The 57,671-nt window shown below is 42.6% G+C and carries 54 protein-coding genes and 1 pseudogene (2 of these 55 cut by a window edge); 27 read left to right on the top strand and 28 right to left on the bottom strand.

Annotated elements, in window-relative coordinates; all coding sequences use genetic code 11:
- Nucleotides 1-686, bottom strand: the beginning of a protein-coding gene (locus BLR84_RS27110) for a SusC/RagA family TonB-linked outer membrane protein (protein ID WP_090473394.1). Its footprint begins 2,626 nt before the window's first position; only the first 686 of its 3,312 coding nucleotides appear in the window; its start codon is at nt 684-686; its stop codon lies off the left edge, out of view.
- Nucleotides 687-1,125: 439 nt separating this feature from the next.
- On the opposite strand from BLR84_RS27110, the gene BLR84_RS27120 reads away from it, so the two are divergent.
- Entirely contained in the window at nt 1,126-2,025 is a 900-nt protein-coding gene (locus tag BLR84_RS27120; protein WP_090473396.1) for a hypothetical protein, read from the top strand.
- Nucleotides 2,026-2,131: 106 nt separating this feature from the next.
- On the opposite strand, the gene BLR84_RS27125 is transcribed toward BLR84_RS27120, so the two are convergent.
- The 4 genes from BLR84_RS27125 to BLR84_RS27140 form a co-directional block, all read right to left on the bottom strand.
- Nucleotides 2,132-3,088, bottom strand: a complete 957-nt coding sequence (locus tag BLR84_RS27125; protein WP_090473397.1) for a carboxypeptidase-like regulatory domain-containing protein — start codon at nt 3,086-3,088, stop codon at nt 2,132-2,134.
- A gap of 144 nt (nt 3,089-3,232) precedes the next feature.
- Entirely contained in the window at nt 3,233-4,081 is an 849-nt protein-coding gene (locus BLR84_RS27130) for a BT_3987 domain-containing protein (protein ID WP_090473398.1), read from the bottom strand.
- A gap of 19 nt (nt 4,082-4,100) precedes the next feature.
- Nucleotides 4,101-5,597: a SusD/RagB family nutrient-binding outer membrane lipoprotein gene (locus BLR84_RS27135; RefSeq protein WP_090473399.1), complete on the bottom strand. Its 1,497-nt coding sequence runs from the start codon at nt 5,595-5,597 to the stop codon at nt 4,101-4,103.
- Nucleotides 5,598-5,608: 11 nt separating this feature from the next.
- Nucleotides 5,609-8,836: a SusC/RagA family TonB-linked outer membrane protein gene (locus tag BLR84_RS27140; RefSeq protein ID WP_090473400.1), complete on the bottom strand. Its 3,228-nt coding sequence runs from the start codon at nt 8,834-8,836 to the stop codon at nt 5,609-5,611.
- Between the two features lie 184 nt (nt 8,837-9,020).
- Between BLR84_RS27140 and BLR84_RS27145 the strand changes: the two genes are divergently transcribed.
- From BLR84_RS27145 to BLR84_RS27160, 3 genes are all read left to right on the top strand, one after another.
- On the top strand, nt 9,021-9,353 hold the full coding sequence (locus BLR84_RS27145) for a PadR family transcriptional regulator (RefSeq protein WP_090473401.1): 333 nt from the start codon (nt 9,021-9,023) through the stop codon (nt 9,351-9,353).
- Nucleotides 9,354-9,377: 24 nt separating this feature from the next.
- On the top strand, nt 9,378-11,051 hold the full coding sequence (locus BLR84_RS27150; RefSeq protein ID WP_090473402.1) for a PspC domain-containing protein: 1,674 nt from the start codon (nt 9,378-9,380) through the stop codon (nt 11,049-11,051).
- Between the two features lie 588 nt (nt 11,052-11,639).
- Nucleotides 11,640-14,108: an outer membrane beta-barrel family protein gene (locus BLR84_RS27160; protein WP_090473404.1), complete on the top strand. Its 2,469-nt coding sequence runs from the start codon at nt 11,640-11,642 to the stop codon at nt 14,106-14,108.
- A 157-nt stretch (nt 14,109-14,265) separates the two neighbouring features.
- Here BLR84_RS27160 and BLR84_RS27165 read toward each other — a convergent pair whose 3' ends face one another.
- Nucleotides 14,266-16,767: a M14 metallopeptidase family protein gene (locus tag BLR84_RS27165; RefSeq protein ID WP_090473405.1), complete on the bottom strand. Its 2,502-nt coding sequence runs from the start codon at nt 16,765-16,767 to the stop codon at nt 14,266-14,268.
- A gap of 251 nt (nt 16,768-17,018) precedes the next feature.
- Between BLR84_RS27165 and recQ the strand changes: the two genes are divergently transcribed.
- Both recQ and murF read left to right on the top strand, forming a co-directional pair.
- Nucleotides 17,019-19,175, top strand: a complete 2,157-nt coding sequence (gene recQ, locus BLR84_RS27170) for a DNA helicase RecQ (protein WP_090473406.1) — start codon at nt 17,019-17,021, stop codon at nt 19,173-19,175.
- Between the two features lie 132 nt (nt 19,176-19,307).
- Nucleotides 19,308-20,651: a UDP-N-acetylmuramoyl-tripeptide--D-alanyl-D-alanine ligase gene (gene murF, locus BLR84_RS27175; RefSeq protein ID WP_369829206.1), complete on the top strand. Its 1,344-nt coding sequence runs from the start codon at nt 19,308-19,310 to the stop codon at nt 20,649-20,651.
- 127 nt (nt 20,652-20,778) lie between these two features.
- Here the strand turns inward: murF and BLR84_RS27180 are convergent, their stop codons facing one another.
- Nucleotides 20,779-21,519, bottom strand: coding sequence for an SDR family NAD(P)-dependent oxidoreductase (locus BLR84_RS27180; RefSeq protein ID WP_090473407.1), 741 nt, complete (start codon nt 21,517-21,519; stop codon nt 20,779-20,781).
- A gap of 90 nt (nt 21,520-21,609) precedes the next feature.
- Here BLR84_RS27180 and BLR84_RS27185 point away from each other — a divergent pair, with 90 nt between their 5' ends.
- Nucleotides 21,610-22,002, top strand: coding sequence for a winged helix-turn-helix transcriptional regulator (locus tag BLR84_RS27185; protein ID WP_090473408.1), 393 nt, complete (start codon nt 21,610-21,612; stop codon nt 22,000-22,002).
- 392 nt (nt 22,003-22,394) lie between these two features.
- Here BLR84_RS27185 and BLR84_RS27190 read toward each other — a convergent pair whose 3' ends face one another.
- Both BLR84_RS27190 and BLR84_RS27195 read right to left on the bottom strand, forming a co-directional pair.
- Nucleotides 22,395-23,534, bottom strand: coding sequence for an NAD(P)/FAD-dependent oxidoreductase (locus tag BLR84_RS27190; RefSeq protein ID WP_090473409.1), 1,140 nt, complete (start codon nt 23,532-23,534; stop codon nt 22,395-22,397).
- A gap of 47 nt (nt 23,535-23,581) precedes the next feature.
- Nucleotides 23,582-24,265 (bottom strand): hypothetical protein, encoded by a 684-nt coding sequence (locus BLR84_RS27195; RefSeq protein WP_090473410.1) that lies wholly within the window; start codon nt 24,263-24,265, stop codon nt 23,582-23,584.
- Between the two features lie 123 nt (nt 24,266-24,388).
- Between BLR84_RS27195 and BLR84_RS27200 the strand changes: the two genes are divergently transcribed.
- On the top strand, nt 24,389-25,117 hold the full coding sequence (locus BLR84_RS27200) for a zinc metallopeptidase (protein ID WP_090473411.1): 729 nt from the start codon (nt 24,389-24,391) through the stop codon (nt 25,115-25,117).
- 202 nt (nt 25,118-25,319) lie between these two features.
- Here BLR84_RS27200 and BLR84_RS27205 read toward each other — a convergent pair whose 3' ends face one another.
- Entirely contained in the window at nt 25,320-26,996 is a 1,677-nt protein-coding gene (locus BLR84_RS27205) for a GMC oxidoreductase (protein ID WP_090473412.1), read from the bottom strand.
- 292 nt (nt 26,997-27,288) lie between these two features.
- On the opposite strand from BLR84_RS27205, the gene BLR84_RS27210 reads away from it, so the two are divergent.
- The gene (locus tag BLR84_RS27210; protein ID WP_218128508.1) at nt 27,289-28,320 is read left to right on the top strand and encodes a YXWGXW repeat-containing protein; all 1,032 of its coding nucleotides are present in this window, start codon (nt 27,289-27,291) and stop codon (nt 28,318-28,320) included.
- Between the two features lie 107 nt (nt 28,321-28,427).
- Here the strand turns inward: BLR84_RS27210 and apaG are convergent, their stop codons facing one another.
- On the bottom strand, nt 28,428-28,814 hold the full coding sequence (apaG, locus tag BLR84_RS27215; RefSeq protein ID WP_090473413.1) for a Co2+/Mg2+ efflux protein ApaG: 387 nt from the start codon (nt 28,812-28,814) through the stop codon (nt 28,428-28,430).
- A gap of 46 nt (nt 28,815-28,860) precedes the next feature.
- Nucleotides 28,861-29,853 carry a tRNA dihydrouridine synthase DusB gene (gene dusB / locus BLR84_RS27220; protein WP_090473414.1) on the bottom strand — a complete coding sequence of 331 codons (993 nt, stop codon included), beginning with the start codon at nt 29,851-29,853 and terminating at the stop codon, nt 28,861-28,863.
- Between the two features lie 40 nt (nt 29,854-29,893).
- On the opposite strand from dusB, the gene BLR84_RS27225 reads away from it, so the two are divergent.
- From BLR84_RS27225 to BLR84_RS27240, 4 genes and pseudogenes are all read left to right on the top strand, one after another.
- Nucleotides 29,894-30,838 (top strand): CPBP family intramembrane glutamic endopeptidase, encoded by a 945-nt coding sequence (locus BLR84_RS27225; protein ID WP_176852169.1) that lies wholly within the window; start codon nt 29,894-29,896, stop codon nt 30,836-30,838.
- A complete protein-coding gene (locus BLR84_RS27230) occupies nt 30,838-31,050 on the top strand; it encodes a putative signal transducing protein (protein WP_090473416.1) in 213 nt (70 codons plus the stop codon). Before BLR84_RS27225 ends, BLR84_RS27230 begins: the two co-directional genes overlap by 1 nt.
- Nucleotides 31,047-31,847 carry a phosphatidate cytidylyltransferase gene (locus BLR84_RS27235; RefSeq protein ID WP_090473417.1) on the top strand — a complete coding sequence of 267 codons (801 nt, stop codon included), beginning with the start codon at nt 31,047-31,049 and terminating at the stop codon, nt 31,845-31,847. Before BLR84_RS27230 ends, BLR84_RS27235 begins: the two co-directional genes overlap by 4 nt.
- A 27-nt stretch (nt 31,848-31,874) precedes the next feature.
- Nucleotides 31,875-32,528 (top strand): annotated as a pseudogene (locus BLR84_RS27240) (phosphatidylserine decarboxylase family protein); the annotation flags it as partial.
- 591 nt (nt 32,529-33,119) lie between these two features.
- On the opposite strand, the gene rplS reads toward BLR84_RS27240, so the two are convergent.
- Nucleotides 33,120-33,467 carry a 50S ribosomal protein L19 gene (gene rplS, locus BLR84_RS27245; RefSeq protein WP_076376620.1) on the bottom strand — a complete coding sequence of 116 codons (348 nt, stop codon included), beginning with the start codon at nt 33,465-33,467 and terminating at the stop codon, nt 33,120-33,122.
- A gap of 290 nt (nt 33,468-33,757) precedes the next feature.
- On the opposite strand from rplS, the gene BLR84_RS27250 reads away from it, so the two are divergent.
- Complete coding sequence (locus BLR84_RS27250) at nt 33,758-34,531, top strand: MerR family transcriptional regulator (RefSeq protein ID WP_090473419.1); 774 nt, start codon at nt 33,758-33,760, stop codon at nt 34,529-34,531.
- A gap of 150 nt (nt 34,532-34,681) precedes the next feature.
- Here the strand turns inward: BLR84_RS27250 and trmD are convergent, their stop codons facing one another.
- The 6 genes from trmD to BLR84_RS27280 form a co-directional block, all read right to left on the bottom strand.
- Nucleotides 34,682-35,356, bottom strand: a complete 675-nt coding sequence (gene trmD / locus BLR84_RS27255; RefSeq protein ID WP_090473420.1) for a tRNA (guanosine(37)-N1)-methyltransferase TrmD — start codon at nt 35,354-35,356, stop codon at nt 34,682-34,684.
- A gap of 136 nt (nt 35,357-35,492) precedes the next feature.
- On the bottom strand, nt 35,493-35,882 hold the full coding sequence (locus BLR84_RS27260; protein WP_090473421.1) for a VOC family protein: 390 nt from the start codon (nt 35,880-35,882) through the stop codon (nt 35,493-35,495).
- 13 nt (nt 35,883-35,895) lie between these two features.
- Entirely contained in the window at nt 35,896-36,096 is a 201-nt protein-coding gene (locus tag BLR84_RS27265; RefSeq protein ID WP_090473422.1) for a helix-turn-helix transcriptional regulator, read from the bottom strand.
- Between the two features lie 8 nt (nt 36,097-36,104).
- Nucleotides 36,105-36,527 (bottom strand): hypothetical protein, encoded by a 423-nt coding sequence (locus tag BLR84_RS27270; protein WP_090473423.1) that lies wholly within the window; start codon nt 36,525-36,527, stop codon nt 36,105-36,107.
- 224 nt (nt 36,528-36,751) lie between these two features.
- Nucleotides 36,752-37,279 (bottom strand): ribosome maturation factor RimM, encoded by a 528-nt coding sequence (gene rimM, locus BLR84_RS27275; protein WP_090473424.1) that lies wholly within the window; start codon nt 37,277-37,279, stop codon nt 36,752-36,754.
- A 97-nt stretch (nt 37,280-37,376) separates the two neighbouring features.
- Nucleotides 37,377-37,916 carry a 30S ribosomal protein S16 gene (locus tag BLR84_RS27280; RefSeq protein WP_090473425.1) on the bottom strand — a complete coding sequence of 180 codons (540 nt, stop codon included), beginning with the start codon at nt 37,914-37,916 and terminating at the stop codon, nt 37,377-37,379.
- Between the two features lie 155 nt (nt 37,917-38,071).
- On the opposite strand from BLR84_RS27280, the gene BLR84_RS27285 reads away from it, so the two are divergent.
- Both BLR84_RS27285 and BLR84_RS27290 read left to right on the top strand, forming a co-directional pair.
- Nucleotides 38,072-38,614 carry a 5' nucleotidase, NT5C type gene (locus BLR84_RS27285; protein WP_255367057.1) on the top strand — a complete coding sequence of 181 codons (543 nt, stop codon included), beginning with the start codon at nt 38,072-38,074 and terminating at the stop codon, nt 38,612-38,614.
- A gap of 66 nt (nt 38,615-38,680) precedes the next feature.
- The gene (locus BLR84_RS27290) at nt 38,681-40,393 is read left to right on the top strand and encodes a PAS domain-containing protein (RefSeq protein ID WP_090473426.1); all 1,713 of its coding nucleotides are present in this window, start codon (nt 38,681-38,683) and stop codon (nt 40,391-40,393) included.
- A gap of 17 nt (nt 40,394-40,410) precedes the next feature.
- Here BLR84_RS27290 and pfkA read toward each other — a convergent pair whose 3' ends face one another.
- The 4 genes from pfkA to BLR84_RS27310 form a co-directional block, all read right to left on the bottom strand.
- On the bottom strand, nt 40,411-41,388 hold the full coding sequence (pfkA, locus tag BLR84_RS27295) for a 6-phosphofructokinase (RefSeq protein WP_090473427.1): 978 nt from the start codon (nt 41,386-41,388) through the stop codon (nt 40,411-40,413).
- 147 nt (nt 41,389-41,535) lie between these two features.
- The gene (locus BLR84_RS27300) at nt 41,536-43,290 is read right to left on the bottom strand and encodes a protein-disulfide reductase DsbD family protein (protein WP_090473428.1); all 1,755 of its coding nucleotides are present in this window, start codon (nt 43,288-43,290) and stop codon (nt 41,536-41,538) included.
- A 22-nt stretch (nt 43,291-43,312) separates the two neighbouring features.
- Nucleotides 43,313-43,765 (bottom strand): protein-disulfide reductase DsbD domain-containing protein, encoded by a 453-nt coding sequence (locus tag BLR84_RS27305; RefSeq protein WP_090473429.1) that lies wholly within the window; start codon nt 43,763-43,765, stop codon nt 43,313-43,315.
- A gap of 4 nt (nt 43,766-43,769) precedes the next feature.
- Nucleotides 43,770-44,540 (bottom strand): biotin--[acetyl-CoA-carboxylase] ligase, encoded by a 771-nt coding sequence (locus tag BLR84_RS27310; protein ID WP_090473430.1) that lies wholly within the window; start codon nt 44,538-44,540, stop codon nt 43,770-43,772.
- A gap of 47 nt (nt 44,541-44,587) precedes the next feature.
- Here BLR84_RS27310 and rsfS point away from each other — a divergent pair, with 47 nt between their 5' ends.
- The 10 genes from rsfS to BLR84_RS27360 all read left to right on the top strand — a co-directional run bounded on the left by rsfS (nt 44,588) and on the right by BLR84_RS27360 (nt 53,649).
- Nucleotides 44,588-44,962 carry a ribosome silencing factor gene (gene rsfS, locus BLR84_RS27315; RefSeq protein ID WP_090473431.1) on the top strand — a complete coding sequence of 125 codons (375 nt, stop codon included), beginning with the start codon at nt 44,588-44,590 and terminating at the stop codon, nt 44,960-44,962.
- A 95-nt stretch (nt 44,963-45,057) separates the two neighbouring features.
- Nucleotides 45,058-47,160, top strand: a complete 2,103-nt coding sequence (gene ftsH / locus BLR84_RS27320; protein ID WP_090473432.1) for an ATP-dependent zinc metalloprotease FtsH — start codon at nt 45,058-45,060, stop codon at nt 47,158-47,160.
- Nucleotides 47,161-47,215: 55 nt separating this feature from the next.
- Nucleotides 47,216-47,866, top strand: coding sequence for a LutC/YkgG family protein (locus tag BLR84_RS27325; protein ID WP_090473433.1), 651 nt, complete (start codon nt 47,216-47,218; stop codon nt 47,864-47,866).
- Between the two features lie 169 nt (nt 47,867-48,035).
- Complete coding sequence (locus BLR84_RS27330; protein WP_090473434.1) at nt 48,036-48,809, top strand: hypothetical protein; 774 nt, start codon at nt 48,036-48,038, stop codon at nt 48,807-48,809.
- A gap of 156 nt (nt 48,810-48,965) precedes the next feature.
- The gene (locus BLR84_RS27335) at nt 48,966-49,625 is read left to right on the top strand and encodes a hypothetical protein (protein ID WP_090473435.1); all 660 of its coding nucleotides are present in this window, start codon (nt 48,966-48,968) and stop codon (nt 49,623-49,625) included.
- A 308-nt stretch (nt 49,626-49,933) separates the two neighbouring features.
- Nucleotides 49,934-50,296, top strand: coding sequence for a hypothetical protein (locus BLR84_RS27340; protein WP_090473436.1), 363 nt, complete (start codon nt 49,934-49,936; stop codon nt 50,294-50,296).
- Between the two features lie 397 nt (nt 50,297-50,693).
- Nucleotides 50,694-51,053: a hypothetical protein gene (locus BLR84_RS29820; protein ID WP_143014008.1), complete on the top strand. Its 360-nt coding sequence runs from the start codon at nt 50,694-50,696 to the stop codon at nt 51,051-51,053.
- A 232-nt stretch (nt 51,054-51,285) separates the two neighbouring features.
- Nucleotides 51,286-51,939, top strand: coding sequence for a sensor histidine kinase (locus BLR84_RS27350; protein ID WP_176852170.1), 654 nt, complete (start codon nt 51,286-51,288; stop codon nt 51,937-51,939).
- On the top strand, nt 51,905-52,549 hold the full coding sequence (locus BLR84_RS27355; RefSeq protein WP_090473439.1) for a response regulator transcription factor: 645 nt from the start codon (nt 51,905-51,907) through the stop codon (nt 52,547-52,549). Before BLR84_RS27350 ends, BLR84_RS27355 begins: the two co-directional genes overlap by 35 nt.
- 29 nt (nt 52,550-52,578) lie before the next feature.
- Complete coding sequence (locus BLR84_RS27360; RefSeq protein WP_090473440.1) at nt 52,579-53,649, top strand: PA0069 family radical SAM protein; 1,071 nt, start codon at nt 52,579-52,581, stop codon at nt 53,647-53,649.
- On the opposite strand, the gene BLR84_RS27365 is transcribed toward BLR84_RS27360, so the two are convergent.
- The 5 genes from BLR84_RS27365 to BLR84_RS27385 all read right to left on the bottom strand — a co-directional run bounded on the left by BLR84_RS27365 (nt 53,646) and on the right by BLR84_RS27385 (nt 56,820).
- Nucleotides 53,646-54,035: a ribosomal maturation YjgA family protein gene (locus BLR84_RS27365; RefSeq protein ID WP_090473441.1), complete on the bottom strand. Its 390-nt coding sequence runs from the start codon at nt 54,033-54,035 to the stop codon at nt 53,646-53,648. The two genes, BLR84_RS27360 and BLR84_RS27365, sit on opposite strands and share 4 nt — an antisense overlap.
- Nucleotides 54,035-54,481, bottom strand: a complete 447-nt coding sequence (locus BLR84_RS27370; RefSeq protein ID WP_090473442.1) for a DinB family protein — start codon at nt 54,479-54,481, stop codon at nt 54,035-54,037. The genes BLR84_RS27365 and BLR84_RS27370 overlap by 1 nt, the downstream gene beginning before the upstream one ends.
- 96 nt (nt 54,482-54,577) lie before the next feature.
- Nucleotides 54,578-55,321 (bottom strand): zinc ribbon domain-containing protein, encoded by a 744-nt coding sequence (locus tag BLR84_RS27375; RefSeq protein WP_090473443.1) that lies wholly within the window; start codon nt 55,319-55,321, stop codon nt 54,578-54,580.
- Nucleotides 55,321-56,418, bottom strand: a complete 1,098-nt coding sequence (locus tag BLR84_RS27380) for a Nif3-like dinuclear metal center hexameric protein (protein WP_090473444.1) — start codon at nt 56,416-56,418, stop codon at nt 55,321-55,323. The genes BLR84_RS27375 and BLR84_RS27380 overlap by 1 nt, the downstream gene beginning before the upstream one ends.
- Nucleotides 56,419-56,451: 33 nt before the next feature.
- Nucleotides 56,452-56,820, bottom strand: coding sequence for a TM2 domain-containing protein (locus tag BLR84_RS27385; RefSeq protein ID WP_090473445.1), 369 nt, complete (start codon nt 56,818-56,820; stop codon nt 56,452-56,454).
- Nucleotides 56,821-56,996: 176 nt separating this feature from the next.
- Between BLR84_RS27385 and BLR84_RS27390 the strand changes: the two genes are divergently transcribed.
- Nucleotides 56,997-57,671: the 5' portion of a DUF1028 domain-containing protein gene (locus BLR84_RS27390; protein ID WP_090473446.1), read on the top strand. It continues 303 nt past the right edge of the window; 675 of the gene's 978 nt are visible here — the first part of the coding sequence; the start codon lies at nt 56,997-56,999; the stop codon falls past the right edge of the window.

Consider the following 57,671-nt stretch of genomic DNA (forward strand, 5'->3'; position numbering starts at 1 on the left):
ATATCAGCAATTGGCGATCCGTAATCATAACCGCCCCTGCCCGATTCAACAGTACCCGCATTTGTTCCGGTATTAGCACCAGCATTGTTGGTTCCGGCGTTCCCCGAACCTGGGCCACCATTATTCATCGGTACACCATCAACAACAAATAATGCCTGGTTATTACCTAATAATGATTTTGTACCCCTTAAAACCACGTTGGTTGACCCCCCTAACGCGTTGTTTTGCCTGATCTCTAAACCAGCAACTTTGCCTGAAAGGCCGCTTACAAAGTTTCCGCTACGTTGTTTGCTAACTTCATCGCCGCCAACCTGCTGGGCCGCATAGGCCTGTTGGTTACGGGTTCTGTTTAAGCCTAAAGCGCCGGTTACAACAACTTCGCCAAGTTGCTTGCTCGACATGGCAAGCCGTACGTTTACAACAGGGCCCCTTACCTGTACTTCTTGTGATGCATAGCCAATAAAGCTAATGATTAGTGTTGAACCCTCCGGAACACTTAACGTGTATTTTCCGTTGACACTGGTTTGGGTACCGGTTGTTGTTCCTTTAACCCTGATGGTTACTCCCGGGATAGGCAGGCCGTCTTCCAGGCCTGTAACCGTACCGGTAACTGCACGATTTTGTGCAAATGTTTGTGTAATTGATAACAGCAGGAAACACAAACTTACTAGTAGAAGTTTTTTCATTTTTTGTGATAAGATCTGTTAATAGTTAATACTCAATGAATTATCTCGCTTATATTATAATATATTTTGCAGAATTATAACATAAAGCCGGGCCTATATTACGTAAAATATTATACAATATCGATTATTTTTCAAATTATTAGCTTCTATTTATTGCATATATTATCTATAATGTCTACCTGATATATATTTTATTTAAGATGTTTTGTGGGCAATATTGACGGTGACCAGCCTCTTGTGTTTTTGTGTAAAATGGACACTCGGGCAGGGCATGCAGACTATTTCGGATGTCGTGTATCGGCGGCCTTTTATTTGTTGGCCCAGGGCAAATACAGCGTAGGTAAAAAATAATAAACGCTGGTTAAGCTCCATAAATACCGTGTAAACACCTATTGTAGCTGCCCTATTATTAATGTATTTTTTATAAAAATATATTAACATGAAAAAACAAATACTGTTGGGCCTCATGGCCATGATGGTGGGCTTTAGCGCCTGCAAAAAGGACCTGGTGAAAACACCGGGTACAACACCGGATAAGGCCAAACAAAAGGTGAATGTAGTTGACCCGGGATTCGTAAATGAGTTAACACTAGCGCCCCGCCAACCCGGAGAAAACTTTGACACCTACCTGGGTAACTGGGGCGGTGTAAGTGTTAAAATGCAGGGCACCCCGGTTTGGGACCACGCCAAATACCCCAACCTGGTTAATGGCGTTCCGTGTATGGGCTATGGGTATACCGTGGGAGATCAAAATATGATTACGACTTCAAATGCAGGCGGACAAGACTTTTTTATAGTATACGTGGCAACCGCTTCATTTGATGCCTATGTGCTAGATTTTACTTCAAATGTAGGTAGTTTGGCTAGCGCTATTATAAATATGCTACCAGACTCACCAATCATAACCATGCCCGTGGCTTCTGATTTTGTTAAAGTAACTTACGGTAATAGCGGTGCAGGCTACGTAGCGGTTACAGGCAAACTAATCCGGATCACTAGTGGTACTTCTCACTTTGCTTTCACTACTGTGGGTTATCCAACTCCGGCACCGGTAATTACTCCTCCACCGCCAACCACCTATACAATGTCATTCATATACCCTGCTGGCTCAAACTATGAGTATGATGTGAATGTTACTAACGGTGTAATTACTTCAATTGGCGGATTAAATATAGTAACCTATCAAAACTTCCCAGCACATTACAATAGCGGAGGAACATGGACACCCATTGCCGGCACTACCCATTATCATATAACCGGCCTAAATGTAACGGGTACCCCCACCGCCAATACGCCTGTTACCTTTACTTTCACAGGAGACACCAGCGATTCTTATTAATGAAAAGAGACGGCATCACGAATAAAAAACTGCTCGCCCGAGCAAACTCTTAAATAAAAGAGGCCGACTTATCAAAATAAGCCGGCCTCTTTTGTTTTAATAGCTATTACTGGTTCAAATAATCGCCCAGTGCTTTCAGGTAGTTGTCGTCGATATCGCCCTCATTATCCGAAAAGAATTTTTTCACTTTATCAGCGTCGGCAACAAATGCCTGTTTAATGGCCTTTGCTTTAAGCTCTATTTTTTGAGGCTTTCCGCCTGGCAGTTGTACCACGTAATAAACACTTTCGTCTTTGTATTCATCATAATTATTACCGCTTGAGGTGATGCCGTTGGTTACAAAATTAGCTTTTATAAAAGTTGTCCCCAGGTCTTTGTATATTTTGTATTTTTTTCCGGTAGATAATACCTCCACATAGCGTTTGGCATTTATAGCAGGCACGTCCTCAAAAACATAAGGCACGGCGTTTTCATCAAACAAGGTGAAGCCTTTTATTTCTTGCTTTACCACCAGCATGGCGGTGGTTTTATTACGGGTAAATATGAGGTTACCTCCTACTTTATCATAGTTAAATAAGTATACATCGCTTTGTTTAAGCGAATCCTGGGGGGTTATGGCAAAACCATGTACCCAATCATTAAACAAAAAGCGGCTGCCGTGCAGGCCTTCCTGCCCGGTGCCTATGCGGTTAATAGATACGTTATGATCAACCAGGTTTTCATCGGGTTTAAAAAAATTGGCAACGCTTGTTTTAGCCAGTACCTCTTGTTTGGGGGCTTCCCCGGCAGTCATCACCACTTTAACATTGGAGGGGTTATCCAGCTTAATCCGCGCTTCGTTATGAAAATTGGCGGTTACGATGAGGTTAGAGGCAGGATCGGCCTGAAGACTGAACGCCCCGCTCTGATCTGAATAAGTGGCATAAGGATGCTGCGAATCGCTCACAAAAGCAAAAGCGACAGGTTTACCTGTTTGGTCTGTTACGGTTCCGTTTACAGATATCGTTTGGGCGAAACTTATTTTACATAATATAGTTAACGCTAAAAGAATTATTTTTTTCATTGGAAGCAATAGACTTTAATATAATGCTTCAAAAGTTATATATTTTTTTTCAATTCCCTCTAATCTTCATTTAAATAGTTGCGATATAATACAAAAGGTGCTCCAATAATTGAAGCACCTTATATTAATCGTTTTTTTTATTAATTACTTTTTTACTAACGTTTCAGAAATCAAACGGGGAGCCGCTGAGTTGTAATAGTAATTTAGTGTGAACGTTTTGGTCGCCGGATCATATTTATTAACCGTTCCTGGCTGTAAGGCAACTGATGGTTGAGAAACACTTGATAATGTAACTGAATTATCAGCATTTACAGTAATCTTCAGATCCGTTTTTAAATCGGCTAAAGCGCTTCCTGAAACTGATGTGGCGCCAGCTGTTCCCATAGCTACATCATAATTAAATGTGAAAGTACCAGCAGTTGGATGAATCCTTGAACCAGAAGCGGTATAAGTACCATCATACTTGTTCTTAACCTGAACATTGTACAAAACCGTTTTATAATTGCTGATCTGTTGTCCGCCACCATCCGTTATTGTTAATGGTAATACATAGCTTGTATTAGTGGGTGATATTAAACTTGATTTAATATTGATAACTATGTTAGACGAATTTTGATTAGCTGGAATTGTAGTTGTAAAGGTACTGGTGTAATAATCAGCTGGCAAGAGTACATAACTCGTGCTATTATCCGCGTTATATTTAGTTAAGGCAGCCTGATCAACAGAGATTTTTACCGTTAAGGGTGTCGATAAAGGTTTAGGCGCAGCCACGTTAACCATTAAATTAATCGGAATAGGGGTATCAGAAATATCAAGAGCAACTGCTTCAAATAAGCCGCCATTCGCTCCGACTCCTGTAGCAGCAGGTAATTCCACCAACGGTTTTGCTGCCGCAAAATCCACATAATGCTGGTTATCCTTCAGGCACGAGCTTAAACCCGCGATAGACACCAAAGCGACAAAAGCTGTTTTAATATATAATTTCGTTTTCATTTTTCTTTTCGTTTAAATATTATTTAGCCCAGAATATTTTAGAGGTAAATACAGAGATATTACCCTCTGCGGCTACGTTAGCCGCATTGGTTTGATATTCAATAGCAGGATATGGCACACGGGTAACCTGGTTTGGAGGGTTAGCGCCCGGGTATACAGAAAGCGGGATATTATTAGGATAGCCTGTTCTGCGGAATTCGTTAAATGCTTCAAATGCGCCATAGATAGCCAGGGCTTTCCATTTTTCGGTAATGATAGCTTGCTCCTGTGTGGCATCTGTACCTGCTGTTGGGTACGGATTAGCTGCCAGATAAGTAGCTGCCTGCGTGTCGGTTAAACCCATTTCGGCATAAGAAGCATTGATACCGGCATTGTATAGTGTCGCGGCACTCCCACTGGTAATATATCCGCTTTTAACACCTTCGGCCTGTAAAAATAAAGCTTCGGAGCCCGACATGATCACCGCGTCCATGGTAGCAGATTTCAACAATCCTGTTCCAACTTTACTTGGGGCTGTTGTTGGCGGCTGTGTTATACCCAAAGCAGTTGAGATAATGGTACCGGTTGATGTTGTGGTATAAACCACAAAACCGCGAACATCGCTATTAGCAGTAAGCACGGTAGCCCCGTAGCTATTGGCCTGGTACTGGTTTTTATTGGCTTGCGCACCACCATTTTGAGTTGTACCGTAATTTCTCCAAAGCGGGCTTTGCTGACCATTAACCGCATCACTATTCAGGTAACCCGGGTTTACAGTGCCGGGCATGGTAGCATCAATATAACCGATGCTTTGTGTTGCCGCAACAGCCGCTTTAAGCGCGGCGGTTTTTGAGCTCACATTGCTTTGGCGCAATGCCAAACGCAATTTTAACGTATTAGCAAATTTTAACCATTTAGTCATATCGCCCTTGTACATGATATCTGCAGTACCGGGAGTGGCCGGTGGTACAGCTAATTTTTGCGTGGCTTGTATGGATGTTATAGCCGCATCTACACGTTTCAACAAATCGTCATATATCGCTGATCCTTTATCGTATTTAGGGTTCAGCAATGCTGTTCCTTTTAAAGCGTCGGTATAAGGGACGTTATTATAGTTATCAACCAGGGCCTGAAAATCAAACGCGATCATAATATCGGCGATGGCCAGAAAATATGGATTTGTAGTTGAAGCTTTTAAAGCGTTATAATTAGCTACATTCAAATACAGTGGGGTCCAATAATCATAAGTAGCTGAAGTTACCTGGTATGACAGTAGGGCTGCGTTAGGCTGGAAGCCTGTGCTCCAGCTCAGGTAGCCCATCCAGCAGGCATAATTAACGTAAGACGTTACTTGTGGCCCACCCTGGCCAACGTTGTTGGTAATATCGGCAGTGATCTTTAAAGCGCCGGTTAATGCCAGGTTGGGGGTTGTTGTTACGGGCTGGTTGGGGTTAGTTGATAACTCCAGGTAATCCTTTTTGCAACTGCCAGCCGTTAAAGCAAGCGTTGCAAATATTATAGATAAATACTTTTTCATCGTTTTGTAAGTTAAAATGTCACTGTTAAGTTAGCTCCGTAAAAACGGCTTGCCGGCATTTGCTGGGTACTGTTAACACCAATATCGCCGTTAGTAGCACTGTTAGCAAACTCAGGGTCCACCCAGTTGTTAGTTTTAGGCCTCCACATCAACAAGTTACGACCAATAAAAGCAAAATTAGCACGTTTGATAAATCCGGTTTTTTTGATCCATCTGGAAAGATCGAATGAAAGGTTCGCTTCACGTAATTTCCAGAATGCGCCGCTGGTTATATAAGTACTCCCTGCGTTATAATACGCGCCGCCGTCCCAGAAATTCAGGGCACCGTCCTGAACACTTACAGTAGTATTAGGCGTATAAACGGGGTTAGCCGCAGTACCGGTGTTGATCACTGAATTTGGGAAAATAAAACGCTGACGATCTGAAGATACAGAGAACTGGGATACACCAGCCGCCGTAGCCGACCGTAAGCTTGAGTTGTAGATAACGTTACCTGCGCGGTATTCTTCCGTTACAGCTAAGGTGATAAATTTATAGCTGATGGTTTGTGTTAAACCTAATACGTATTTCGGTGTGGTTTGGCCGGCATTTACCAGGTTATTGTTCAATGAAGGATAGCCGGTAACCGGGTCAACAATAGCACGTCCTTGTGGATCGCGGTTAAGGTCAGTTACATATATAACGCTATAGGGCTGGCCTACTACTGCACTGGTAGTAGCATTGACATAACCACCTAAAGGCAGTTGCTTGGTATCGCCAAATAACGATAACACTTTTGAGTTTTGAATAGCTAAGTTACCGATTAAATTAACACCAACGCCGTTTGCTGTTTTTTGCAGCGGGGTTACGTCCAGTTTAAACTCGTAACCGGTATTTTGTGTTTCGCCAATATTAAGAATGGAAGTTTGATAACCCGTTGTTGGGGAAACAGTGATTGGTAATGTTTGGTTTTTAGTGTGCGTATTGTAGTAGGTGGCACTCAGGTTAATACGGCCATCAAAAAAGCCCAGATCGGTACCAACTTCTAACTCTGATGTTAATTCAGGTTTCAGGTTCTGATTATTTAGCTGTGTGCTCAGGTTCAATGCACCAAGGTTACCATAAGGGAAACCGGTTGTTGATGTAAATGTGTTGAGCAGGCTATACGGACCAATGTTTACATCACCCACCTGGCTATAACCACCCCTTAATTTACCATAACTGATGATCTTGTTGTTTTTTAAAGCATCAAAAGCTGATGTAAACACAAACGATCCTTTTACTGATGGATACCAGATAGAGCGGTTAGCTGCAGAAAGTCTTGAATCATGGTCGTTACGCAAGGTACCTTCCAAAAACGCGAAATCTCTCCAACCTAATGAAAGGTCGGCAAAGTAGGCTACCTGGCGGATCTTGAATGTTCCGGCTGTAGCGCTTGGTACCCCTAAAAGGGAACTAACGTTATAAAAATCTTTTACCAGCAGGTTGTTTGTTCCGTTTTGAACAAAGCTGGCATACTCTTGCCAAATGGTATTACCTACTAATAAATTGGCTTTCAACTGATCATTCAGGAATGATTTATGAAAGTTGGTTAAGATGTCTTGTTGCAAGCGGTTATATCCTTGCGGACCGGCAAAAAGACTATTAGTTGGAAGACTACCATCGCCAAAAACTTTAATATTATTTACAGTTCCGGGGTTGATCGCCGCGCCATAGCTTGAGGCAACGGTACTACCACCGTGCGTAGGGTCGCTCAATGCGTATGGAGTATAGTCAATTTCCGCGCGGGTGTCTGTTTGCTGATAAGAGCCGCCATTGTAACTTAAGCGATAAGTAGCATCAAACCATTTGGTTGGGGTTAAGGTACCCGAGAAACTACCATTCAATACGTCAGTACGTTTTACAGATCTTGAGTTTTTGATACTCCAGTATGGGTTAATACCATAAGAGTTAAAATAAGTGCTTGGATCAGCAAATGGCTTAGTTGGGTCCTTAAAGTTTTGAAGCGGCACCCAGCTTGGGGTATTGAATATGGTGCTCAATATGTCACCATAGCCGCCGTAAGTATCGGTATTTCCCTGTGAAAAACTGGCTGTTCCTTCGGCTCTAAAAATGCCAGCCGTTTTGGTTCCAGAGATCCGAACCTGTGTTTTGTTATATTTATCGTCCGGTACAGTACCTGTTTGATCCATGCGAAAAGCGGTCAGGTTGAAGGAGTTATTGGCATCGCCGGCGGCGTATGAAAGGCTATGTTGATCCTGGTTACCAGATACGAAGAAACGGCGTGCATAGCTTTTTCCTGATGGAGACTGATATGGATATGACTGTATGGTACCATCCTCAAGCGGGATACCCAGCGCTTGCATATGACCATCATAAGCAGGGCCGTATGACTGGTTTTCATAAGGTACTGTAGTAGTAATAAAACCGGTTACAGCATCCTGGTAAGGAGTACCTTCGCCACCATAACCGCCAAATTTATTTTGCAAAGCCGGCATGTAAGAAATTGACTCACGCAAATACGTATTGGCGTAGGTGATGGTTGGCTGCCCGCTTCCGCTTCCGTGTTTGGTAGTGATCACCAAAGCGCCATTTGATGCCTCAGAACCATAAAGGGCCGCTGCACCTGCACCATTCAGCACGTTCACGCTTTCAATATCATCAGGATTAATGGTAGTAACCTCGTTTGGAGATATCGGCGTACCGTTTAATACCACCAACGCATTGTTATTACCAGTAATGTGACGGTTACCACGCAGTGTAAAACGGGTATCGGGGTTAAGACCGTTGTTTACCGTACTAACAACCAAACCTGCAACCTTAGCAGTCAAACCGTTAGTAAAGTTGGTTGGGCGGGCTTCGGTAAGTTGCTTGTTGGAGATGTTGGTAGCGGCATAACCAAGCTCTTTAGCCTGGCGCTTTACACCTAACGCACCTGTAACCTGAACCTCACCAAGGCTTTTAGCCGCAGATTCCAATGTTACATTGAAGGTGCTTTTGCTGCCAACAGCAACATCCTGTGATGCATAACCAATAAAGGAAAATGTGAGTGTTGCATTAGCGGGAACAGATAGTGTAAATTTTCCCGAGGCTCCGGTTTGGGTACCTCTCGTGGTCCCTTTTACCTTTACTGAAACTCCCGGAAGGGGTAGGCCGTCGTCTTTGGCCGTAACCGTACCAGTAACTGTACGGTTTTGTGCAAATACCTGTGTAATGGACAACAACAGAAAGCACAAACTTGCTAGTAGAAGTTTTTTCATTTCGTTAATAATAAGATCAGTTAATAGTTAATTAATCATAAAAGTAATGTTACATTATCAAAAAGTCAAGTTAAATCTGATAAAAGCATGACTTTTTTTTAAAAAACTTAAATTTTAGTAGCAATATTGATAATTATAGTACTATGTATTGCATAATACAATCTAAAACATATATCTTTGTATTATGATTGTAGAAAACACACAAACCCAAATGAGGAAAGGCATACTGGAGTATTGCATTCTTTCCATCATAGCCAAGGGCGAAATATATGCATCAGACATTATTGCTGAACTTAAAAAAGCCCAACTACTTGTAGTTGAGGGAACTCTGTACCCTCTGCTAACCCGTTTAAAAAACAATGGCCTGCTCACTTACAACTGGGTGGAGTCAATTTCGGGGCCGCCGCGAAAGTATTATGTGCTATCAGAAGAAGGAAAAATTGTATTGGAACAGCTGGATAAAACCTGGCAGGAATTGGTTTATGCCGTGCAAACCGCCATTGGCGAGAGAAAATAAAAACCTATAAAAAAATCACAGATCATGAATAAAACTATCATCATAAATATAAATGGCATCGTATTTCATATAGAAGAGGATGCTTACGAGGTACTTAAAGCTTATATGACCGACGTAAAACGTCATTTTTCGTCGTCGGCCGACAGCCTGGAGATCACAACCGACATTGAAAACCGCATAGCCGAAATGTTTAACGAAACATTGGCCAATCAAAACAAACAGGTAGTTGTAGAAGCCGATGTTAAATTGGTTATTGAACAAATGGGTTCGGTGGAAGATTTCGAATCTGTCGAAAACGACGCTAAACCAGCAGGCGGCAGTACGTTTGGTTATAATACCGAACGTCGCAGGCTTTTCCGCGACCCGGATGATCACCTGGTGAGCGGTGTGGCCGCGGGTATTGCCAATTATTTTGACATACCTGCCGTATGGATCAGGTTGGCCTTTGCCCTGTCGTTAATTTTTGCAGGCAGCGGGCTTATATTATACATTGTATTATGGATAGTTATACCCAAAGCCACCTCACGGGCCGACCGCATGGCCATGAAAGGCGAAAAACAGGACCTGAAAGGTTTTAAAAAGAACTTTGAGGATGAGATGAGCATGGTAAAAGAAAACCTTTCCAATTTTCGCCAGGAAGCACGCCCCTTTGTTTATAAAGTGCGCGACTTCTTGGGTGACTTTTTTGCCCACCTGGGTACATTTTTAAGAGGTACCGGAAGTTTTTTGGGTAAACTCATAGGCCTTATTATATTACTTACCTGCTTTGGGCTGGCCATTGCCCTTATTATAGTGTTTGTGGGTTTCGTTGCTTTTGGCAAAACGGATATATACCATATATTCCCTTTCAACATTGTTAACGAGGATACCAACCTGATATTCCTCTGCGGTGGTTTCCTGCTGTTAGCTATCCCTTTATTAACGCTGATATTGGTTACCATTGGCTTTTTATTCAAAAACGCCACCTTTAACCGCTCAATAGGCACTACCCTATTATGTGTATGGCTGGCTTCGCTGGGAGCGGTTGTATATTATGGAGCTAGGGCATCGGCCGATTTTAAAGAAGGCGCTAAGCTGAGCAAAACCATCAACATCAAGGCAACGCCCAACAATACCTATTATTTACAGCTCAATGATGCCAAGTATTTGACCAACGAGGATAGTACCCGCCTGCGCATCAAAGAAAGATTTAACGGCATGATCATCCTTGATGATGATTTTAATGGCGATGATTTTGATCATCAGGACCGCGTAAGCATTGATATAGAAAAAAGCGATGTGCCCCAGCCCATCCTTGTTGAATCATTTACAGCAAGGGGTCGTACAGATGAAGACGCGTTGATCAACGCCCGCAACATCAGCTATCGCTTTATACAAAAAGACTCGGTATTAAAGTTCGACCGTCACCTGGAAAGACTCGGACGTAACATGTGGCGCGGGCAAGAGCTGCACATAACCTTAAAAGTTCCCTTGAACGCCAAACTGGTTATTGACGGAAAGCTTGACCATAACATGGGCTTTAATTTATACGATTGCGGGCAAGCCAATACGCCAAAGAATCCGGCGGGTTCTGTGTTTCTAATGACCAATGATGGACTCCAGTGTAAAATTGATACTGCCGCAATAGCTGCCGCGGCAAAAGCTGATAGTATAAAAAACCATTTGGTGCCCGATACGGCAAAAACCGAGGATCAGTAAACTCCTAAACCTATCATTTATATATCATATAATGAGAGCCCTGATAAAATATATAAGCCTGCTATTATTTAGCGGGCTTATTGTTCCCTTTTATTATCATCTAAATATCCAAAAGGCAGTTCCATTACATTCAAAACAGATATCAGCAACAAGTATTCTGTCTAAGAACCACACCCCTGGCTTTGTGTTTATAAACAATGTGGTTAAAAACATCTTCCCGGTATTAAAATTTTAAATTAACTGTAACCTTCTTTCCACTTTTAGCATCTTAATGTAAGATCCACACAAAGCATGGCTTTAACCGGGTTGGATAACATAAATTAAAAGAGTTGTAAATGTTCATCGGTGTTTTCAGGTCGTTTACCGGAAGTTTAGCCGTTTTCGCCTAAAAGCATTACTAAAAAACATAATCTGTTAGCACATTTGAACTATAAAAACAAACATCATGAAGAAAATCGCCTATATAAAATAACATACTAAAACTAAACCGCTTATCAAGCGGATCAACTAAAACTTATTCATCAAAATTTAAAAAGAAGCATATTCTTTGATGGCTCACTATTGCCTAATCATTTCAACACCAAAAACATGAAAACTCTTACAAACAACATATTTTGCACCCTCCTGCTTGTAGCTATCAGCTGGAGTACCTCTTTTGCCCAGGGAGGTAAATCAGGAGGTGCCAAAGTATCCGGCTCCTTACTGAACGAACAGGGCAAACCAATGGATTACGCCACCGTAAGCCTCATCAGGGCTACCGACTCAACCGTTGTTAAAGGCGCATTGAGTAACGATAACGGTGTTTACACCTTTGATAACATCCGCTCAGGCAAATACTTGATTAAAGCTTCTGTTGTGGGTTACCAAAAAGCGGTGACCACCCCTTTCACCGTTCCGGAAAGCGCCACAACTGTTACCGCACCGGCGCTAAGTATGCGGGCAGGCAGCACCGAATTGAAAGGGGTAACTATCACCGCCAGTAAACCACTCATCGAGCGCAAGATAGATCGTACTGTAATGAATGTGGAAAACAGCGTACTGGCAGCAGGCAATACAGCATTGGAGATACTGGAGAAAGCTCCTGGTGTTACTGTCGATAAAGATGACAACATCAGCCTGAAAGGCAAACAGGGTGTAACCGTGATGATCAATGATAAGCTTACTTATCTAAGTGCCGCGCAACTGGCTACCCTGTTACGCTCTACAGATGGTAATACCATCAAATCCATCGAGATCATTACCAACCCATCTGCCAAATATGATGCTGCCGGTAACTCAGGTATCATCAATATCAAGCTAAAGAAAAACAGTCAATCAGGCACAAACGGCAGCATTACTGTTGGTGTCGCCCGTGGTGCCTTTTGGAGGGATAACAGCAGCTTAAACTTAAACCACAAACAAGGTAACCTGAACGTATTTGGCACCTTTAGCCGTGGCGATAACAAGAATACCCGCGATATATATATTGACCGTGTTACCAGAGAGAGAGATAGTACTGGCAAAGTAATAGGCAATCCTACCTATTTTACCCAGTTTACCCGGATGCCGCATGTTTATCATTATAACAACTACCGCGTAGGAGCCGATTATGATGTAAGCTCCAAAAACACCATTGGCTTTGTGGTAAGCGGCTACTCCAACTCTGAAGTTGACAATAACGATGGCAACACTAAAATTGGCTCGGCGCCAAACGGTGCTGACTCATCTCTTACTACCGTATCAACCATCGACCAAACTTATAAAAACTTTGCAGCTAACCTGAACGACAGGTTCAAGATTGATACCAGCGGCCAGGAATTAAGCGTGGACCTTGATTACTCAAAATTTAAAAACAACTCTATAGCCGAATATAATACCAATTATTTCCTGTCTGATGGCAGCCAGCAACATGCGCCTCAACTATTACGCAACCAAACACCATCAAATATCACCATATATACCGGTAAAGTTGATTATGCCAAACCACTATCAAAAACCGTAAAACTTGAAACGGGTGCAAAATTCAGCAGTGTTAAAACAGATAACGACTTACAGGCCCAGATATTTAACGGCAATAGCTATATTAACGATACTACCCGTACCAACCGTTTTATTTATACCGAGAAAATAACCGCCGGCTATCTTAACCTGAATAAACAATTTAAAAAAACATCGATACAATTAGGCTTACGTGGTGAGTACACTCAATCAAATGGTAACCTTTTGGGCAGCACACCGGTTGATCGCAGCTATTTTAACATTTTCCCAAGCGTATTCATCAACCGTACCTTAAATGACAAAAACGAGGTTAGTTTCACTTACAGCCGCCGTATCGATCGGCCCGGCTATGATGACCTGAACCCTTTTATATATTATCTTGATCCGTATACCTTTTCAAAAGGCAACGCCTTCCTGAAACCACAGTACACCAACAATTTTGAATTTAACTATACCTATAACAAAAGCATTAACGTAAGCTTAAACTACAGCCGTACTACTGATGTGATCACCGAGATCATATTAACAGAAGGCAAAAAATCATTCCAGACCAATCTGAACCTGCAAACCCAAAACTCATACAGCCTTAACATCAACGCACCATATACCATTACCAAATGGTGGACTGGTAATGTTGACGTAAACAGCTTTTACCTGGGCTTTAAATCAGATTCGGTTGGAACCGGAAAACTAAGCTCGGGCCAGGTAACCGTACAGGTAAAAGCCACACAAACATTAACATTTGGCAGCTACCGTTTTGAGATCAGAGGCGATTACCAATCACCGCTTACTTATGGTATTTACAAAATAAGACCACGTTATGGCATCGACGCCGGTGTAAGTCACTCATTTGCCAATAAAAAAGCTAATATTAAACTGGCCCTTGACGATATTTTTTACATGCGCCGCAACAACCTAAGCAGCCGCACGCTGGGTAACGATTTCGATATCCGCCAAAACTACGACTCACGCGTTGGCCGCCTAACCTTTACCTACAACTTTGGTAATAACAAAATAAAAGCCCGCGAACACAGAAGCGGTGCCGATGATGAAAAAGGCAGAGTGAAAGGAGCGAATTAAGAGCCGATGTGCAGATTTCAGATGTGCAGATATGCGAATGATGGAATAATGCAATTATTTTGAAGCAAATGAAAAAGGCCTTCCTGAATTACAGGAAGGCCTTTTTGTTTATGTGATTTTCATCTGCACATCTGAAATCCGCACATCTGCACATCTTTTACTGTCCCACCATAAATACCGCGTTACTGAATAGCAGTTTGCCGTTTTCCCAGAAGCTGCGGAATAAAGGATCATCAACCATATAGATCACCGAGCCACGACCCAGCGATTGTACACCCAGCAGCATACCATTAACGATCTTTTGTTTTGATTGTACGCCCACAAAACCCGATACATAGCTATTCTTTTTCACTGTACCTACATTCCAGCTATCCTCGCCTAAAAAATCGTAGATATCATCATTCAGTTTTAGCGAGTAATAATAGTTGGGCAAACCAAAACCAAGCGGATGCGTATTATCCAGTGTTAGTTTAAATATAGCGCCGGGGATCATCGAGCGAATGGCATCACGGTCGCGGTCGCCATATATTTTAATGTTTTCCTTTTCTTTGGCCTCTGCTTTTTCATCCTTCTTCTCTTCTTTCTTTTTCAGGGTGAAACCTTTTTTATCGGCCAGCTGTGCTACCGCATTATCAATAGCAATCAATTTACCACCTTCACGGATCCAGCCTTGCAGTTTTTCTGAAGGGAAATCGTCATAATTACCATCAGGGAAAATAGCCACATCAAAATCAGCAAGCCGGGTACGGTTAAGGCTTTGATAGTTTATTAAAGTAATAGGATAGCCCAGTTGCTGCTCAAACAAATGCCAAACCTCGCCCATGGCTTCGGCATTTACGCCTTCGCCCGATATCAGCATTACCCGTGGCTGGCGGATATATCGTACGGCATCCGATCCCAGATCGGATCCTTTATCCACAAATCCCGAAGCCAAAGGCGTTAGGCCTTCATTTAGTGCCGCGGCCGTTTGGGTAACTACCTGGTCAAAATCGGTCCGGTCGTTACTGGCCCGGGTGATGAGTAATGAGCCCGCCATGAATTTTTTACCAGCCGCCTCAAAAGGTTTTTCGGAGTAGCGTACCTTGATATGTTTTTTAAGTAATGCCGCTAAAAACCGCACATCATTAACCGATTGCCAGTTGGCCACGTAAGCATACGCATGGGTATTAGCCAGCGGCTGCGGCTCAATAATCCCCGAGCTTGTACTGGCTGGTTTCAGCGACTCTTTTACACCATACGTTTTTAAGCCATAAGCATAAGGGAGCGCCCAGGCGGTAATATCATACGTGTTAGAGTCGGCAATAAAGGTTTTAGGCTCCAGCAATACATGCAGCAATATCGCCTTTGGCTGATGCGCGTTGATCACCATATCATTAGGTCCTACTTTATATTGCTCGGTTTTACCGGTAAAATAATCATACCCGATAACAGTTTTATTGCCTAAGCCAAAGCCATACTGGATACCATTACGGCCCAGCATTTTGGCCAGGGTATTAATGTTATTGTTATTATCATTTTTAATAACATAGGTTTTATACTCGCCCGGAGGGTTGGCGCGGTTATTATCATAGAATTTTTTAAACTCATCCAGCAGCTTTTGTGCATTGGCTGATGCTATTTCCACCGTACTTAAACCGGTTGCATGGTGGTGAGCTATACGCTGGGCAAATGTAAGTGTATCGCCGCTGCGGGTAAGTACAGCCAAACCACCGCTGATACCCCCCTGCTCATAGGTCATGCCGATGGAGCCATTATATAAAGGATAGGTATCGCCATACGATGGATAAAGCAGATCGAACTCTTGTTTGGTAAAATACATCCAGCCATTCTGGTCAAAATATTTGGCGTTGTTTTTACCAATGGTTACCTGGAAATCGCGCTGCCATTTGGTGATATCCTTATGATAAGGCTCAGCAGCCGGTGCAAAATAATAGGGAGCGTTGTATCCCTGCTCATGATAATCTACATGAACCTCGGGCAGCCATTGATTAAACAGGCCCACACGTGCCTGTGTTTCTTTTTGTGCCTGCCAGGCCCAGTCGCGGTTCAGGTCGAAATAATAATGATTGATACGTCCGCCGGGCCATGGCTCTACGTGTTCGCGAGCTGTCGGACTGGCGTCGGGTACGCCACCCCGTACCGAGTTATAGAAATGTACATAGCGGTCGCGCCCATCGGGATTCAGACATGGATCGATAACTACCAGCGAATTTTTAAGCCAGGCTTTGGTAGCGGTATTGGCTGGGTCTACAAGATCATACAAGGTCCACATGGCGGCTTCGCTTGATGCCGGTTCGTTACCATGCACATTATAGCTCAGCCAGGTAATTACAGGGGCGTTAGCCATAGCGCTACCAGTCTCTATACCGGCCAGGCGCAGGTTGTTATGTCGAATCTCTTCCAGGCGGCCAATATTCTCATCAGAAGCAATGAACATCGCCAGCAGCGGACGCCCTTCATTGGTGCTGCCAAACTGTTGCAGCTTTACATTTTTTGATACCTGGGCAATGTATTTAAAGTAATCAACAATGCGATAATGCGGTGTAAACTGGTCGCCCAATTTATAACCTAAAAATTCGTCGGGTGATTGTATTTTTTGTGCAAAAGCAGCCGATGCGGAAACAACAGCTATTAAAATAAGGAGTAGCTTTTTTATCATAGTAAAGAAACGGTTAAGAGATACGCTAATATGCAGAAATTAATTGATGTGCAGATGAAAACGAATGTGCGGATGTGCAAATTTCAGATGTGCAGATGAAAACCCTATGTGCTGGTGTGCGGATGAAGCTCCAACAAGTATATTCTGTTAATTCTAAAATTCAGTAAATCCTGATTCAGACATCATCCAAAATTTGCACATTTGCATATCTGCACATCCGCACATCTAAAAACATCTGCACATCAAATAATATGACCCCTCAGGAAGCCCTTCAAAAATATTTCGGTTACAGCAATTTCAGGCATCATCAGGAGGCTATTATTGAGCATGTTTTAAGTGGGCAGGATGTGATGGCACTGATGCCAACCGGCGGCGGCAAGTCCTTATGTTATCAGCTGCCCGCGGTATTGCTAAAGGGGCTTACCATTGTGATATCGCCCCTGATAGCTTTAATGAAAGACCAGGTCGACAGTCTGAATGTAAGCGGTATCCCGGCGGCATTCCTCAACTCAGCACAAACACCTGAGGAACAGCGCCAGTTGGTCGAAAAATTAAAACACAACCAGATCAAACTGCTATACCTGGCACCGGAGCGCTTATTTGGTACCGAAAACAAACTGGTGCCCTTTTTAAAAACACTCAACGTAGTACAGATAGCTATTGACGAGGCACACTGTATATCCCAATGGGGGCATGATTTCAGGCCCGAGTACCTGATGTTGGCGCAGTTAAAAAATGAGTTCCCGAATGTGCCGGTCATAGCCCTAACGGCTACCGCGGATAAGCTTACTCAAAAAGACATTCTCGAAAAACTGAACCTGCACCGGCCTGCGGTATTTGTATCGTCATTTAACCGGGCTAATATCACCTACCGCGTTATCCCGAAAAAGAGCAGCTTTAAACAACTCATCAGTTTTTTAAAGGAACGCCCGGATGAGTCGGGTATTATCTATTGTCTTTCGCGCAAATCAACAGAAGACCTCGCGGCCGATCTGAAAGACGAAGGCTTCGCCGCCGAAGCCTACCACGCTGGATTGAACAACGAGGTTAAAGCCAAAAATCAGGAAGCTTTTTTGCGCGATGATGTCAAGATCATTGTAGCTACCATCGCTTTTGGTATGGGCATCAATAAATCAAACGTGCGCTACGTGGTGCATATAGATCTGCCTAAGAACATTGAAGGCTATTACCAGGAAACCGGGCGCGCCGGCAGGGATGGTTTAGCATCGGAGGCCCTGCTGCTCTATTCGCCGGGTGATGCCGGTAAGCTCCAGCACTTTGCCCGTATTGAAGGCAATGAAGAGCAAAGCCGTATTATGCTCAACAAACTGAACGATATGGTGAAGTACTGCCAGCTACAATCATGCCGCAGGCAATACCTCATGAATTATTTCGATGAGGCTTTTCCACCCAATTGCGGTTCCTGCGATGTTTGTTTGACCGAGTTTAAACGTTTTGATGGTACACTGATCGCCCAAAAAGCGCTGTCGGCTGTATCCCGGCTGAATGAACGGTTCGGGGTTAACTATGTGATCGACTTTTTACGGGGCTCAAAGAATGAGAAGATCCGCGAGGAGCATAAGCAGCTTAAAACCTATGGTATTGGAGCTGATATCAGCAAGGTCGACTGGCAACGTTATATCAGGGAGCTGATCACCCTGGAATATTTACAGGTAACCGATGATGGCTACCCGGTATTGAAATTAACCAATCAAAGCTCGCTGGTGCTCAAAGGCATACAAAAGGTTGAATTTATTGAAACACAAACCACCGAAGAGCACCATACCGAAGCCGCCCCACCACATGAGGCAGAATTACTGAGCCGGTTAAAAAATACCCGCCGCGATATCGCCGAGCTGGAAAATGTGCCGGCTTATATCATTGTATCTGATGCCACCCTGCTGGAAATGGCTACTTATTTGCCACAAAGCTTAGATGAATTGAGACTGATATCAGGCTTTGGCGATGTTAAACTGGCCCGTTATGGTCGTGAACTTTTACAACCGGTTAAGGACTATTGTAAAACCAAAGGCCTGGAATCAAAGATTGCGTACAAATCGCCCAAGCGGGAGCGCAAAACCAAAACAGAACGCCCGGCCCGTACTCCACGCAGCGGAACAGACACCCGTACCGAAACATTTAACTTATATCGTCAGGGTAAAAACGCTACGGAAATAGCGGCAGCAAGGGGACTTTCGCAGGTAACGATCGAGAGCCATTTAAGCCATTTTGTACAAACCGGCGATCTGGATGTTAAAGAACTGGTTGCCGAAAGTAAGCTGCCCGTAATCATAGAAGCCGTAGAAAATTACGGAGCGGAACGTTTAGCTCCCCTCAAAGAAATTTTAGGTGACGCCTACTCCTATGGTGAAATTAAAGCTGTAATAAGCTGGATGAACAAAAGTTAGTTATTCAGTAGCGAGTATCAAGTATCAAGACAAAAAAATGTATAATTTTAAGGCGTTTTAATACACCAGCAAAAAGTTTCAATGTGCAAGAAAAAGTCTTGATACTTGATACTCGCTACTTGATACTAAAATATGATCACTACCGAACAACTTTACCAGATATACCTGCAACACCCTGTAATCAGTACCGATACCCGGAAAATTGGCAGCGGCAGTTTATTTTTTGCCCTTAAAGGTGATAAGTTCGACGCCAACACCTTTGCTCAGCAAGCTATAGAAGCAGGGGCAGCCTATGCTATTATAGATAATCCGGAGTATCAATTAGGTGAGCGGTATTTATTGGTTGAAGATGTGTTAACCGCTCTGCAGAACCTGGCCAGGCATCATCGCCAGACTTTACAGATACCTGTTGTTGGATTGACGGGTACCAACGGTAAAACTACCACCAAAGAGCTCATTAACGCGGTATTGTCCCAGCATTTTAAAACCCAGGCTACGCAGGGCAACCTGAACAACCATATCGGCGTGCCACTTACCATACTAACTATTGATGCCACGCATGAGGCTGCCGTAATTGAAATGGGCGCCAATCACCAGAAAGAGATCGAACTGCTTTGCAGCATTTCGCAACCATCGCACGGAATGATCACCAATGTGGGCAAGGCGCACCTGGAAGGCTTCGGCGGTGTTGAAGGCGTAAAAAAAGGCAAAGGGGAATTGTATGATTATTTAGCCCCCCAGCCCCCTAAAGGGGGAGCAAGCCGCATTGCTTTTATCAATAGTGATGATGCTGTTTTAATGGAAATGGCCGAAGCACGGCATTTAAACCATGTGGTTTATTACGGGACACAAGATATTGACAACCTCATCAGTGGCGAGATCACTGAGAACTCCCCATTGCTTACCGTTCAATGGACTAACAATACAACCGGCCAAACTTATACGGTTAAAACACAACTCACCGGGGCTTATAATCTGAACAATATTTTAGCGGCCATCAGCATTGGTACTTATTTTAAGCTCCCGGCTCAGGAAATAAACGCGGGTATTGAAGGTTATCAACCCAAAAACAACCGTTCGCAAATTGTACAAACGGCTACCAATACCCTCATTTGCGATTACTATAATGCCAACCCAAGCAGCATGACCGTAGCTATTGAAAATATGGATAAGATCAGCGCGAAACGCAAGGTATTGATCCTGGGTGATATGTTTGAACTGGGCGATGAATCGCCGACCGAACACCTTACCGTTCTCCAAAAAGCGTTAGACACACCCGTAGATGAAAGGATATTCATCGGCAAGGACTTTGAAAGTCAAAAATCAAAAGTCAAAAATCAAAACCAGGCAGTTACCTTCTATCTAACGGCCGAGGATGCCATTGCCGGATTGAAAGCTCATCCTATAAAAAACTCCACCATTCTGATCAAAGGTTCACGGGGTATGGCTTTGGAAAGATTGGTGGAGTTGTTTTGAGATAAAAACCACTCAAATATGTCATTGCGAGGAGGAACGACGAAGCAATCTCCTCGCATGTATAAACACGATGAGATTGCCACGCTACGCTCGCAATGACATGATTGAATATTTATCCCATGCTTCATCAGCAATTAAACCCGCCATCAATAGTCATGATGGATCCTGTGGTAAAGCTCGCCGATGGGCTGGCCAGATAAGATACCACCTCGGCTATCTGCTGTGGATCACCGTATTTGGGGATGGCCATTAAGCTGCGGGCATTGTCCGCATGGCTCCCATCAGCCGGGTTCATGTCGGTATTCACCGGGCCGGGTTGTACCAGGTTTACGGTGATACCTTTCGGCCCTAGGTCGCGGGCCAGGCCACGGGTAAGGCCGCTCAATGCCGATTTACTCATCGAATACAGTGTACCCTGCGCGGCAACAACCCTATCTGCCATATTACTGCCTATGGTAATAAACCTGCCCGATTTTTCCAGTTTTTGCGCTGCGAAAATGGCAGCTTCAAAAACGGCTTTTACATTCACATCCATGGTAAAGCGGTAATCATCCAGTGTATGTTCTTCCATTGGTTTACCAGCATAAACCCCGGCGTTGTTGACCAGGATATCTAACTTGCCAAATTTTTGTACTGTTTGAGTTAGGGCAGATGTTATTTCGCCTTCTACCGCATTATCTGCCTTAATCGCCGATACTTTTAATCCTTCAATGGTTAATTTATCCACCAGGGTCTGTGCTTTTTCTTTTCCGTTTACATAGGTAAAAACCACGGTGGCGCCATCCTGAGCCAGTTGTCTTACTATTGCCGCGCCCATACCCCGGCTGCCGCCGGTAACGAGGGCTATTTTATCTTTTAATTTTTGCATTGCTGTATTTTATTTGGTTGCAAAGCTATACCCAAACCCCTACATTTGCATATACTGATAAATTTGTATAGTACTAACATAAATGTAAGTATGAGAAAAGAAACCTCCACCAATCTGGAAAATGAAAAGCTGATCCTCGCCGGTTGCGGCACCTCCTATACGCTCGACCTGATAGGCGGTCGTTGGAAGCCTCAAATTCTATGGCGATTGTTATTGCAGGGGTGTATGCGCTATAGTCAACTCAAAAACTCCATGCCCAATGTTTCTGAACGGATACTGATATTGCAACTGCGCGAATTGGAGCAGGACAGACTTATCAGCAGGCGGGTTTATCCCGAAGTACCGCCAAAAGTTGAATACCGCCTAACCGTTTTGGGCCTGAGCCTGAAACCTGTGCTTTGCTGCTTATCTAATTGGGGTGATGCCAACAGGCCGAATAGGGTTGTAAGTCCGGAGCCGGAAGTTGTGGCTGTGGGGTTGTGAGTCTTGAGTTCTAAATCTGAAGTCTTAAGTTCAGGGGCTCTGTAGATGCATGGCGATGGCCTTTTTTCTTTCCCCGTCAGCAGATAAGCTTCGGGTGAAAACGGGCAGAACATGGTGGGATGTGCGGCTGTAGGGGCATTAGCAAACCTTGCCGAAGCGTGGGACATGAGCGAACGATTGGAGGTAAGGTTTAGCAGCCCGTGGTTCTGTCCGATTTGCAGGGTAAAGGCACTGTGCGAAAAGAAGCATTTCTGGTGACTTGATCTTTGGTTACTTTGTATCAAGACAAAGTAACAGCCCAAGCGGCAATTGAGCGCTCTACGATATTCAAAACCGCTCTGTAAAGTATAGAGATTGCTTCGTACCTCGCAATGACGCAAAGATGAAATAATTTACCCTTTCAGAGCCAGCTCCGCTACTTCTTCCCCTACCAAACTCCCCATAGCCACCCCCATACCATTGCACCGTACTGCGCAAAATATATTGGGTTGTATTTGTTTTACTATCGGGGTAATTTCATCCCCAAAACCCATGATGCCGCTCCACCAGTAATCAACTTCAATATCCTGATTGGGCAATATCACTTCGTGCAGATAGCTGATCAGTTTTTCTTTTACGGTATCGGTATGTCCAAAATCCCAGGTTTCTTCGGTCTTGTAGTCCAGGTTACGACCGCCGCCAAACAGGATCCGGTTATCAATATTGCGGAAATAGTAATAGCCTTCGTTAAAGTGATAAGTCCCTTTTAGTTTTAAATCAGATATAGGTTTGGTAACCAGCACCTGTCCCCTGCCCGGGATAACATTGAGTTCCGGGTAAAGCTGACTGGCAAAGGCATTGGTAGCCAGGATCACTTTATCAGCCTTAAAATTGCCCTGTGAAGTAGCGAGACTGATATGCTTGTCTTCATGGTTGATAGCTGTTATTTCGCAATTGTTTAATACCAGCACGCCTAAGTTATATCCCTTATATAATAAGGTACGCATCATTTTACCGGTATGCAGCTGTCCTTCAAAGGGGTTGTATATGATATGACTAACATTGCTGAAGCCAAAATCTGCAATTTTAGCATTAGCCACTGCATAAATGTCAGATTGGCCAATGGCCTGTTGTAATAATTTATTCAGATGGCCGATCTGTTCTATACAGTTTTGGGCGGCATCTTTTTCATAGCTCATAAAAAGTTCATGACCGCCATGCTGATAATAATCCATATTGGCATCGCCCAGGTTTTCCCGTAAACGTTGCAGACCCCGCCATTTATAGGCCACCAAACGCATGGCCTCTTCTTCGGACGATTGATTAATGACAGAAATTTGTTCGGAAACTGTACCAAAACAGGCAAAACCAGCGTTTTTAGTACTGGCTCCTGATGGTAAAAAGCCCCGCTCCAAAACCAGCACTTTTAAACTGGGCTGCTGTTTTTTTAAATGTAGCGCAGCGCTCAAGCCAACCAGGCCACTGCCAATGATGATCACATCGGCCTGATCAATGAACGCGGTGCGCTCCCAGTATGAAAATGAAGGTTCCAAATTAAGTCAAAAGTAAAAATTCAAAACTTAACACGGCCTTATTTTAGTTAGGCATGTAAAACATCTATTAAAAACTTTTTTTCAAACCCCTCAACCTTAGTTAAAAGTTCGCCCTTCATTACTTTTTTTAAGTCGTCAAGTAAGTCCCTTGTGGCTTTAATACCGTCATCTCCAAGTTTATCTGCGTTGATGGGTGCTTTTTCGCAGGCTTTAATAACAAGGTCCATCATGTCAGAGGCTCGCTCTTCATTTTGCAATGTTAGATAACTTTGCACAGATAAAAGGCCCCACCTTACACCATACTCAGGCTGGTTGTTTACCGCCATCATTGTAAAAATGCTTCGTTGAACTTGATTTTCTACGTTTAAAGTATGCCTAGATTGATTTTGGCTGTCAGTTGTATAACTGTTTATAAATGCACGAACGTTTTCTTCACCTTCATTTATTCTATTTGTGAAAGTCTCTTCTAAAGCTCGGCGCTCCTGCACAAATCTATTAGTTATAGTTCTCCACGATATCACGCCAGCAAAACTCACTATCACCGTAACGATCAAGATAAAAATCATGGTCAAACTGTTAAGGATATCGTGGAAGTAACCAGTCGCTATAGTGTTTACTATCGTAGCTTGTTTCAAGCTGTCAATTGTTTGGGTTAGATGGGATATCTGCGTTTGTAGCGTATCAATTTTCGTTGGATGCAACATGGTCACTGCAGATAATAAAGCTTTCATTCTGATAAAGTTTAGTCAGTAAAAATAAGGTTTAATTCGTTCCTCGAACTTAAACCGGAATAGTTTTTGATTACCAAATTAACAAACGTTTTGACTTTTTAATTTTAACTTTTGACTAAAAAAATGAATCACTTATCAATAATTATAGGATATAGCGGCTATAATTCGGCCTGGTTCCTGATGATCGCGATCGCCCTGATAAGCTTTATAGTACAGTGGCGGTTCAGGAGTAAGTTTAAACAATACTCTGAGGTGGCATTACTGTCTGGTCTTTCGGGTCAGGAAGTGGCCGTAAAAATGCTGCGCGCCCATGGCATATTTGATGTGCAGGTAATATCTGTTGAAGGGCAGTTGACCGATCATTATAATCCCGAAACAAAAACGGTGAATTTAAGCCAGGATGTTTTTTACAGTCGCAGCATTGCCGCCGCCGCAGTAGCAGCACACGAGTGTGGGCACGCCGTTCAGCATGCGCAGGCTTATGGATGGTTAAGTTTCCGCTCGGCTATGGTACCTATTATTAATGTGGCATCAACCTTAACCCAGTGGACTTTGTTTATTGGTATTATGCTGTTATTTTTCGCCCATAGCCCCTATGTATTGGCGGTGGGTGTTGCGGCGTTGGCATTGGTTACCTTTTTCAGCTTTATAACACTCCCTGTTGAATTTGATGCCAGCAGGCGGGCATTGGCCTGGCTGGATAATAATTACAGCATCATGCAAACCGCGCAGGAACATGAGCAAGCCAAAGATGCCCTTTGGTGGGCTGCCATGACCTATGTAGTTGCCGCACTGAGCGCCTTGGCTACGCTGGTTTATTATGCCTCGTTTTTGTTTAACAGGCGAAATTAAGGAAGGAGAGGCAAGAGACAAGAATCAAGAGATAAGACTTCTGATTTAATTTTTGCGAGCAGATCATAAATCCTATGTCATTGCGAGGAGGAACGACGAAGCAATCTCCTCGCGTGCATCTACTACTTGTGATGAGAACGCGAGGAGATTGCCACGCTGCGCTCGCAATGACATGGTTTACTTAGGATTTTTTCCTGACAGCTTATAAATTTCCCAACTTTAACTCATTCACAGCAAAATGCGCAGCCCGGGCTGTAAAGGCCATGTAAGATAGGGATGGATTTACGCAGGATGAGGATACCATGAACGATCCATCGGTAACAAACACATTTTTGGCATCCCAAACCTGGTTCCATTTATTGAGCACTGATGTTTTGGGATCATTCCCCATACGAGCCGCGCCCATTTCATGAATAGCACCTATATTTTTCCGAGCTACAAAACCTTTCACATTTTTCAGCCCGGCTTTTTCGAACATTTCTACCGCATCATTTAACGAATCGATCTCCATCTTACGCTCATTTTCTTTGAGTTCTATGTCGACAGATAAGGTATTGAGTCCCCATTTATCTTTAACCTGCTTGTTAAGGCTCAGCTTATTTTCATGATAGGGCAATACTTCACCAAAGCTCGCCATAGACATGGCCCAGTTTCCCGGCTCCGTCAGCGCATCCTTAAAATCAGCTCCAATACTCAGCTCGGCAATTTCCCTGCTCCACCCTTCACGACCAGCCGAACCCTGGTAACCAAAACCCCGCAGATAATCGCGTTTATCGCCAAACAGATTGCGATAGCGTGGTATGTATATGCCATTGGCCCTGCGGCCAAAATAGTATTTATCCTCAAAACCTTCCATAATACCACTGGCCGCGCCGCCTACATGATGATCCATCACGTTATGCCCCAGCTCGCCGCTACTACTGCCCAATCCATCTGGCCATATATCCGTGGCCGAGTTCATCAGGATCCAGGCGCTGTTAAAAGTAGAGGCGTTTAAAAAAATGATCTTCGCGGTATAGGTATATGTTTTATTATTTTCCGCATCCAGCACCTCCACGCCTGTTGCCTTTTGGGTATCCTTGTTATACAATACGCGGGTAACTATCGACCATGGGCGAACTGTAAGATTTCCGGTGGCCATTGCCGCGGGCAAGGTGGATGATTGCGTGCTGAAATAGCCACCGAACGGGCAACCCAACGCGCACTTATTGCGGTACTGGCAATTGGTACGCCCCGGTAATGGCTTCGTAATATTGGCCGTGCGACCGATGATCATATAACGCTGACCGTTGTATTGCTTTTTTATACGGGCCGATACTTCTTTTTCTACACAATTCAGCTCCATAGCCGGCTGAAACTGCCCATCGGGTAAATGCGGCAGGTTTTCTATAGAACCGCTGATACCGGCAAAACGCTCTACATGGTCATACCAGGGCGCTATATCTTTGTACCTCACCGGCCAGTCGATAGCTATGCCTTCTTTGGCATTGGCTCCAAAATCAAAATCGCTCCAACGGTAACTTTGCCTGCCCCACATTAAGGAGCGTCCTCCTACGTGATATCCTCTCCTCCAATTATAAGGCTTAACCTGGGTATAGGGGTTTTCCCGCTCATTTACCCAATAATCCATATTGGCTTCAATAAGTCCATGCGCTTTATCCTGCACAGGATAATCTTTTACTTTTGATTGCGGCGGAACATCGCGATGCGGCAACTCCCATGGGGCCTTAGTGGCGTTGGTGTAACCTTTTATATGCTCAATTTTTTGCCCCCGTTCCAGCATCAATACTTTTAACCCTTGTTCGCTGAGCTCTTTTGCCGCCCATCCCCCTGAAATTCCCGAGCCTACAACAATGGCATCATAATGGTAATTGTCCATAACGGTTTATCATATTATTGGTGATGTTACTTTGCGTGGCGCAAAGCACATTTGCTAAAATAAAAATACGCTTTGTATCTCTTACATGTTACATGTACATTTAAAAGACTTACAAAGTTTTAAAAACCTCGTAAGTCTGGCTACTGGCTCAGTTCGGCGCCCTATTAGGCATACCTGCCTATTTATCAATAGCTTACGCTTCATGAAGCTTTTATGAAGAGGATTAACGCCCTCGGCAAATCTTAATGTAATATTCATGTTACCCCGATAGGTTTGGTTAAAATTTATCGACATGAAAAAAACAGTTAAGATACTAATGGTGCTTTTGGTTACCACATTAGCAACAGTCAAAACCTACGCGCAGGTAAGCATAGGCCTATCGGTACGGATAGCGCCACCTGCGTTACCGGTTTATACCCAACCCCCATGCCCTGTTGATGGCTATTTATGGACTCCCGGTTATTGGGCATATACCGATGATGGCGGATATTACTGGGTACCTGGCGTTTGGGTAGCTCCTCCCCGTGTTGGTTTTTTATGGACCCCCGGTTACTGGGGCTATGATGGTGCCATTTATGTTTTTCACCAGGGCTACTGGGGCAGGCACATTGGTTTTTACGGCGGCGTAAATTATGGTTATGGCTATGGTGGTGCAGGTTATATGGGCGGCAGATGGGCTGGTAACTCTTTCCAGTATAACACGGCTGTGGTTAATGTAAATAATACTGTGGTACATAATACCTATATCAATAAAACGGTTATTAACAACAACGTAACTGTAAATAACAACCATACCAGTTTTAATGGACCTGGCGGTGTTACTGCACAGGCTCGACCAGAAGAGCAGGCCGCAGCCCGCGAACAGCATGTGCAGCCAACCAGTGATCAGATCAATCATCAGCAGATAGCTGGTAAAGATCGCAGCCAGTTTGCATCGGCCAATAACGGTCGCCCGGCTACAGCAGCGATGAATAAGGTGGATGGAAACCGTTTTAATACCGAAGGCCGCAGGGCCAGGGTTTCAACACCGGATGGAACAAATAACAATGCCGACAGAAGTAATCGTGCGCAAGCCAACAACAATGCCGATAACCATACCGCAGCCAATCAGGATAACGCGAATAAAAACGCTTCACCTACCGGCCAGGCTGCAAGGCCGCCACACCAATGGCAGACAGGTAATCCCAACGCGGGTAATACGCGGCAACCAGCTCAAAACCAGCAGTCGGCTATGGCCCGTGCACCAAGACAACTGGTGAGGCACCCTGCAGCCGGAAGACCACATGCAAATCCAAGACCCCAGGAGCACGAAAAACACAGATAATCGTTTTCCCCAAATTCAATACCATATATACGCAAAAGCCCGGTTAATAAATCAACCGGGCTTTTCATATGTCTTAATTCTTGATTCTAATCTCTTGACTCTGAATCCTAATTCATCCTGTACGGAGCGATCAGATAAAATTCGGGTATTTGCACGTTAAAAGAAGCGTTATCCATCAAACGGTTCATCTGGTATTCGCCTTTCATGCTGCCCATATCGGTTTTGAGGTTACAGCCCGATACGTATTCATGCGCATGCCCGGGTTCAATAACGGGTTGCTGACCCACTACACCTTCGCCTTCCACTTCGCGTTTTGCACCGTTTGAATCAAAAATATACCAATGCCTGCTGATGAGCTGTATGGCATAGTTACTCATGTTTTCGATATTCACCTTGTAGGCAAACATAAAGTGGTCATTAGCCGGATTTGAATATTCGGGCTGATATACGGTTTCGATGGAAACCTTAACACCCTCAGTAATAGTGGTAACCATGTGAATTAATTCTGTTTAGTTTCAAATATAAACATCTAAACAAATATTACGCCATCTCAACAGCATATTTTTCGTCAATTTCTGCTAAAATTTCGTAGAGCTCCTCTAAAGTACCGGCGGTTACCAGTTTCATACGATATTCTTTAAAGTTTTCGATGCCTTTAAAATAGTTGGAATAATGCCTACGCATCTCAAAAACACCTGTTTTAGGGCCTTTCCACTCAATTGATTTTTGCAAATGCGTGGTACAGGCGGCTATACGCTCGGTAATGGTTGGTTTATCCAGGTGCTCACCGGTCGCAAAAAAATGCTTGATCTCACGAAAAATCCAGGGATAACCAATGGCAGCGCGACCTATCATCATGCCATCAACACCGAACTCCATGCGCCAGTTGGCCGCTTTCTCCGGCGAATCAATATCGCCATTGCCAAATATCGGGATTCTGATGCGCGGATTTTTCTTGATATCACGTATCAACGACCAATCAGCCTGGCCTTTGTACATTTGTGAGCGCGTACGGCCATGAATGGTGAGAGCTTTTATCCCCACATCCTGCAGGCGTTCGGCAACTTCGTACACATTTTTGGTATTATCATCCCAGCCCAGGCGCGTTTTTACGGTTACAGGTAGATGCGTGGCTTCAACCACGGCCTTGGTCATGGCTACCATTTTGTCAATATCCTGTAATAAACTGGCACCGGCACCGCGGCAGGCTACCTGTTTTACCGGGCAGCCATAGTTGATATCCATCAGATCAGGCCCGGCAAGCGATGCTATTTCGGTAGCTTCGCGCATGTGGTCAATATCGCTGCCAAATATCTGGATGCCTATAGGGCGTTCATATTCAAATATATCCAGTTTTTGGCGGCTTTTGGCAGCATCACGGATCAATCCTTCAGACGAGATAAACTCGGTGTACATCATATCCGCACCGTTTTGTTTGCACACGTAACGGAAGGGAGGATCACTCACATCTTCCATCGGCGCCAGCAACAGCGGGAACTCTCCTAAATCAATATTTCCTATTTGTACAGACATGCTTATCTTTAGCGTTGCAAAAATACGAATTTTACACCAAATGATAAAAGCCCCCATTAAGGATATAAAACCTTATCAGACTGATATACATCCGCTATTACAATTATTGCTCCTTTTCTTCTTCCTGATCTTTGTTCCCGGGATCGGTTTTTTTATAGCCAAGGGTATTATCACCTTGTTGTATGGGGCACAAACCTGGACCGATGTGGGCTCCTTTAACATTGCAAATCCGCAGGTAAAAAACGGCTTATGGATCCTGCAGATCGTAAGCACCACCATTCCGCTGTTTGCTATCCCTGTACTTTTCGCGCGTTTCATTGTCCGTGATACATCAACTTATTTAAAACCAACCTTTAATTTCCCGCCGGTTTTATTTGTACTGGTATTCTCCATTATGCTGTTTTCATCCCCGGTGATGGAAGTGCTGGTGAATCTCAATCAGAAACTAACCTTACCCGCCCCGCTTAAAGCCATTGAGGACCTGATGCGAACTATGGAGCAGCAGGCCCAAAAAGCTACCGATGCCATGTTGAACATGAAAAACATCGGCGACCTGTTTTTTGCGATACTAGTTGTTGGTTTATTAACGGCCATTGCCGAAGAATTTTTATTCAGGGGATGCATCCAAACCATATTTGTTAAATGGACCGGAAATATCCACGCCGCTATCTGGATCACCGCCATCGCATTCAGCGCCTTTCACATGGAGTTTTTTTCGTTTTTGCCACGTGTGGCGTTGGGGGTATTTTTTGGGTATTTTGTAGCCTGGAGCGGTAGTGTGTGGACAAGTGTATGGGCGCATTTTTTAAATAATGGTTCGGCGGTGTTGATCACTTATCTGTATCAGCACAAACTTATTAAGCTCAACCCCAACGATCAGCATGTATTTAATTATGGCGTCTATGTATTTAGCTTAATATTTATTTTAATTTTGCTTTACATATACAGGAATATAGCGCTCAAAAAGCCCATGTTGGATTTTTAATGGAAAAAGGCTGGATCAAAATTTTTACTTCGTCCAATTTTTATCAATCAGAAATTGTTAAACAGGTACTTACCGGCCATCACATTGATACGGTTTTGATCAACAAGCAAGATTCATCACACAAGGCCTTTGGCAATATCGAAGTATACATTCACCAGGAGGATTTTAGCAAAGCCATCGAGATCATGATCCTCAATCAAATTAATTTATGAAAGTACGCGCCATTACCGGCTTCTTTTTTGTTATAGTGATGTTGGGCTCCGTTTTGTTGGGCTCTTATGTATTCAGTGCATTTTACCTGATACTTACCTCATTTTGCCTGTTTGAATTTTACAAACTGGTGCGCGAAGGTGGTTTTAAGCCCAGTCGCGAAAGCGGACTGATCAATGGCTTCCTGGTATTTCTTTTTTTCGCGGCCCAATGTTATTTGCCGGCCTGGAAGTTCATCTTTTTTTTGCCGGTAACTTTAAGCGCGGTTTATATACAGGAGCTGTATAAAAAATCGCCGGCGCCATTCAGCAATTTGGGCTTTACCTTTTTGGGGATCCTTTTGGCGGTTGTGCCCTTTTTGTTTTTTCATGCCATGGCCTTTATCAGCGGGAGTTTCAACTTCCACCTGCCTATGGGCTTTTTAATTATGTTATGGAGCAACGATACCGGGGCTTACCTGGCCGGTCGTGCGTTTGGACGTACCAAACTGTTTGAGCGCCATTCGCCCAAGAAAACCTGGGAGGGATTTTTTGGCGGCGTACTGATCAGCGCCGTAGCGGCTTTGATCATGAGCCATTTTTATGTGGAGCTTTCCTGGAAACAATGGGTGAGCATAGCCGTTTTAATATCATGCTTCGGCACCATGGGCGACCTGGTGGAATCCATGTTTAAACGGAGCATCAACGTGAAGGACAGCGGTGGGATATTACCAGGGCACGGTGGCTTGCTCGACAGGTTCGACGGGCTCTTATTAGCCGCCCCAATTGTTTACGCGTACCTGTACTTCATTTCAAATTAGTAGTTTTGTAATAAATAACCCCATACTATGACTTTTCATAAAGAAGGATATACCTCACTGGCGCTAACCATATTATTTTTGCTGGTTTTAAACGCTGTTATCCAATTTTATATGCCGCAGGCGCATACCTTAAAGTGGATAATTTATATTTTCTCGTTCCTGTTTCTGGCCGTGATCGTGCAGTTTTTCCGCAGTCCGTTTTTTGATATCAGCACAGACGAAACTACGGTGCTTTGTCCTGCCGATGGCAAGGTGGTGGTGATTGAGGAAGCTGATGAAACCGAATACCTGAAAGACAAGCGTATCCAACTGTCGGTTTTTATGTCGCCGGTAAATGTGCACGTAAACCGCAACCCTATAGCAGGTGTGGTAAGTTATTTTAAATACCACAAGGGCAAATACCTGGTAGCCTGGCACCCTAAATCATCAACCGAAAACGAGCGGACTACCGTTGTTGTACAGAACAGCGAAGGTGTATCAGTATTGTTCAGGCAAATAGCCGGCGCGCTGGCGCGCCGTATCGTGTGGTACGTAAAAGAAGGAGATATTGTTGAACAAGGTCAGCAATTTGGCTTTATTAAGTTTGGTTCAAGGGTGGATGTATTTTTACCCCTTGGCTCCAAAATACTGGTAAACATTGGCGATGTGGTTAAAGGTGGCCGTACCGTATTGGCCGAGCTACCAAGCGCGTTAACCGCCGTTACCACTACTGAAGAACAAGCCACCATCAAACCGGTTTCTATGGAATCATTGACGGCTTCTGCGCCAGTTGCAGAACAGGTAGCAGAAGAAGAACCAACAGTAATTGAAAATGAGGCACGCCAGGGCGAATTGCCGTTGGTTATAGATCATCCTAAAGCCGAAGAGCCTAAAAAGCCTGTAAAGAAAGCCGCACCTAAAAAACCGGCTGCCGCTAAAGCGACAAAAGGCAAAAAAGAGTAATTGTTTATTCTATTGCGATACAAAAAAAAGCCGGTCAATGACCGGCTTTTTTTTGTATTTGGCTCCTCCTATTGTAACCTTTACATCTCCACGTCATTGCGAGGTACGAAGCAATCTCTACGAAAGCAGGTCCATTTGCTTTTAGTTTAAGCTTATCATTACGCTCTGTACAGCATAGAGATTGCCTCGCAATGACGCGTGCGGAGATATACAAATCGTTGGCAAGTAACAGGGCGAGATTTTCCCCATAAAAAAGGCCTTCCCGAATAAAAATCCAGAAAGGCCTTTTGCAATATCAAATACTTTTCCGCTATAAACGGAGAAGGGGAATTAAACTCTTTTTGATTTGATACGAGCTGCTTTACCAGTAAGGGCACGCAGGTAGTAAAGTTTAGAACGACGTACTTTACCTACGCTGTTCACTTCAATTTTATCAATGTTTGGAGAGTTGATAGGGAAGATACGCTCTACGCCTATGCCGTTTGAAACTTTACGAACGGTAAATGTTTCATTATTTCCGGTACTGTTACGTTGAATAACAACACCTTGATAAAGCTGAACACGTTCTTTATTTCCTTCTCTGATTTTATAATGTACACTTACAGTATCACCAGCCTTAAAGGAAGGAAACTGCTTTTTTTCTACTGATTGCTCTTCAACAAATTTTACTAAATCCATGATTTTTAGCTCTTAAAGCGATTTTTAGCCCGTAAAAATCGGATTGCAATTATAGGGATTTTTTTTAATATATAAAAGTGTATTTTAAAAATTTCCACATTTTGTATTTTACTAACAAAATGCAAACAAGACAGGGCCTGTTTTTATAAGCCGCAACGGACTTTTTGAGCACGCAAAAGTTAACAAATATAGCGGTAAAGCCATCGGAGTAAAAACTTTTTTCAAAAAGTTCTTGACTCTTACCCTACGTGATACCATAGCTTTGTAATAAAACCAACGGGTTCAGGTATATGAAATTAAATTATTCGGTTAAACAAATTGCCAGGCTGGCCGGGGTGAGTGTGCGCACCCTGCACCTTTATGACCAGATGGGTTTATTAAAGCCCGCCGTACGTACGCGTGCGGGTTACCGGCAATATAACCAGGATAAGTTACTAAGACTACAGCAGATACTTTTTTACAGGGAGCTCGATCTTCCTTTAAAAGAGATTGCCGAAATTTTAAACGATCCGGACTTTGACCTGGTGCAGGCCCTTGCAGGCCACAAGACCGCCCTGTTAGCCAGGCGTAACCGTTTAAACACATTGCTGAAAACCATTGACAAAACCATTATTAACTTAAAAAACAAAAGCATGAACAACCTGGAAGAATTATATGAAGGCATGCCCAAAGAACAAGTCGCCGCATGGCGCAAAGAGGCTATGGATAAATGGGGCGAGGATACCGTGCTGCGTTCGGAAAATGCGTTGCGCGAAATAGACAAGCTCGACCTCGACCGTTTAAAGGCCGATCAAAAGGATATCGCCCATCAGCTTCAGCTACTGCGTAATCACAAACCTGAAAGTGAAGGGGTACAGGAACAAATAGCCCGTCATTATGCCAATATCCGTAGCTTTTGGGGTATAAGCGATCCAACCGATCTCCGGACCGAAACTTATAAAGGCCTGACAGAACTATACCTTGCCGATGAAAGATATACAACAACCGAAGGCCAAACCGACCCTGATTTTGCAGCATTTATGCGTAACAGCATGCTTTACTTTGCTGAGCATAAATTGAAGTAATTAACTTTCCAATTAAGAAATGCGTCATTGCGAGGCACGAAGCAATCTCTACATAGGCAGGTCAATAATACAAGTTCATCACTTAGCTATCCGCTCTGTATAGCATAGAGATTGCTTCGTACCTCGCAATGACGTTATTATATGATTCTTCTACTCCAACAAATCTGGCCGGCGGGTTTTGGTTCGTTCGAGGGCTTGCTCAAAACGCCATTTTTCAATTTCGGGGGTATTGCCGCTCAACAGGATATCAGGAACCCTGTAGCCATTCCAGTCGGCGGGACGGGTATATACCGGGGCATCGAGCATATCGTCCTGGAAGGAGTCGCTTAGGGCCGATGTTTCATCGCTCAGTACACCGGGTATCAGGCGCACTACGGCATCTACTAAAACAGCCGCAGGCAACTCGCCGCCCGATAATACATAATCACCAATGGAGATTTCGCGGGTAACGTAAATATCACGGATGCGCTGATCGATCCCTTTATAATGTCCGCATAAAATAATGATGTTGCCTTTGATAGAAAGCTGATTGGCGATAGCCTGGTTCAGCCGTTCACCATCCGGCGACATGAATATGATCTCATCATACTCCCGCTCGGCTTTCAGCTTTTCGATACAGGCAGCAAAGGGGGGGATGGTCATTACCATGCCGCTGCCACCGCCGTAAGGGTAATCATCTACACTTTTTTGCTTATTGGTGGCATATTCCCGCAGGTTATGCACATATATTTCGGCAATGCCTTTTTTTTGGGCACGCTGTAAAATGGAGTGTGCAAACGGACTTAACAGCAGATCGGGCAAAACGGATATAATATCAAAACGCATGTGCAAAGATAGTAAATCAATGTGCGGATTTCAGATGTGCAGATGAGTGGATAGAAACAAGAGAAAAGAATCAAGAACCAAGAAGTAGCGTCCCTTTTGATCTTTTCCCCTTAATCCTTCCATCCTTTATCCAAAATCAAATAGCTTTTTCAATCAGCCAGTGGTGCCCAAATGGGTCTATCACTTCTCCTTGCCGGTAACCATAATCATAATCCTGCACGGGCGATCTTACGCTGGCTCCAGCTGCTTCGGCCTGCGCCATCACTACGTGTACATCTTCCACAAATAGCCCAATGGTTACGGTAGTAGCATGATATTTATCCGGACTAACAGCCGATGAGTGCAGCGTTTGCTCATGCAGATGAAACAATGATCCGACTATACTTAATTCCGATACATGAATAGTGCCGTCATCATTGCTAAAACGCCGCAGCTCAACAGCACCAAAAGCTTTGATATAAAAACTGATATCGGTTACGCCGTTAGGGATAACTAATTGCGGAGCGAAAGTTGGCTTGCTTTGCATAATTAGCTGATTTTTAATCTTCTTCCTCTAATATAAACACTTCTTCCACGGGTTTTCCAAACACCCGGGCAATTTTTAAGGCCAGCACCGTTGAGGGCACGTATTTATTACTTTCGATGGTGTTGATGGTTTGGCGCGATACCCCTACCTGGTCGGCCAGATCGGCCTGGGTAATATTTTTGATGGCGCGCTCCACACGTATATTGTTTTTCATGCCCGTAATTATTCTTTTATTAAACGATTATTCTGGAAGATCTTCCACCTGAAGCGGATGATAAAAAACACGAGCGGTATCAATAAGTTTAAAAACAATATGTGTTCGGTATCATTTGTAAATATCAAACTAATCACCAAAACTATATAATTGACATAGATGGCCCATTGCAACGAATCAAGGCGCAGTTGTAATATTTGCTCGTCTTCAATCTTTTCCTTCGCAAAAGCTATCAGGAACAAACCAATGGCCATTAATAAAGTGGTGGTCATAAAAAAAAGATGGTGACTATTAAAAAGGTTGGAGCTTGGCTGCGTCTCATGAAGATCAAAACCAAGATCTTTTTTAAACATCACAATAGGGATATGTACCAAAATAAGCACCAGGCCTAAATACCTGCACCAATAAGGGAATAAGAAGCGCGATTTCATATTTGTAAAGTTTAGTTTACCAAATGTAAAACAAACTTTACAAATGTCAAATATATTTGACATTTTATTTTTGCCCCATTTAAACGCGAAATGCCCGTGAGGACACAGGCATCGGTATGAGCATTTGGGATGCCGAAACAAGTTCGGCATGACTATAATTATTTATTCTGAATCAGGGATAGGATAGTCCTTTATCTTTACTCCAATAATCCTTGCTCCAATAATTATTCAGACAAATAAACATCCAGCAAACCTTCGGGCAGGTCAACATAGATCTCGCCGCCTTCTACATCGATACCTTTTATAATATCCAGGTTAAGCGGAAACATCACTTCTTTATTTTGGTATTGAACAATGGCTATCAGCTGTTGCGGGTATTCCTGCACTTCCAGGATCTCGCCCAGTTCGCCGTGGGTTTCATCAACAGCAATAAAGCCTTTTACATCGTTCAGCGTAAATTCGCTCTTTTTCTTTTTGGGTTTTAGTTTATTAGGCAGGTAGATGTCCTTTTTTACCAGCAGGGCTGCTTTTTCAATGGCATCTACATCCTCCAGGTACAAATAGGCATTGTTTTTTTGCAGGTATTTGATGGAAGCCACAAAATAAGGGATCAATTTGCCGGCCATATCAATAAATAAAGCGTCGAACTTAATGGCGTCCAGACCATCAAAATCAACATATATCTGCATCTCGCCTTTAAGGCCCTTGGTTTTTAATATACTACCTACTCTGAAACAATCTTCAGTTTTCATAAAAAACAGCTTTTAAAAACAAAGGCGAAGCTGTTTTGCTTCGCCTTTGATGAGAGTTAAGAAGTTAGAGTTTCTATCTCTTACTTCTTCAAAAAAATTATTCTGCGCTTTCAGCAGCGTCTGTTTCAGCAGCAGCTTCTTCGGCCGGAGCTTCCTCTTCTGCAACGTCTTCAGCAACAGGAGCATTTTTAGCAGCAATTGCAGCAGCTTTTTCTTCTTTCTTTTTAGCTTCAGCAGCCAAAGCAGCTTTACGCGCTTCGTCTTTTGCCGATAGTAAGCTGGTTTTTTTGCCAGTGATCTTACCGTCTTTTTGCTCAGTCCACTCTGCAAATTTAGCTGCAGCTTGTTCTTCGGTTAAAGCACCTTTTTTAACACCACCTTCTAAGTGTTTTTTGTAAAGCACACCTTTGTATGAAAGGATAGCGCGACAAGTATCAGTAGGCTGGGCACCAGTGTTAACCCACTCTAAAGTTTTGTCGAAGTTAATGTCGATAGTTGCAGGATTGGTGTTTGGGTTGTATGAACCTAAACGCTCAATGAAACGACCGTCGCGTGGAGCGCGGGCATCTGCTACTACGATGTAGTAAAAAGGTTTTCCTTTTTTACCGTGTCTTTGCAGTCTGATCTTAGTTGCCATTTTTTCTTTTTATGTATTCAACATGTCCCCGGAGTACTTTCTGCGGGGATGCAAAGGTATAAATTATTTGTAATAATTTAAAACCCATGTAATTAATTATTTATTTAATCTAAACGCGCTATGGGTTAATTGAAAAAAATCGCAATTTCAGGGCCATGAGTTTAAACAGAAAATTACGCATAGCTATTGATATGGACGAGGTAATGGCCGATACCATTGCCAAATTTATTACCATGTATGACGAACGACACCAAACCAAAATATCGCTGGGCGATATGCATGGTAAAGAGTTCCGGGAAATACTCCCCCCTCACCTGAGTGCCACCCTCAGAGAGTATATCAATGAAAGGGGCTTTTTTCGTGATCTGCCGGTGATGCCGGGCTGCCAGGAAGTGGTAAAAGCGCTGCATGAAAAGTATGACGTGTATATCGCTTCGGCCGCAATGGAGTTCAAGTACTCCTTAGAAGATAAACTGGATTGGCTTAACGAACACTTTCCTTTTATATCCTGGACCAATATTATTTTTTGTGGGCACAAGATACTGGATGTTGACGTGATGATTGACGACAGGATCAAAAACTTTGTAACATTTAAAGGCCGTAAACTATTGTTTACTTCCCCACATAATCTTTTGATCAATGATTTTGAGCGTGTTAATAACTGGAACGAAGTGGCAACTAAATTATTACCTGAATAAGATGAACAAATTTTGAAATAAATATCCTATATTTAAATGGTAGCCCCCCTATCATTAAATTAAAGTATGTTAAACCATACAACCATTGACGCCATTGATTGCGTGCTTGCTTATGATATTCATGAGCAAAAGTATTTGTTTATAGGGCCTGGTATTTATCCCATTTTGGGTATAACTGCTCAGGAACTTTATCAAAATAGTGAGGTATGGGATAACCTGATCGAAAAAAAGTGCCTTACCAACCTGAGATCTCTCGTTAAAAACCTCCCCGAAAATAGCACGGTCGAAACAAATTACCAGATAACCACCCCTCAAAAAGTCGTTAAAAACATTAGCGATAAAAAAAGCCTTATTACTGATGAAACCACCGGGCATAAGATATTGCTAAGCACCATTAAAGAAACATTGGCTAAAACCAACTGCATCACCCCAACAGATGCAGGGCATAGTCAGCAGTTTTTAAACTCGCTTATTGATTCGCAAACCAGTTTTTTAATCCGTATAGACACCAACGGGAACTATACTTTTGTTAACAGGCAATATTTAAAAACACTGGGATATAAAGATAAGGACGTTTTAGGCAAACACTTTTCGGTAACAAGCTTACCAGAAGAAGCTCATCTTTGCGAAAACGCTTTTATAGAATGCCTGAACAACCCGGGCAAAGTTGTTACGTTGCTACACAAAAAGCCCGATGTGCATGGCAACCTCCATGATACCGAGTGGGAACTGATATCCATAGTTAACGAGAACGGCAAGGTTTGCGAGATCCAAGGCATTGGTCATGACGTAACCACGAAGATCAAAATAGAGGCTGAGATCAGAGACACTGCCCAAAAGCTGGATACTTTTATTGAAAGCATAACCGATTCGTTTTTTATTATTGATAACGATTGGCGGTTTGTACGCGTAAATGCCGCGTTTGAAAAAGTATGGGGGAAACCCCGCGCGGAATTACTGGGCAAAGTAATCTGGGATCTATTCCCCTTACTTATTGATACACCTTTTGAAACCGCGTATCGCGATGCGCAAACCAAACAGGAAAGCGTAAAATTCATGGTTTATTTTGCCCCATTGAATAAGTGGTTCCGCACAGCGGTTTACCCATCTACCGAAGGTATAACCGTATTTGCCAAGAATGTTACTTATGAGATGCGCGCGCAGGAAGATGCATTATGGACCAAAAACAACCTGGAGGCACTAATTAACAACACCAATGATAAAATATGGTCGGTGGATACGGATAACCGCTATGTTTATATGAACAATGCATATATAGCGCAAATAAAAGCTATGACCGGCGTAGCTCCGCAAAAAGGAGAGTATTCTTACAAGGACATGGGCCTCCCCCAGGAAGTTATTGACGAATGGAGTGCCTATTATCAGCGGGCGTTAAATGGCGAAAATTATACGGTTATTTTAGAAAGCCTTGATGACGAAGCCAAAAATCCTGCGTTTTATGAAGTAAGATTTAACCCCATTTTTGCATCCAGTGGAGAGATCAAAGGGGTTGGTTGTTTTGCCCATGATATTTCAGCAAGACTTAAAACCGAGCAGGAACTGCTGAGCCAAAACAAACGCATGCGCAATATTGCTTCACTAAGCTCACATGAATTAAGAAGGCCCGTTGCCAGCATGCTGGGCCTTATCAATATTATGGACAGGGAAAACCCCAATAATCCCGAAAACAAACAAATTATCGATTATCTGCAAATTGTAAGCACCGAAATTGACGATGTGATACGCCTCATTGTTGATCACACCTTCACCGGAAAATAACCACGGAGATTATAAACTTACATAGACAATATTTCAACCAGTTTTAACAGGTTGGGATTGATCTCGATGTGATGCTTAATGGCGTGCTCAAACGGGGTATAAGCGATCTCGTTATGAATAATACCGATCATTTCATTACGGTGGCCATCTCTTAAAGCCTCAACAGCTGCGGCACCTACACGGCTTGCCAATACTCTATCCATACAGCTTGGTGCTCCGCCGCGTTGTATGTGCCCTAATATCGAAATGCGGGTATCATAATGAGGGAATTTTTCCTGAACCAAGCGGCCAACTTCAAAAGCGCCACCAGCTTCCTCACCTTCCGCAACGATGACAATTCTGGAGGTTTTATCTTTACGGCCATGTTCAAGCCGGTTAAATAAACCTTCCATACCACCTTTACTTTCGGGTATCAATATGGCTTCGGCACCAGCAGCAATACCTGTGCGCAAAGCAATCAGGCCTGAGTCACGGCCCATTACTTCAACAATAAATAACCTATCGTGCGATTCGGCCGTATCCCTGATCTTATCCACAGCCTCAACAACCGTATTGATGGCAGTATCATAACCTATGGTAAAATCGGTACCCATCAAATCATTATCGATTGTACCGGGCAGGCCAATTACAGGAATGTCATACTCACTGCCAAATACCTTTGCACCAGTAAAAGTACCGTCGCCGCCAATAGCTACCAAGGCATCAATATTGTGTTTTTGTAACTGATCGTATGCTTGTTTACGTCCCTCAATTGTTCTGAAGTTATCGCAGCGGGCTGTTTTTAAAATAGTGCCCCCGCGTTGTATAATATTAGAAACCGATTTACGGTTCATAGGTATAAAGTCGCCTTTGGTCATCCCGTCATAACCGCGGCGGATGCCGGTAACTGCAATATCATAGTATATAGCTGTCCGCACAACTGCCCTGATGGCAGCGTTCATTCCCGGCGCGTCGCCACCTGAAGTAAAAAGTCCGATATTTTTAATCTGCGTCATTTTTTATCCTGATATGGGCATTAGGGGCCCTACCTTAAAAAATTGAATAATTTAAATTAAGTGCTTTTAAAGTAGCCTTATAAATAAAAACGCGGCTAAGCTTTAAAACTTGCCGCGAATTTACGTTTTATTTTTTTAACGGAGTGCCTACTTTTTGAAAGCCGCGATGCCGCTATCCAAAAATTTGATGTAACTGGCTATATCATAATCGGCCGGAGAAGTTGGAATATCCTTGCCGGTGGTATCCTTTAAAAAGTTGCCTTCACTATCCAGCATTACGTATAGAGGTTGTGAATTGGAGTTAAAACGACTGGCCTCCAGATCACTCCACTTGCCTCCCAGGGTAGTTATTTTTTTACCGCTGTAGGTTGATACAAACTGCTCTTTCGGATCCAAACTTGCCTTATCGTCAACAACCAACTGAAGCAGCACAAAATCATCACGCAATCGTTTGAATACCTCCGGGTCCGACCAAACGTTGGCTTCCATTTTACGGCAGTTTACACAGTTAAACCCGGTAAAGTCAATCAGGATAGGTTTGTGTGTAGCCTTTGAAACCTGTAAAGCCTGGTCATAATCATACCACGAATCAAGTCCACGGGTTTTTATGCGGGTATAGTTGCCGGCATATTTCTTTTCGCCAATACTCGCCGGTACAACGGCCGCGGGGGCTGACGATGGAGCGACTGCACCGCCCGGTATGCTTGATAAGTTAAAATCCTGTGTTGCCTCCGGCGGTAAAAATGCACTGATTGATTTTAAAGGAGCGCCCCATAAACCGGGGATCATATAAATCACAAACGCAAATACGATAATGGCTAAAAAAGTACGTGGGATAGAAAGATGAGATACATCGCTATCATGTGAAAACTTGATCTTACCGATAAGGTAAAGCCCCATCAATAAACCAATAGCTATCCAAAGCGATAGGAATATTTCTCTGTCGAACCAGTTCCAGTGATAAGCCAGGTCGACATTTGATAAAAACTTAAGTGCAAAAGCCAATTCCAGGAAACCCAAAACAACCTTTACACTATTTAACCAACCACCAGATTTTGGAAGACTTTTTAATGCAGAAGGGAATAGTGCGAATATGGTAAACGGTAGGGCCAATGCTAATGAGAAACCAAACATGCCTATAGCAGGGCCTAATCTGTCGCCTTTTGAAGCCGCGTCAACCAGGAGAGTACCAATAATTGGTCCGGTGCATGAAAAAGACACCACTACCAGGGTTGATGCCATAAAAAATATGCCAGCAAGGCCTCCTTTATCTGCATTTTCGTCAAGTTTGTTAGCCAATGAGCTTGGTAGCGTAATTTCAAAGGCGCCCAGGAACGAGATACCAAAAACAATGAGCAACAGAAAGAAAAATATATTGAATATACCGTTTGTAGCCAATTGATTAAGGGCATCTGAGCCAAAAATAATGGAGATCAGCAGGCCCAGGGTTACATAGATAATGATAATAGACACCCCATAAATAAGCGATTGACCTATAGCCTTACGACGGCTGCCACTCTTTTTGGTAAAAAAGCTTACTGTTAGTGGCAATAATGGATATATACAAGGCAATATCACGGCAGTAAACCCGCCCAACAGTCCAAATATAAATATCTGCCAAAGCGTTTTGGGTTTTTCGGCTGGAGGGGCTTTTTGTTGTTGAGCCTTTTGCTTTGCCGCTGCCTGAGCTTTCGCTACAGAATCAGCTGCCTTTTTCCTGATCGCTATGCTATCAGCAGCAGTTGGGATATCAGTAAACTGGACACCTGCGGTTGACGCGGTATCCGCTTTGTTTTTTTGTATGGCCAATGCCGGTGTGACACCAACGGAGCAAAAAACAGCTAACACCATTAAGGTAGCCAATACAACGCGTAAATAAACGCCCTTTTTTAATAGTTTCATTGTTACGTTCCCTAAGGTAAAATTATTTGCCTAAAGGAATAGTGAAATCAACATCTTCTGGGGGGAGACATTTTTTGTCGTTACAGGTCATGTACGTGAGCTTGCCGGTTACGCTGGTTGCCGAAGCCGATTTAAGGCTTATCTTTTGCTGAAAAACTACTTCTTTTTCAAAGTAGCTTACATTCATACTAAAAGCTTTCTCATATTTGGTTACCGGGGTTGGCTCAGTAGGTTTGCCAACCGGAGCGTATAATTTTGAAGGAGTAAATTCAAATGAAGTTTTTATTGGGCCGCCATCCTTAACGTTAAGCGAATAAATATGCCAGCTGGGTTGAATGGTAGCCTTCAAAAACACGATGGCTTCTTTATCATTCAATTTTTTTGCCGCGTATGACCATCTTACCGGCGTTTCTATTTGGGCATAAGCCCCTGCGCATATCACTAATGCAACAATTATCAACAGTACTTTCTTCATTTAATTATTTATTTAAAAATTCAATTTGCTTTAAACTAAACTCTTGCTGCCCGTTATCATTTTCAACAACCAGCATTCCATTCTCTTTTACGTTTTTTATAACGCCATCAAAAACCTGGTCATTTGACTTGAAACGCCTTACCTGGTTTAACCAATATAGTCGGGCTAAATAGGTATTCCTTACAAACAAAAATTTACCCGCCCTTAAATTAAGGTAATATGCTTCAATATGACCGCAAATTTCTGACAATATTGTTTTTAAATCATAATCCCTGTGTAAGATTTGTTTAAGGGATATAGCATTGCCTGCCCCGGGTTCAAAATTCTCCTGGTTAATATTAAGACCTATACCAATAATGGCATCTTTGATATAAATACCCTGTATATGCGTTTCTATCAGGATCCCGCCCAATTTCCGGTCGTCGTAATAAATATCATTGGGCCATTTTATTTTAAGTTTTTCGCCCAGATATGGGTACAAAGCATCATAAACACCCAGGCTTATTACCCGGTTCAAATCAAATTGATCGCTTACAGCCAAGAACAACGGTGTCAGTAAAATACTGAAAGTAAGGTTTTTTCCGGGCTCACTATGCCATTTATTTTGCTGCTGGCCCCTGCCTGCATATTGGCTTTCTGCCATAATGACCGTACCTTCGGGCAATGGCTTGGAATTTGACAGTAATGTTTTGAGGAATGTGTTGGTTGAGTCAACTTGTTGAATTGTTACTAAATTTTGACCAACAAATAATCCCGAAAATATGTTATTTTGCAAAGTATAATAATTTTTAACCCAAGAACGTTCAAAACTAATTCTTTTTGATGGTAAAAAACAAAGTGTTAAATCAATCGGCCTATATTTCTGAACTGGCCATACATGGCATACAGGAAAAAAAGGGGAATGATATTATAAGGTTAGACCTCCGGAATATATTGGGTTCGGTATCAGATTATTTTGTAATCTGCCATGCCGATTCATCAACACAGGTAAAAGCTATTGCCAATAGTATTGAAGAAGAAATTTTTAAAGCTACGCAACAGGAACCCTGGCGCAAGGAGGGACTTGAATATGCAGAGTGGATACTACTTGATTACGTGGACGTTGTGGTTCACATTTTCAGAACTGACAAACGTGAGTTTTACGGCGTAGAAGATCTGTGGGGTGATGCCGAGATTAAATATTACAAAAGTGCTTAAACTTTCGTCACAATTACCCTCCAGGTGGAGTCATGGTACTAAACCTTTGTAAATTTTTAAATTATAGATTGTAAGTTTGAGCTCGTAACAAAGAAATGAAAGATATTAAAGATAATAAATCAGAAAGTCCGAAACCTATCAGGAAAATACTTAATAAAAAAACACCGCCTAAACCACCCAAGTTTAATATCATGTGGCTTTACGGCATTGTTATTTTAGCATTTTTACTGGTGCCTACCCTCTTAAGTGGCGGCTCGGGTACACCTACCACCTTTAAGGATGTGGAAGGGATGCTTAAACAAAATGATGTTGAAAAACTGGTAGCCTACAAAAGCGGCGACCTGGTGGTGGCCGAAGTTTACATCAAAAAAGAGAGTTTAAACAAACCCCAATATGCCAAAGCCGGCAAAGACCAGCGTTTGTTTAATACCGCAAACAACGGCCCTCAATACACTTTTACCGATGCATCATATGAGAGCCTGAAGCAATCTGTAGCGAATGCAGAAAAAGATATGCCGGAGGATCAAAAAGTAAACATTCAGTACGAGCAGGGGCATGAAAGCTTTTTATCAAACTGGTTGGTACAGGGTGTTATCATGGTTATCCTGTTTGCTGGTGTATGGATATTTATTATGCGACGCATGTCAGGCGGTTCAGGTGGCGGCCCGGGTGGCCAGATATTTAATATCGGTAAATCAAAAGCTACCCTTTTTGATAAAGAGGCCCAGGTATCCGTAACATTTAACGATGTTGCAGGTTTGGAAGAAGCCAAACAAGAGGTGATGGAAATTGTAGATTTCCTTAAGAACCCTAAAAAATATACTAACCTGGGTGGTAAAATACCTAAAGGCGCCCTGCTTGTGGGTTCGCCAGGTACAGGTAAAACATTATTGGCCAAAGCCGTAGCCGGTGAGGCTCAGGTACCATTCTTCTCGCTGTCAGGATCCGACTTCGTGGAGATGTTTGTAGGTGTAGGCGCATCACGTGTACGTGATTTGTTCCGCCAGGCAAAAGACAAGGCTCCATGTATCATATTTATTGACGAGATTGATGCCATTGGTCGTGCCCGTGGTAAAAACAATATTGTAGGTGGTAATGATGAGCGCGAAAACACCTTGAACCAATTATTGGTGGAGATGGATGGTTTCGGTACCGATTCAGGTATTATTATCCTGGCGGCAACAAACCGTCCTGACGTACTGGATTCGGCTTTATTACGCCCTGGCCGCTTTGACAGACAGGTATCTATTGATAAACCAGATTTAATTGGTCGTGAGCAGATCTTCAAAGTGCACTTGAAACCTATCAAGCTGTCAGACGGTGTTGACGCGAAAAAACTATCAGCACAAACCCCTGGTTTTGCTGGTGCAGAAATAGCTAACGTTTGTAACGAAGCTGCTTTGATAGCCGCCCGTAAAAACAAAGAATCGGTTGATATGACCGATTTCCAGGATGCGATTGACCGTGTTATTGGTGGTCTGGAAAAGAAAAACAAGATCATATCTCCCGAAGAAAAACGCATCGTTGCTTACCACGAAGCTGGTCATGCTATTGCAGGCTGGTTCCTGGAACATGCCGATCCTTTGGTTAAGGTATCAATCGTTCCGCGTGGTGTGGCAGCCCTGGGTTATGCTCAATATCTGCCAAAAGAGCAGTTTTTGTATACCACCGAACAATTGCTTGATGAAATGAGTGTTTCGATGGGCGGTCGTGTTGCTGAAGACATTGTTTTTGGCCGGATATCAACCGGCGCCCTGAGTGATTTGGAACGCATCACCAAACTAGCTTATGCCATGACCAAGATCTACGGTATGAACGGAAACGTTGGTAATGTATCATTCTACGATCCGCAGGGTGAATATCAGTTTAACAAACCTTATTCTGATACTACTGCCGAAATGATCGACAATGAAGTACGTAAACTGGTTGATGATGTTTATCAGAAAACCAAAGTATTACTGAACGAAAAACGTGAAGGGCTTGAAAAAATAGCTCAGAAATTATTAGAGAAAGAAGTACTGTTTCAATCAGATCTGGAAGAGATATTGGGCAAACGGCCATTTGACGAGCGTACCACTTATGATAAATTTGTGAACGGCGAGGCTGCTTTAAACCCCGATGTTGATAATAATGCCATTCCGGATAGTTTAACTAACCCGGAGCTTTCAAGAATTGATGGCGAAGATCCGAAACTTTAATATACATCATTAATATAAAGCCATCAGCCCAGCTGATGGCTTTGCTATTTTTACTATGAGGGATATTACCACATCAAAAGAAAAGCTGCTTAAAAAGATCCGCAAGGCGCTCCTCGAAAAAAGGGATAACCCCTATCCCCAACTGGAAGACTTGCCGCTTTACGCATCTGATGAGGAAATCCCAGAGGTAATATTTGCCGAACAGTTTACTGCCGTTAACGGGCAGTTTGTTTTTTGTGAGGATGAAGTGCAATTTATTGAAACCCTGCTTACCCTGGCCGAGGAGCGCAACTGGCGTAAAATATATTGCTGGGAACCCGGATTGCAGGAAATACTCAACCGCTTTGAATACCCTTTTTATGAAACCGACAAGGATTTTGAACAGGCTGATGTTGGTTTTACCTTTTGCGAGGCCTTGATAGCCCGCAATGGTAGCATACTTCTGTCAAACGGAAACATGGCAGGCAGACGCTTAAGCATATACCCACCTGTGCATATTGTGTTAGCCTATACCTCACAAATGGTGCTTGATCTTAAAGATGGCTTTAAGATCATCAAAAAGAAATATGATAACCAGCTGCCCTCCATGATCAGTAATGTTACCGGGCCAAGCCGCACCGCCGATATCGAAAAAACCCTTGTGCTGGGCGCCCACGGCCCCAAAGAACTCTTCGTTTTTTTGCTGGATGACAGCAACTTATCTTAAAAATAAGTGTTATATCTTTAAGTTCTTACAGGTCGCCGTAAAGTTTATGTTGCTATTAACTTTTTATTTTATCAACTATTAAGCTAAAAAGATTTCAGAATCCATCACATGTAATGCATGATGTATTTTTATTGGGAGCTATTAGTTTAATAACAAAACCCAACAAAAAATGGAAAATATTGAACTATCTGTTGAAAAAACAATGGTGCCTCTTAAGGTATCTGTCGCTAATGAAATGGTAGCCCGTTACCAGGCCACAAGGAAAACATTGATTGATGAAAGCTTTGGTATTAATGACACGCGGTCAATTTGGTTTTCTATTGATGGAATAAGGAATTTTATTAATAATTTACCCGTAGATGCCAGCGGAGTAAGGATACACCTTGCGGCATATACTCAGGATAACGAGCATTATCCCAACCAAACTACCGTTATTTTTATAGGAACAGCTGAAAAAGACGGAAAGGATACTGATGCTATGGAAACCAATGTATTATTTGATATTGACCTCGGAGTATTAGGTCCTTTCAACCAGGGCAAACCATGCCCTCCTGTCTGTGGCTTTTTCATGGACTCATTTGTTGAAAAAACAATGATTCCTATTGAGTTATCAATGGCTAAAGAAATCATAGCCAACTATAACAGCACCAGGAAAACATTGATTGATGAAACCTTTGGTATTAATGACACCAGGTCAATTTGGGTTTCGCTTGATGAATTAAAGAGCTTTATTAATAATTTACCGAAAAATGCCAATGGGGTGAGGGTACACCTTACAGTATATAACCAAAGTGAACAACATTATCCTAATCAAACAACCGTTATCTGGACCGGGACCCTTGAACAAGGTTATCAGACTGTGGATATAATAGATAAAGATGGCGCGTTCCTCTCAGCCGACAAAACAATGGCTCCTTGGACTATGGGCAAAGTATGCTCTTAATCTCTGATTGGATATATGAACCAGGGCTTACTTAAAGCACCAGTCCACTCTCAAGGGATTCATTTAAGAGCAACCGTTTGACGCTTATATTTAGTCGGACAAGTGTTTATTAAATATCAATGATAGTATTTATCTTTACTATCATTGATAATATTCATGTTTTATTTATATTTCGTTTTTGAATTATTTGCGCTTATAACCTGTGCGCATGCTTATAAAAAACTGGAAAGCAACTTTAAAATATTCCTCCCCTTTCTGGCATTTGTTGTTATTTATGAGTTTATCAACATGTACTTTATAAAGCTGGTTTTATTACACCATTCAAATGCATGGTGCAACAACCTGGAAGGCCTTATCGAACTGGTAGTATATGGACAATTTATGGCCTCCTTAGATGAAAGAAAACAGTATAAAACGAGAATGTACATGGCTGTTACTATTGGTATAGCCATAACCCTTATTGACATTTTTTTTATACATAGTTTCTGGACTTTAGCTACCATGGCTATTGTAGCACAAAACATTATATTGGCTACCATGTCATTTGTTTATTTATATAACTTACTTAATCATGCAGACGAATACCCCTATTTGCTTAGCTTTCCTCCATTTTTAGTCGCGACCGGGTTGTTCTTGTATTCATTAACCAGTTATTTTTATTACGCATCCTTTGATAACCTATTGGCTAAAAACAATCACCAGTTTTTCATAATAGCCCATTTAATCTGCGAAATTAGTTGCCTATACATATATACATTCCTGAGCATTGCTTTTATATGCTTTGCAAGAGTCAAAAGTTATCCTGACACCCGATAGCAATTTCCCTCAACCTGCAATTAATTTATTTCCTGTCAACTTGTAGTTTTAATAAAGGATTCTTAAGTCTAACTAAGCTGATTGCCGTTTTAAACTCAATTTGATTTTTGCCTCCTGATAAGGATAGTTTCTAAAAAAAACCTATTTTTGAGTAACTTGTATTATTTACGGGTTTTGCACTGATCTCATTTACGTTTTTTCACCAACCAACATAAGCTGGTAATTTCCTGCTGATATATCTACCCCTGACAACATTGGCTGTATTTTATCCTGGAATCAACAGCTTAATTGAATAAAAACCACAAATAATGGAACCTATCGATTTATCCATCGCCAAAAAAATGGTGGACCACTACAACACCACCAGAAAAAAACTGATTGACAAGGAACACAATATCAACGACACCCAGTCTATCTGGATATCGCTTGATAAATTAAAATCCTTTATCAACAACCTGCCGGAAAATGCCACAGGTGTAAGAATTCATTTTGCCGCTTATGATCATGAAAACGAACACTATCCTAATCAAACTACAGCTATATTGATGGGGACAGTTGAAAATGATACGCAACATACCGATGCAATGGAAACCGGCAGCGCATTATTAAGTACTGAAGATCCTATGGGACCTTTTAACCAAGGCAGAGCATGTCCACCAATATGCAGTTAACCAATCCTTAAACATTTTGTAAAGCAATATTCATCAAAAGGCAAATGCTTCAATTAAAGTATTTAATTTAGTATTTGCCTTAATTGATCCTATGCTTGATTATATATATTTTTATTTTGAGCTTTTTTCGTTTTTTGTTTGTCTATTCACCTACAAAAAGCTTGATCGCAATTTTAAGGTCTTTCTCCCATTTTTGACGTTCATCGTAATCTATGAGTTTGCCAACCTTAAAAATTGGATGCTATGGCACAATACCAATGCATGGTGCAATAACCTTGAATCAATTATCGAAATAATTATTTACACCCGTTTTATAAGCTCGCTCGATAAAAGAAAACAATACAGAAAAAATGTCCGTCTCGTGCTTTTTATAATAGTGCTCTTTTCTTTCATTGACATGATCTTTATTCAAGGCTTTTTCATGATGAACACTATTGCTATGGTATTTCAATACAGCATGCTTACCGTACTTGTATGTTTCTATTATTTTAACTTAATCAATAATGTTGATGAGAACCTGGATATTATGCGCTATCCGCCATTTTGGGCTACCGCAGGGATATTATTCTATGCACTTGCGTTTATGTTTTATCATGTAGCCTTCAGCTATATGGTTTATAAACAAAACTATCACTTTTTTATACTGGCTCGTGTAATACCGAATATTGCTTGTCTTATTTTATATTCGTTACTATCTATTGCGTTTATATATCAGTATAAAAAAGCAAATTCCATTGATATCATAAAAACATCGTAACATTTGTTCTTTTAATTCTAAATCATAATCATTAATATGATCAGCCCATTAAGATATGTTGTTTAAGGATGAAGAAATTATTTTATTGGTAATTGCCGGCACCGCAATAGTAATGTTGTTGGGGGTTTTTATTATTAGCTTTTTATTAGTCTATCAAAAAAAGCAAAATAAAAACGCACTGGAGAAAGAGCAACTAAAATCTTCCTTTCAACACGAATTGTTGAAAACAAGGATGGAAATCCAAGAGGAAACCCTTAACCACATTAGTCGCGAGCTGCATGATAATATTACCCAGGTACTGTCATTTGTTAAACTTAACCTTGGCGTATTGGGCAGAAACCTCGGCGAGCAGGAAAAGATAAGGGTAAATGACAACCGTGAGCTTATTGCCCAATCCATCAGCGACCTGCGTAACTTGTCAAAGAGCCTTAGTTTTGAGCATATCAGTGTTATGGGCCTGGTAAAAACCCTGGAAATAGAAGTTGAGCGCGTGAACAGAAGTGGTATTATTAACCTTTCGTTATCTGTTGAGGGCGATCGGTATGCCCTTGGCGAACAACGAGAGCTGGTATTATTCAGGATATTCCAGGAGGCTTTAAACAATGCTTTAAAGTATGCACAGGCCAATAACTTTAAAATGAGTTTGTATTATAAAGCACAAATGTTTAATTTAACCATCGAAGATGATGGTGTTGGTTTTGAGCCTGAGCTGCTTAAAGATAAAGGAGGCTCGGGTTTGCGTAACATCGTGAACAGGGCAGCTTTAATTGGTGCCTCGGCAATCATAAACAGTTCGCCAGGCAACGGCTGCAGTATTAACCTTTCACTCAACCCGCTCGTACAAGAAACTTATGTTAACGGAACCTATTCAAATAGCCCTGGTTGATGACCATCGCCTTTTCAGAAGCGGCATTGCTTCAATGGTAGAGAGCTTTAACCGCTACAATGTACTGTTTGAAGCCGCTCATGGCAAGGAGATGGTTGATAAAATAACCTCAGGCCTCATGCCTGATATTGTTATTTTGGATATCAACATGCCTGTAATGGATGGTATTTCAACCGCACAATGGCTTAAAAAGTTCCAACCATCTATCCGTACCATTATCCTGTCTATGTTTGAGGATGCCGAAAAGGTACTTACCATGGTTAAAATGGGGGTAAAAGGCTATCTGCTAAAAGATGCCGAACCAAATGAATTTGAGGCCGCCTTGCTTAAAGTAACAGAAGGAGATCTTTACTACCCGGATTTTGTAACCAAACATTTATTAAACAATTTTAATAACGATAAAACGACCGTTGTAAAACTAAATCCACGCGAAATTGAGTTTTTACGTTTAACCGGAACCGAACTTACCTACAAGGAAATTGCCGATACCATGTGCATCAGCGTACGTACTGTTGACAGCTATCGCGATCAGCTTTTTGAAAAACTGGGCATCAAGAGCCGCGTAGGTCTGGTATTATACAGCATAAAAAACAAACTGATCGACTTGTAATTTGCTAAAAATATTAGCAAATTTGTTGAATGGAACAGGAAGATAATCCTGGCTTTTTTAAAGGCCGGGGAGCGCAGTTAAACACCCACAACAAATTTTTAAAGAATAAGTATGTTGCCGAGCACATCGAGGGTATTGATGAACCTTTGCTGGAAAATACCGCCACGCAGCTTTTTGAGGAAACACCCAAAAAGATAGTAAGTGAATCAAACAGCCCCGATCTGAGCCACATGTATTCCATAAACCCTTACCAGGGCTGTGAACACGGCTGTATTTATTGCTATGCACGCAACAGCCATGAATATTATGGCTTTAGTGCCGGACTTGATTTTGAACGCAAGATCATCATCAAACCCAATGCTCCTGAGCTTTTGGAACAGTATTTTAATAAAAAAAACTACCAGCCGGTATGTATCATGCTATCGGGCAATACGGATTGCTACCAGCCGGTAGAACGGAGACTCAAAATCACCCGGCATTTGTTGGAGGTTTTTTTAAAGTATAAAAACCCGGTGAGCATCATCACCAAAAACAATGTGATCCTGCGCGACATGGATATTCTTACTGAGTTGGCTTCCATGAACCTGGTGCATGTAAATGTTTCCATTACATCGTTGAACGAGCAGCTGCGCCAAAAGCTGGAGCCGAGGACTGTAACCGCGAGCGGCAGGCTGGCCGTGGTACAGAAACTATCCGAAAAAGGTATCCCAGTAAGAGTGATGGCCGCGCCCATCATTCCGGGGCTTAACAGTAACGAGGTTCCTAACATCATCAAAGCTGCTGCCGACCGGGGAGCATTGGCGGCCGGGTTTACTATAGTACGGCTCAATGGCAGCATTGCCGAGATATTTAGCGACTGGATATACAAAGCTTTTCCAGACCGTGCCGAAAAGGTGCTGAACATGATACGATCCTGTCATGATGGAAAGCTAAATGACAGCAATTTCGGCCGCCGTATGAGCGGCGAAGGTAAAATAGCACAATCAATACACCAGGTGTTCCGAATGGCCTGTAATCGCTTTATGGCGGACCGTGAGATGCCCGAATATGATTATACCTTATTTGTGCCCAGGAAAGGGAAACAGACGAGCATGTTTTAGATCGTTGATTTAAATGGCCTGAGGTTTTTGCTGACTATTTTATCCACCCAAACACCCAGAGCCACTCCAATGGTATAACATAACAGATCGCTCCATAAAAAACCATCTCCTAAAACCAGGCGACCAAACAGCGTATGCCTTAAATCATTTATCCAAGGCGCTTTATATAGCTGACTAAGCTCTACAGCATAACAAAACAACAGGCTTACTATAACAAGAAATTTTATCGGTTTATCCACAAACAGAAACCTCACGATGAAATAAACCATCAAGGCCCAAAGGATATCGCCTATAAATAGTGGGATAAAAGAAAACTGACGGGACAGCAGGCCTGAGATAATGGTGATAACAATAAGACAGCCATATGTGATCCTTAACCTGTTCATTAATTATCCAGCAGCCGCCGGTGATAATTGATCTGCCCCAGGTGGTAAGACAAATGGGTGGCCAGATGGGTTAAAAAATATCCTGTGCTTACTTTGCCGTCCATTACTAGCTGCGGATACTCATCGGCCAATTGTGCCTCCGTAAGCTGATCAAACGTTGCGGTTATCATTTGAGCGGTGCCATCTATCCCTTTCAATAGTTCAGCCCTTGGAACGGGTCCGGATGAAAACTCCAGTGGCCTGTTTCGGATATAACCTGTTTTACCCAGTTCCGCGCCAATATAAGCGTTCAGGTTGCCAATGAGATGCAGGCAAAGATTACCAGCCGTGTTCGTGATCTGCTTATCAACAAGCCAAATATTTTGTTCGTCACGGTATAGTTCCAATTCCGTTTTAAGCTTTTCGAGATCGCGTAGATATAGCTTTTTTAATATTGATATTAACATTGGTATTTGTTTATTGCCGATGGCAAGATAATCAATTATTAAGGCAACAAAAAAGGCGCTTTGAGGGCGCCTTTTTATATATTTTTAATGTTTTGCTTATGCTTCTTCTGCTTCAAGAGCCATTTGCTCATCAACAAGGATACGTCCGCAATGCTCGCAAACGATGATCTTTTTACGCTGACGGATATCAGATTGGCGTTGAGGCGGGATCTGGTTAAAGCAACCTGAACATGAATCGCGTTGGATAGTTACTACAGCTAAACCATTTTTTGCATTTTGGCGCAAACGGTTATAAGCGGTTAATAAACGTTCTTCGATATTTCCAGTAGCTTTTTCTGATTGCGCAACCAATTCGGTCTCTTCTTTTTCAGTTTCGGCAGTAATAGTACCTAATTCTTCTTTTTTAGCATCAAGATCGCTCTTGCGTGCATCCAGATCAGCCAGGGCTTTTTCGTAGATTTGGGTTTTTGAAGTAATCTCGAAACCATATTCACGTATTTTTTTCTCGCTTACCTGAATATCTAATCCTTGTATCTCAATTTCTTTTGATATAGCATCATACTCACGGTTGTTCTTAACTTCGTTAAGTTGCGTTTCGTATTTTTTGATATTGGCCTGAGCTTCCTTGATCAGGTTTTTGCGGGTTACAATCTCATCTTCTACATCATCCAGTTCGGCTTTGATCTTTTGAATGCGGGTTTCAAGACCAGCAACATCATCTTCCAGATCGGCAACTTCCATTGGCAGCTCACCTCTTACCTGGCGAATTCTATCAATTTTGGTGTGGATGGTTTGTAGTTCGTATAAAGCTTTAAGCTTTTGTTCTACGGTTTGTTCCATTAAATAAAATATTTGACGGGGTTTGTATTTACTTCTGTTAAACGGACGGCAAAGATAGGAAATTTTTTTCGTATTATTTCATACAATAATTGCGCCGTAAATTGTTCACTCTCAAAGTGTCCGATATCCGCGATCACTATCTTTCCTTCGGCATCAAAAAACTCATGATACTTGTAATCGGCTGTGATAAAAACATCGGCTCCTGCCGATATGGCATGCTTTAATAAAAAGCCTCCGGCGCCTCCGCAAACAGCTACTCTTTTCACGTGTTTACCGGTTAAGGTCGTATGCCTGATCACGTGTGTACGCATCTTATCCTTTACATGAAAAAGGAACGATTCTTCATTTTGCGGTATCTCTAATTCACCGATCATACCCGCCCCAACCTGCTGATGCTGGTTAGTTAAGGCAAACAGATCATAGGCAACCTCCTCATATGGATGGGCCAGAACCAGCGCCATCAGTATTTTACTCTCCAGGTTGGCCGGGTAAACGGTTTCAATTCGCACCTCATTTTCAAGGTGGCGTGTGCCGGGCTCGCCAACATAAGGATTGGTATTCTCGTTACCCTTAAAAGAACCTGTACCTTCTGTATTAAAACTGGTTTCGCTGTAATTGCCAATATTTCCTGCTCCTGCTGCAAATAAAGCATCGCGAACAGCATCGGCATGGCTACCAGGTACAAAAGTCACCAGCTTTTTAAGCAGGTTATGTTTAGGTACTAATATGCGGCAGTTTTTCAAGCCCAGCGTATCGCATATACGTTGGTTTACGCCTCCCATAATATTATCCAGGTTGGTATGTATAGCATAAATAGCAATACGGCTGCGAATAGCCTTCTCCACCACCCTTTCCACGTAGGTTTTACTGTTAAATTTTTTAAGTCCTTTAAAAACTATGGGGTGGTGCGATATGATCACCTGACAGCCTGTGGCAATGGCTTCGTCAACCACAGCCTCGGTACAATCTAAAGATAGCAGGGCCTGGGTAATTTCCTGTTCGGGATTGCCAACAATAAGGCCGGCATTATCATAATCTTCCTGGTACACCAACGGCGCCAGGCTTTCTAAATATGCGGTAAGTACAGCTAATTTCATGAACGGTTGCTATAAGTGTGGCCTGTGTATATTTTACTTCTGATTACTCAGAATGGCCATCCGATGGCTTTCATAAGCCATTTCCTTATTATACTTTAAAGTAAGGGATTTATTGTTTACCAGGTCAACAATAGTGCCTACTACGCAAAGGCCCCCTGTTAAAAAATAAAGGATACCCATACCTATCTGCCCTAAAACAAACCGGTGTATACCGGCCACACCCGCGAAGCCCAATAACGTAAAAATGAGTATTTCATTGGCATTTTTACGTTTACTGCTGTAAACCATATAAAAATACCTTTTTTGGTCTTCGCTAAGTTCCCCGGTGGCTTGCTGCAAGAAACCCATTTCTTCGGGGCCCATATCGGCAAAGTTCATGTAGGGATCCTGGTGTATGTTCATGTTATTAAGGTTTGTGCTGAGTGCTTTTTCAAAAATAAATATTTTATGCTATAAACCTATAGGAATGCATAGTAATTTACTCCAATAGATATTGAAATCACTAAACCGATCTTTATAATTCGGCTTGTGCAACGTTTGGCAAATCACAAGCGTCTGTATTGTAACGCCTCATTGCCATGCCAACTAAATCATTAATCTGCTTATTCTGGATTTTGAGCTTGTCGGTTTGCAGCCGGGCACAGAATTTACCAAGCCTGATCCTAAACAGAAATATCAATTCAACTTTTAGTATTATTGCTTTTGATCCGCAAGCGCAGGAATGGGGAATAGCGGTAGCAACCAATAATATTTATGTTGGCAATTCAACCTGTTACATCCAGCCTGGAATTGGCGCCTTCTCGGTGATCGCCGAAACAGAGCCTATATATGCCTACAACGGTTTTGAGCAACTGAAAGATGGTAAAACTATTGAACAGGCCATACAATACACCCGCCTCAGGGACACACTTGCAGACTACCGGCAAGTTTCGGGCATCGACGCTAAGGGGAATGTTTATGCCTTTACCGGTTCATCATTAAAATACTGGAAGGGAAAGTCAACCCATCTCACCGGGAAATACTACGTCGTTATGGGCAATCAGCTTGCACCAAACGTATTGCATGATATGGCCAATACTTTTGAACAGACAGAAGGCCCGCTCGCAGTGCGCCTGTTAAAAGCGCTCACTGCCGGGGAAAATGCTGGCGGGCAGATCAGCGGGAAACAATCAGCCGCGTTATTGGTAAAAGGCAGCCGCAATGAATGGTTCAATCAAATTGATCTGCGGGTTGATCATTCCAGGGATCTCTTT

Source organism: Mucilaginibacter sp. OK268 (assembly GCF_900103125.1).
Lineage (GTDB): Bacteria > Bacteroidota > Bacteroidia > Sphingobacteriales > Sphingobacteriaceae > Mucilaginibacter.

Coding starts and splice junctions, on each gene's coding strand:
- BLR84_RS27325 (WP_090473433.1), top strand. CDS start 47,216: ATGAGGGATATTACCACATCAAAAGAAAAGCTGCTTAAAAAGATCCGC.
- BLR84_RS27230 (WP_090473416.1), top strand. CDS start 30,838: ATGGAAAAAGGCTGGATCAAAATTTTTACTTCGTCCAATTTTTATCAA.
- BLR84_RS27340 (WP_090473436.1), top strand. CDS start 49,934: ATGGAACCTATCGATTTATCCATCGCCAAAAAAATGGTGGACCACTAC.
- BLR84_RS27150 (WP_090473402.1), top strand. CDS start 9,378: ATGAATAAAACTATCATCATAAATATAAATGGCATCGTATTTCATATA.
- BLR84_RS27305 (WP_090473429.1), bottom strand. CDS start 43,765: ATGAAGAAAGTACTGTTGATAATTGTTGCATTAGTGATATGCGCAGGG.
- BLR84_RS27210 (WP_218128508.1), top strand. CDS start 27,289: ATGAAAAAAACAGTTAAGATACTAATGGTGCTTTTGGTTACCACATTA.
- BLR84_RS27165 (WP_090473405.1), bottom strand. CDS start 16,767: ATGATAAAAAAGCTACTCCTTATTTTAATAGCTGTTGTTTCCGCATCG.
- BLR84_RS29820 (WP_143014008.1), top strand. CDS start 50,694: ATGATCTTTATTCAAGGCTTTTTCATGATGAACACTATTGCTATGGTA.
- BLR84_RS27225 (WP_176852169.1), top strand. CDS start 29,894: ATGATAAAAGCCCCCATTAAGGATATAAAACCTTATCAGACTGATATA.
- BLR84_RS27280 (WP_090473425.1), bottom strand. CDS start 37,916: ATGGCAACTAAGATCAGACTGCAAAGACACGGTAAAAAAGGAAAACCT.
- BLR84_RS27380 (WP_090473444.1), bottom strand. CDS start 56,418: ATGAAATTAGCTGTACTTACCGCATATTTAGAAAGCCTGGCGCCGTTG.
- BLR84_RS27300 (WP_090473428.1), bottom strand. CDS start 43,290: ATGAAACTATTAAAAAAGGGCGTTTATTTACGCGTTGTATTGGCTACC.
- BLR84_RS27140 (WP_090473400.1), bottom strand. CDS start 8,836: ATGAAAAAACTTCTACTAGCAAGTTTGTGCTTTCTGTTGTTGTCCATT.
- BLR84_RS27180 (WP_090473407.1), bottom strand. CDS start 21,519: ATGCAAAAATTAAAAGATAAAATAGCCCTCGTTACCGGCGGCAGCCGG.
- BLR84_RS27350 (WP_176852170.1), top strand. CDS start 51,286: ATGGAAATCCAAGAGGAAACCCTTAACCACATTAGTCGCGAGCTGCAT.
- BLR84_RS27195 (WP_090473410.1), bottom strand. CDS start 24,265: ATGAAAGCTTTATTATCTGCAGTGACCATGTTGCATCCAACGAAAATT.
- dusB (WP_090473414.1), bottom strand. CDS start 29,853: ATGTCTGTACAAATAGGAAATATTGATTTAGGAGAGTTCCCGCTGTTG.
- BLR84_RS27145 (WP_090473401.1), top strand. CDS start 9,021: ATGATTGTAGAAAACACACAAACCCAAATGAGGAAAGGCATACTGGAG.
- BLR84_RS27360 (WP_090473440.1), top strand. CDS start 52,579: ATGGAACAGGAAGATAATCCTGGCTTTTTTAAAGGCCGGGGAGCGCAG.
- BLR84_RS27120 (WP_090473396.1), top strand. CDS start 1,126: ATGAAAAAACAAATACTGTTGGGCCTCATGGCCATGATGGTGGGCTTT.
- BLR84_RS27365 (WP_090473441.1), bottom strand. CDS start 54,035: ATGAACAGGTTAAGGATCACATATGGCTGTCTTATTGTTATCACCATT.
- BLR84_RS27355 (WP_090473439.1), top strand. CDS start 51,905: ATGTTAACGGAACCTATTCAAATAGCCCTGGTTGATGACCATCGCCTT.
- rplS (WP_076376620.1), bottom strand. CDS start 33,467: ATGGATTTAGTAAAATTTGTTGAAGAGCAATCAGTAGAAAAAAAGCAG.
- rimM (WP_090473424.1), bottom strand. CDS start 37,279: ATGAAAACTGAAGATTGTTTCAGAGTAGGTAGTATATTAAAAACCAAG.
- BLR84_RS27265 (WP_090473422.1), bottom strand. CDS start 36,096: ATGAAAAACAATATACGTGTGGAGCGCGCCATCAAAAATATTACCCAG.
- BLR84_RS27205 (WP_090473412.1), bottom strand. CDS start 26,996: ATGGACAATTACCATTATGATGCCATTGTTGTAGGCTCGGGAATTTCA.
- apaG (WP_090473413.1), bottom strand. CDS start 28,814: ATGGTTACCACTATTACTGAGGGTGTTAAGGTTTCCATCGAAACCGTA.
- BLR84_RS27160 (WP_090473404.1), top strand. CDS start 11,640: ATGAAAACTCTTACAAACAACATATTTTGCACCCTCCTGCTTGTAGCT.
- BLR84_RS27250 (WP_090473419.1), top strand. CDS start 33,758: ATGAAATTAAATTATTCGGTTAAACAAATTGCCAGGCTGGCCGGGGTG.
- BLR84_RS27135 (WP_090473399.1), bottom strand. CDS start 5,597: ATGAAAAAGTATTTATCTATAATATTTGCAACGCTTGCTTTAACGGCT.
- BLR84_RS27200 (WP_090473411.1), top strand. CDS start 24,389: ATGAATCACTTATCAATAATTATAGGATATAGCGGCTATAATTCGGCC.
- BLR84_RS27260 (WP_090473421.1), bottom strand. CDS start 35,882: ATGCAAAGCAAGCCAACTTTCGCTCCGCAATTAGTTATCCCTAACGGC.
- BLR84_RS27335 (WP_090473435.1), top strand. CDS start 48,966: ATGTTTTATTTATATTTCGTTTTTGAATTATTTGCGCTTATAACCTGT.
- BLR84_RS27385 (WP_090473445.1), bottom strand. CDS start 56,820: ATGAACATACACCAGGATCCCTACATGAACTTTGCCGATATGGGCCCC.
- BLR84_RS27130 (WP_090473398.1), bottom strand. CDS start 4,081: ATGAAAACGAAATTATATATTAAAACAGCTTTTGTCGCTTTGGTGTCT.
- BLR84_RS27285 (WP_255367057.1), top strand. CDS start 38,072: ATGAGTTTAAACAGAAAATTACGCATAGCTATTGATATGGACGAGGTA.
- rsfS (WP_090473431.1), top strand. CDS start 44,588: ATGGTAAAAAACAAAGTGTTAAATCAATCGGCCTATATTTCTGAACTG.
- BLR84_RS27270 (WP_090473423.1), bottom strand. CDS start 36,527: ATGAAATCGCGCTTCTTATTCCCTTATTGGTGCAGGTATTTAGGCCTG.
- BLR84_RS27235 (WP_090473417.1), top strand. CDS start 31,047: ATGAAAGTACGCGCCATTACCGGCTTCTTTTTTGTTATAGTGATGTTG.
- BLR84_RS27290 (WP_090473426.1), top strand. CDS start 38,681: ATGTTAAACCATACAACCATTGACGCCATTGATTGCGTGCTTGCTTAT.
- recQ (WP_090473406.1), top strand. CDS start 17,019: ATGACCCCTCAGGAAGCCCTTCAAAAATATTTCGGTTACAGCAATTTC.
- trmD (WP_090473420.1), bottom strand. CDS start 35,356: ATGCGTTTTGATATTATATCCGTTTTGCCCGATCTGCTGTTAAGTCCG.
- BLR84_RS27330 (WP_090473434.1), top strand. CDS start 48,036: ATGGAAAATATTGAACTATCTGTTGAAAAAACAATGGTGCCTCTTAAG.
- pfkA (WP_090473427.1), bottom strand. CDS start 41,388: ATGACGCAGATTAAAAATATCGGACTTTTTACTTCAGGTGGCGACGCG.
- BLR84_RS27185 (WP_090473408.1), top strand. CDS start 21,610: ATGAGAAAAGAAACCTCCACCAATCTGGAAAATGAAAAGCTGATCCTC.
- BLR84_RS27370 (WP_090473442.1), bottom strand. CDS start 54,481: ATGTTAATATCAATATTAAAAAAGCTATATCTACGCGATCTCGAAAAG.
- BLR84_RS27125 (WP_090473397.1), bottom strand. CDS start 3,088: ATGAAAAAAATAATTCTTTTAGCGTTAACTATATTATGTAAAATAAGT.
- BLR84_RS27375 (WP_090473443.1), bottom strand. CDS start 55,321: ATGGAACAAACCGTAGAACAAAAGCTTAAAGCTTTATACGAACTACAA.
- ftsH (WP_090473432.1), top strand. CDS start 45,058: ATGAAAGATATTAAAGATAATAAATCAGAAAGTCCGAAACCTATCAGG.
- murF (WP_369829206.1), top strand. CDS start 19,308: ATGATCACTACCGAACAACTTTACCAGATATACCTGCAACACCCTGTA.